We start from the raw sequence: 49,535 nt of genomic DNA, 5'->3' as shown, positions 1-49,535 counted from the left end.
CCGCCGAAGATGTTCACCGAGGCCAGCAGCACCGCCAGCGCCCCGAGCAGGCTCGAGGCCCCGATCACCGCCGGCCCGGCCGCGATCAGGGCGCCGACCACGATCACCGAGGAGATCGCGTTGGTCACGCTCATCAAGGGCGAGTGCAAGGCCGGCGTCACCCGCCACACCACGTAGTAGCCGACGAAGCAGGCCAGCACGAACACCGTCAGCCCGGTCAGGAAGAAGCCGTGCTCCCCCGCCGGCGCCGTGGCCGCCTGGGCCTGCGCCTGCGCCGCCAGCGCCTGGGCCTGGTTGGCCAGCCCCCGCGCCGCCTCGGCCAGCCCCTGCGCCCCCTCTGCGATCCCGTCCGCCGCCATCGTCCCCTCCCTCACGCCGCCTGCTCGGCCGTGCCGCCGAAGCCCGGATGCACCACCCGGCCCCCCGCGGTCAGCCGCGTCGCCGCCACGATCTCGTCCGACCCGTCCACCTTCAGCGCCCGGCTCTCCTGGTCGACCAAGGGCGTCAGGAAGGCCACCAGGTTGCGGGCGTACAAGGCCGAGGCGTCGGTCGCGATCCGCCCCGGCACGTTCCGGTGGCCGACGATGGTCACGCCGCCGTCCTCCACCACCTCGCCCGGCCGGGTCAGGGCGCAGTTGCCGCCCCGCTCGGCCGCGAGATCGACGATCACCGAGCCCGGCTTCATCGACCGCACCATCGCCGCGTCCATCAAGACCGGCGCCTTGCGCCCCGGGATCAGCGCGGTGCAGATCACGATGTCCTGCTTTCTCACCGTCTCGGCGATCAGCGCCGCCTGCTTGGCCCGATACGCCTCCGACATCTCCTTGGCGTAGCCGCCCGCGGTCTCCGCCGCGCGGAACTCCTCGTCCTCGACCGCGACGAAGCTGGCCCCCAGCGACTGCACCTGCTCCTTGGCCGCCGGCCGCACATCGGTCGCCGACACCACCGCCCCCAGCCGCCGCGCCGTCGCGATCGCCTGCAGCCCGGCCACCCCGGCGCCCATCACCAAGACTCGCGCCGGCGGCACCGTGCCCGCCGCCGTCATCATCATCGGAAAGGCCCGGCCGAACACCGCCGCCGCCTCCAGCACCGCCCGGTACCCGGCCAGATTGGCCTGGCTCGACAGCACGTCCATCGCCTGCGCCCGGGTGATCCGCGGCACCAGCTCCAGCGCGAAGGCCTCCACCCCGGCCTCGGCATAGGCCCGGATCCCCGCCGCGTCGTCATACGGATCGAGCAGCCCGATCAGCGCCGCGCCCTGCGGGATCAGCGCCAGCTCGTCGACCTCGCCCTCGCCCGCGCGCAACGGCCGCCGCACCTTCAGCACCACATCGGCGCCCGCCAGCGCCGCCGCCGCATCCGCGACCACCTCCGCCCCCGCCGCCCGGTACGCCTCGTCCGGCACCGCGCTGCCGAGGCCGGCCCCGGCCTCCACCACCACCGCCGCCCCCAGCCCCACCAGCTTCTTCACGCTGTCCGCCGTCGCCGCCACCCGGCGCTCCCCCTCCCGCCGCTCCCGCAACACCCCTATCCGCATGGATCGTTCTCCCTCCGGCGTTCTCGGCGATGGATCCGCAAGTTTTTCCCCGCGGCGACGCAATGTCCGACCATGCCTCAGCCCGCCGCCCGCTGTCCACGATCCTTCCACCTGAAACAGCGGAACCCGGACGGGGCTTCGCGCCTTGATTCCCTGAAGCCGCACCGCCACGCCCCGTCGCGGTTCGCGGCCACTGAAAACGCCTTCGAGGATCCGCCTTGTCCACCTTCCTGCGCACCCTTGCCCTCACCGCCGCCGCCGTCGGCGCCATCGCCTGCGTGCCGCAGGACGGCTACTACAACGGCGGGTATTACAATGACGGCTACGCCGACAGCGGCTACTACGACGACGGCTATTACCGTCAGGGCGGCTACACCCGGATCGACGACCGCTATGACCGCCGCGACCGCCGCGCCAACCGCTGCGACCGCGCCTATAACGGCATCTGCGACGAGGGCCGCTATGGCGGCACCAACCGCTGCGCCGACGGCACCGACACCGCCGACTGCCGCCGTTATGCCAGCCGCCGCTACCGCGACCGCGACGGCAGCGCCAATCGCTGCGACCGCGCCTTCAACGGCGTCTGCGACGAGGGCCGCTATGGCGGCACCAACCGCTGCGCCGACGGCACCGACACCGCCGATTGCACCGGCGGCTGGCGCGGCCGGCGCGACTGGCGCGACGACGACGGCTGGCCGTTCGACTGAGCCCGTCAGGCGGGCCCCCTTTCCGCCACGCTCGGCCCCACACGGCCGCGGCATCGCCACGATCGCCGCGCATGGTCGGTGCCGCGACCGATCCTGAAGGGGGACCCGCATGACACCGATCCGCCTCGCCCTGTCCGCCGCCGCGGCCGTGGTCTTTCTGGCCGCGCCCGCCGTCGCGGCCGAGCCGCTGGCGCTGAAGCGCGTGCTGCTGTCGACCGGTGGCGTCGGCTATTTCGAATACGAGGTCAGGGTCACCGGCAACGAGACCCTGGACCTCGCCGTGCCGCTCGACCAGGTCGACGACGTGATGAAGAGCATCGTCGTCTATGACGACAAGGGCGGCATCGGCGAGATCAGCCTGCCTGGGCGCGAGCCGCTGGCCGCCGCCTTCCGCGAGATGCCCTTCGGGCCGGAGGCGCTGTCCTCCCCCGCCGATCTCCTGAACGCGCTGCGCGGCGCCGAGGTCCGGGTCGAGGGCGCCCGCGCCCTGTCCGGCCGCATCCTGTCGGTGGTGGCGGAGACGGCGAAGGACAAGGACGACGCCCAGATCACCCGCCACCGGGTCAGCCTGATGACCGCGGCCGGGGTGCGCCAGTTCCTGCTGGAGGAGGCGGACGGGCTGCAATTCGCCGACCCGGCGCTGCAGTCGAAGCTGGATTCGGCTTTGGCCGCCCTCGCCCGCGATTCGGCCAAGGATCGGCGCACCCTGGCCATCCGCGCGACCGGCGAGGGCGAGCGCACGCTGCGCGTCGGCTACGTCGTCGCCGCCCCGCTGTGGAAGACCAGCTACCGGCTGACCCTGCCGGCCGATCCGGCGGCGGGGACGGCGGCGCTGCAGGGCTGGGCGGTGCTGGAGAACATGAGCGGCGCCGACTGGGACGGGGTCGACCTGACCGTGATCTCCGGCAACCTCGTCACCTTCCGCCAGGCGCTGTACCAGAGCTACACCGTCGCCCGGCCGGAGGTGCCGGTCGAGGTCGCCGGCCGGGTGCTACCACCCGTCGACGAGCGCGCCCGCGACGCCGACGGGGCCGGCCCGGGCCGCGCCCGCGCTGCAGCGGGGGCCGCCGCTCCGCCGGCGCCGATGAGGATGATGGCGGCGCCGGCAGCGGAAGCGACGATTGCGGACGAGATGGTCGCCGCCCCGCAGCAATACGCCCGGGTCACCGCGGCCGAATCGGGCGAGACCGCGACCCAGGTCACCTTCCGCCTGCCCGAGCCGGTGACCGTCGCCGCCGGCCATTCCCTTCTGGTGACGATCATCGACCGCGAGATTCCGGCCAGCCGGGTCGACCTGTATCTGCCGGACACCGAGCCGGAGCACCCGCTGGCCGCGGTCGACCTGAAGAACGATGGCCAGACCGGCCTGCCGCCCGGCGTGCTGACGCTCTACGAGCGCGGCGCCGACGGCGCCGTCGCCTATGTCGGCGACGCCCGGCTGGGCGCGCTGCCGACGGGCGAGAGCCGGCTGGTCAGCTTCGCTGTCGACCAGAAGGTGACGGTCGAGCGAGAGGACAGAAGCGACGACACCCTGGCCCGCGCCCGCATCGTCGACGGCGTGCTGCAGCTGACCACAACCCAACGCCGCAGCGTCACCTATGCCGTCACCGGCGCCGCCGGCGAGGACCGCGCGGTGCTGCTGCAGACGCCGCGTTTCGAAGGATGGACCCTGACCGAGCCGGATCAGGGTCAGGTCGAGATCGTCGCCGGCCAGTACCGGATCCGCCGGGCCGTGGCCGCCGGCAGGACCGAGACCGTGACGGTGACGCAGGAGCAGCCGGTGGCGCAGACCATCGACCTGGCCGCGGATGTGGACGAGCAGATCGCCGCCTGGGCCGAGGATCGCACCCTGCCGGAGGCGGTGCGCCGGGCGATGGCGGATCTGGCCAGCCAGCTCGCCGTCATCCGCGACCACGAGGCGGAGGCGGCGCGGCTGGAGCAGCGCCAGGCCGAGATCGGCGAGGAGCAGGCGCGGCTGCGTGAGAATCTCGGCGCCGTGCCGAAGGACAGCGACCTGTTCCAGCGCTATCTCGGCAAGCTGAACGACAGCGAGAGCGAGCTGGAGCGGGTCGGCGGCGATCTCGCCAAGGCCCGCCAGGCCGTCGACGCCGCACGGGCGGAATTCCGCCAGTCGGTGCGCAAGCTCAACGTCTGAAAGACGCCCACCCCTCCTGACAATATGCTGTCAGGAGGGGTGGCGTATTCTCCCACCATCGACGGCCCGCCGGGCCTCATGAAGGGAGAGACATCGATGGCCTTCGTCACCGAGGTCGTGCTGTTCCGCGCCAAGCCCGGCATCGCGGTCGAGACCGTGATCGAGGCGGCCGAGGGCTCGCGCCAGGCGCTCGCCGGGCTGGACGGCTATATCGACCGCAGCTTCGGCGTCGGCGCCGGGGGCGAGTTCGCAGACATCGTGCGCTGGCGCGACATGGCCAACGCAGAAGCCGCGGCCGCGGCAGTGCCCAGCCTGCTCGGCTTTAACCGCTTCATGCAGGTGATCGACGGGCCGAGCATTCGGCTCTATCACTTCAGGAGCCGTTCCCTCTGACTTCAGCGCCTGCCCGATCGGCGGGCGATCCGCCGATGCGCCGAGCCGACCGCCTGATCCAGATCCTGCTGCTGATGCGCGGCCGCACCCTGGTGACGGCGCAGCAGCTGGCCGAGGCGCTGGAGGTCTCGGAGCGCACTGTCTACCGCGACATGGCCGATCTGCTGGCCAGCGGCGCGCCGATCGACGGCGAGGCCGGGGTCGGCTACCGGCTGCGCCGCGGCTTCGAGCCGCCGCCGGTGCAGTTCACCGCCGAAGAGCTGCTGGCGCTGAGCCTCGGCGCCCGCATGGTCGCGGCCTGGACCGACCCGGCCCTGGCCCGCGCCGCCGGCAGCGCCGCCCGCAAGATCTCCGGCGTGCTGCCGGAGGCCAGCGCCGCCTCGCTCGACGAGGTGCCGATCCATGCGCCGGGCCGCCGGCCCTATCCGGTCGAGCTGATGGAGCCGATCCGCATCGCGATCGCCGAGCGGCGCAAGCTGCGCCTGCTCTACAATGCGCCGGAGGCGACGACCGAGCGGCTGGTCCAGCCCCTGGGCCTGTTCTTCTGGGGCAATCGCTGGACCGTCACCGCCTGGTGCGAGCTGCGCCAGGATTTCCGCAGCTTCCGCCTCGACCGGATCGATTCGATGGAGCGGCTGGAGGAGCGGTTCGAGCCGGTCTCCGGCCGGACCTTGCAGGACTACCTGAACCGCGAGCGCGAGGCACGGGAGGCCTTCGACCAGGCGGAGAGCCGCTGACGGCCGGCCCGCCGCATCCTATGCTGGATCGGCATTGCCGCTGCGGAGGCCGCGGATGAGGAAGAACGGCGCCACCGGATGGCCGGTACGCCTGGGCCTGCTCGGCCCGATCGTCGCGGCGCTGATGCTCCCGGGCGCTGCGGCGGCGCATCCGCATGCCTGGATCGACCTGCACAGCGCCTTCCTGCTGCAGGAGGACGGGCGCATCGCCGCGGTCGAGGAGCAGTGGCTGTTCGATGATTTCTACACCTCTGTCGCGTTCGAAGGCGGTAGCCCGGGGGGCGGACCGACGCCAGAGGCGGTGACCGAGCTGGCCCGGACCAATTTGCGGAACCTCGAACCCTATGGCTACTTCACCCGAATCCGGGCCGATGGCAAAGCGGTGCCGCTGGGCACAGTGACGGAGTTCGAGAGCGCGCTGCGCAACGGCCGCATCTGGCTGCGCTTCGTCGTGCCGTTGGCGACGCCGGTCGACCCGCGGGCACGGGCGGTGACGCTGCAGATCTTCGATCCGACCTACTACATCGACATGCGCTACGTCGCCGAGGATGCGATCACGCTGCGCGGCGCCGCGGCCGAGGGCTGCAGCGCGGGCATCGAGCCGGCCGATCCGCCGGCGCAGGCGGTCGCCATGGCCCAGGCGCTGGACCGCGGAGCCGCGGCCGACGACACGCTGGGCGAGATCTTCGCCGCGACCGTGCGGGTCGCCTGCCGATGAACCGACTGCCAGCCTGGATCCTCGGCGGCGTGGCGCTGGGGCTGTTCGGCCTGGCCGCGGCGGCGGCGATCCGGGCCGGCCTGCCACTGGCGATGACGGCGCAGGACGAGCTGCACCGCCGCCTGGCCGGCGCGCTGCGGGCGGTGCGCGAGGACGGCGCCGCGGCCTGGGGCCTGGTCGCGCTCAGCTTCGCCTATGGCGTGTTCCATGCCGTCGGCCCCGGCCACGGCAAGGCCGTCATCTCCACCTATCTCGCCACCCAGCGCAGCCGCCCCGGCCACGCCCTGCTGCTGGCGGCACTGTCCTCGCTGGCCCAGGGCGCGGCGGCGATCCTGCTGGTGGAGCTGGCGATCGGGCTGCTTGGCCTGCCGTTCCGCCGGGCCGAGGCGGCGGGCAACGACCTGGAGGCCGCCGGCTTCGCCCTGGTGGCGCTCATCGGGGCCTATCTCGGGCTGTCGCACGGTCTCCGCCTGTGGCGCGGGCGGTCCGGCGGGGCGGCGGGGCACGGCGCCTGCGGCCACGACCATGGCTGGACGCCGGGGCATCCGGAGCATGACGCCGGCCCCGCGTCGCTGCGGCGGCTGCTCGGCATCGTCGTCTCGGTCGGCATCCGCCCCTGCAACGGCGCAATCCTGGTGCTGGTCCTGTCTCGGGCGTTGCAGCTGCGCTGGACCGGCATCGCCGCTGTGCTGGCCATGTCGGTCGGCACCGCGGCGACGGTCTATGCCCTGGCGCTGCTGTCGCAGCACGCCCGCCGGACCGCGCTGCGGCTGCTGGCCGCCCTGCCCGAAGGGTCGGCGCGGCAAGGCGCCATCGCCGATGCGATGGGCCTGCTGGGCGGCCTGATCCTGTTGACGCTCGGGCTGCTGCTGATGCAGGCGGCGCTCTCTGTGCCGGCGCATCCGCTCTACTGAGGTCCGGAACCGGGCGGCGCCGGCCCCCATTCCCCTGGGGAGGCCGGCCGTGCCCAAGACGGCCGCCGAACCACGGAGACACGCGTGCGATACCTCCTGCTCTGGCTGCTCGGGGTGCCGATCCCGCTCCTTATCCTGATCTGGCTGTTCTTCCGCTGACCGAGCGCGCCTGCCGCGGTTGATCATTTCGTGGAGAAAGCCTACTGTGATTTCATGAAGAATATCACAGTTTCTGTGGACGACGACACGTATCGGCGGGCACGCATGAAGGCCGCCGAGCGAGACACCTCTGTCTCGGCTCTCGTCAAACAATTCCTGAACGAGCTGGCGCAGGAAGAAAGCGAAGCCGAACGGCTGAAGCGGGAAGAGGCCAGGCTAAGGGCCTCCATACGCTCGTTCCGCGCGTCGGATCGCCTGTCACGCGACGACATCCACGGGCGCGGCGCCTGAATGGCGGGCCGTTTCCTCGACACGAACATCCTGCTGTATTCCATCAGCAATGCGGCGGAGGAATCGAAGAAACGCGATCGGGCCTTGGCATTGCTGGACCGAGATGACTGCGTTCTTTCGATCCAGGTCCTGCAGGAATTTTACGTGCAGGCGACCCGGGCCTCGCGACCGGATCCTCTCCCCCATGATGTCGCAGCGGGCCTGATTCGAACCTGGCTGCGCTTCCAGATCCAGGAGAACACCGTCGCGATCCTGCAGGCGGCGCTGGAGATCAAGGCGCTTCACCAGTTCTCGTTCTGGGACAGCGCCATTATCGCCGCCGCCCGCGCCGCGGGCTGCCGCGAGCTGTTCTCGGAGGACCTGTCGCACGGCCGCACGATCGATGGCGTGACCATCATCAACCCGTTCCGGTAACACGCCACGCTCGACGCCCTGACTACTCCGCCGCCAGCTTCGGCGCGGCCGGGGTGCGCAGGCTGGCCAGCAGCTCGGCCTCGCGCGCCTTGGCCTTCTCCCGGTTCTCCTCCTTGATGTGGCCGTAGCCGCGGATCTGCTCCGGCACCCGGGCGATGGCGACGCAGACGGCGTGCGTGTCCGGTCCCAGCCGGGCCAGCAGCTCCTCCACCACCGCCTCGTAATCGGCGATGAGCTGCCGTTCCGCCTTGCGCTCGGCGGTGCGGCCGAACGGGTCGAGGGCGGTGCCGCGCAGCCGCTTCATCCGCGCCAGCAGCTTGAAGGTTTTCAGCACCCACGGCCCGAAGGCGCGCTTCTTCAGGTGCCCGGTGTCGGGGTCCTTCTCGGCGAAGCTCGGCGGCGCCAGGTGGAACTCGAGCTTGTAGTCGCCCTCGAACTGCGCCTCGAGCTGCTTCAGGAAGCCGCCGTCGGTGTAGAGCCGGGCGACCTCGTACTCGTCCTTGTAGGCCAGCAGCTTGTGGTAGTTGCGGGCCACCGCCTCGGTCAGCTCCTCGCGGCCCAGCCGGGCCTCGGCCACCCGCACGCGGTCGACCAGCGCCTTGTAGCGCGCCGCATAGGCGGCGTCCTGATAGGCGGTCAACTGCTCGACCCGGCGGGCGATCACCTCGTCCAGGGTGCGCGACAGCCGGTGCCCCTGCTCCTGCGGCGGCGCGGCCAGCCGCTCGACCCGGGCGAGATCATAGGCGGCGCGGCGGCCCCACAGGAAGGCGGCCTTGTTCATGGCGACGGCGGTGCCGTTCAGATCGATCGCCCGCTCCAGCGCCTCGTGCGACACCGGCACCAGCCCCTTCTGCCAGGCGTAGCCCAGCATGAACAGGTTGGTGGCGATGCTGTCGCCGAGCAGCGCGGTGGCGAGGCGGGTGGCGTCGACGGCGTCGAGCAGCGCCGGGTCGCCGCCGTTCTTCGCCAGCGTCTGCAGCATCGACTTCGCCGGGATGGAGAAGTCCGGGTTCTGGGTGAAGGCGCCGGTGATGGTCTCGTGGCTGTTCACCACCTGCCGGGTCAGGCCGGGGTGGATCTTCGACTGCGCCTCGCCCGAGGCCGCGACCACCAGGTCGCAGCCCAGCATCAGCCGGGCGCCGCCGGCGGCGACGCGCACGGCGTGGATGTCCGAAGGATCGCGGGCGATGCGGACATGGCTGACCACGGCGCCGCCCTTCTGCGCCAGCCCGGCCTGGTCCAGCACCGAGACGCCCTTGCCCTCCATATGGGCGGCCATGCCGAGCAGCGCGCCGATGGTGATGACGCCGGTGCCGCCGATGCCCGTGATCATGATGCCGTAGGGCTGCTCCAGCGACGGCAGCTCCGGCTCCGGCAGCGCCGGGAACAGCTCGGTCGTGCCCTCGGCCGCCGGCTTCGGCTTGCGCAGCTTGCCGCCGACCACCGAGATGAAGGACGGGCAGAAGCCGTTGACGCAGGAATAATCCTTGTTGCAGCTCGACTGGTCGATGGCGCGCTTGCGGCCGAATTCGGTCTCGACCGGGACGACCGACAGGCAGTTCGAGGCTTTGGAGCAGTCGCCGCAGCCCTCGCACACCGCCTCGTTGATGAACACCCGGCGGGCCGGGTCCTCCATCGTGCCGCGCTTGCGGCGGCGGCGCTTCTCGGCGGCGCAGGTCTGGTCGTAGATCATGACCGAGACGCCGGGCGTGTCGCGCAGCTGCTGCTGGACATGGTCCAGCCGGTCGCGATGCTCGACCGCGACGCCGTGCGGCAGCAGCTTGCTCTGGGTCCCGGGCTCGCCATAGATCTCCGGCCGGTCGGTGACGACGACCATGGTCTGGACGCCCTCGGCCCGCAGCTGGGCCGCGATCATCGGCACGGTGACGGTGCCGTCCACCGGCTGGCCGCCGGTCATCGCCACGGCGTCGTTGTAGAGGATCTTGTAGGTGACGTTGACCCCGGCCGCGAGCGCCGCGCGGATCGCCAGGCTGCCGGAGTGGAAATAGGTGCCGTCGCCGAGATTGACGAAGACGTGCTTGGTCTCGGTGAACGGCGCCTGGCCGATCCAGGCCACGCCCTCGCCACCCATCTGGCTGAAGGTCTCGGCGTGCCGGTCCGGCATCCAGGTCGCCATGTAGTGGCAGCCGATCCCGGCCATCGCCCGGCTGCCCTCCGGCACCCGGGTCGAGGTGTTGTGCGGGCAGCCGGAACAGAAATACGGCACCCGGTCGACCGCGGCCTTGACGATCTTCTTCTGGCCTTCGCGCTCCTCCAGGTAGCGCACCCGCTCGGCCAGGCTGGGATGGTCCAGGTACTTCAGCAGACGCCGGCCGATGGCCACCGCGATCTGCGCCGGCGTCAGCTCGCCGGTCGAGGGCAGGATCCAGTCGCGCTTCTCGTCGAACTTGCCGACGATCACCGGCCGCTTGTCGGCGTGCCAGTTGTACAGCTGCTCCTTGAGCTGGTTCTCGATGAGGGCGCGCTTCTCCTCGACCACGATCAGCTCGTCGAGGCCCTCGGCGAAGGCGCGCACGCCGGTCGGCTCCAGCGGCCAGGGCATGCCGACCTTGTAGATGCAGATGCCGAGCTGGGCCGCCAGCTCGCGGTCGATGCCGAGGTCGTCCAGCGCCTGGCGCACGTCGAGATAGGACTTGCCGGTGGTGACGATGCCGAAGCGGTGCCGGCCGCTGTCATAGACCAGGTGGTCGAGCCTGTTGGCGCGGGCGAAGGCGAGCGCGGCGTACAGCTTGTCGCGCATCAGCCGCTCCTCCTGCACCAGCGGCGGATCGGGCCAGCGGATGTTCAGGCCGCCGGGCGGCATCGGAAAATCGTCCGGCAGCACGATCTGGACCCGATTCGGGTCGACATGGACCGAGGCAGAGCTGTCGACGTTCTCGGCGATCGTCTTGAAGCCGATCCACAGGCCGGAATAGCGGCTCATCGCCCAGCCATAGAGGCCGTAATCCAGGATCTCCTGGACATTCGCCGGGTTCAGCACCGGCATCATATGGGCGATGAAGGCGTGCTCGGACTGGTGCGGCACGGTCGAGGATTTGCAGGCGTGGTCGTCGCCGGCCATGACCAGCACGCCGCCATGCTTCGAGGTGCCGGCGAAGTTGGCATGCTTGAACACGTCGCCGGTGCGGTCGACGCCCGGTCCCTTGCCGTACCAGATGCCGAAGACGCCATCGACTTTTGCGCCGGGCCACAGGCCGACCTGCTGGCTGCCCCAGACCGCGGTGGCGCCGAGATCCTCGTTCAGTCCGGGCCGGAACTCGATGCTCTGCTTCTGCAGGAACTTGCGCGCCGCCCACAGCGCCTGGTCATAGCCGCCGAGCGGCGAGCCGCGATAGCCGGAGATGAAGCAGGCGGTGTTCAGCCCAGCCGCTTCGTCGCGCCGGCGCTGCATCAGGGGCAGGCGGACCAACGCCTGGATACCGGTGAGATAGATGCGGCCGGAGTCGAGGATGTACTTGTCCTCGAGGCTCACGGATGCAAGAGCCGCTGCCGTCATCGATGCCTCCCGAAGGGCCGCCGATCTGTCGCCGCGGCCCGCGCCTAAGAGGTAATCTTCTTTCCCCGCGGGGACAATCGCACCGAGGCCCGCGGGGAAAGAAAGCAATGGGTAACCGACAGCCTTGCTGTCCTTGATCCAAGATTGCCGGGTTTCCGGAAAACGCGATGGAAACGAACTCGATCGGCGGCGCCCTGGCGTGCCGAAGCCCATCCAAAACTGTCAAGCGGCACCGACAATATAGGTTGAACAGGGTGGCCTCTTGCGCGCTACCCGCCCCATATTCGGATACATGCGACACCGCCGGGGATGACGGAACGGGGATCAGCCCCTAGATAGGTCGGGCGGCCGGGCCCGGCCGTGCGACTCCGGTTGGAACATGGCCGACGAAGAGAACAGTTTTGGTGGCCGGCTGCGCCGCTACGCCCGCGTCTCCGGCGCCATGGGCGGCCTCGCCGCCCGGATGGCGGGCGAGCGCTATCTCGGCTTCAAGGTCGATCGCGAGGCGCATGCCAACGAACTGCGGGCGGCGCTGGGCGGGCTGAAGGGCCCGCTGATGAAGGTGGCGCAGATGCTGGCCACCATCCCGGAGGCGGTGCCGAAGGAATATGCGCAGGAGCTGCAGCATCTGCAGGCCAACGCCCCGTCGATGGGCTGGCCCTTCGTCAAGCGCCGGATGGCGAGCGAGCTGGGCCCGAACTGGCAGGCCAAGTTCCAGAGCTTCGAGCACGAGGCGGCGGCCGCGGCCTCGCTCGGCCAGGTGCACCGCGCGGTCGGCCTCGACGGCCGGCGCCTCGCCTGCAAGCTGCAATATCCCGACATGCAGTCGGCGGTCGAGGCCGACCTGAGGCAGTTGCGGCTGATCCTCGGCATCTTCGAACGCTACGACCGCACCGTGTCGACCAAGCAGATCCACGCCGAGATCTCGGAGCGGCTGCGCGAGGAGCTGGACTACGCCCTGGAGGCCCGGCACTCGCAGCTCTATTCCGAGATGCTGGCGAATGAGCCGAACGTGCATGTCCCCGAGGTGGTGCCGGAGCTGTCGACCAAGCGCCTGCTGACCACCACCTGGCTCGAGGGCGAGAAGATCCTGACCTTCGTCCAGGGCAGCGAGGAGCAGCGGGCGCAGCTGGCGCTGAACATGTTCCGGGCCTGGTACGTGCCGCTCTACTACTACGGCGTGATCCATGGCGACCCGCATCTCGGCAACTACACGGTGCGGCCGGACGATTCGATCAACCTGCTCGACTTCGGCTGCATCCGGGTGTTCCAGCCCAGCTTCGTCGGCGCGGTGATCGAGCTGTACCGGGCGCTGGAGACCAACGACCGCGACCGCGCCGTCGAGGCCTACAAGACCTGGGGCTTCAAGAACATGACCAACGAGCTGGCCGACGTGCTGAACGTCTGGGCCGGCTTCCTCTACGGGCCGATCCTGGAGAACAAGGTGCGGCTGATCGGCGAGGCCAAGGGCGGCGTCTACGGCCGCGAGACCGCCGAGCAGGTGCACAAGGAGCTGCGCCGGGTCGGCGGGGTCGAGGTGCCGCGCGAATTCGTGTTCATGGACCGCGCGGCGCTCGGCCTCGGCTCGGTCTTCATCCACCTCAAGGCGCGGGTGAACTGGCACAAGCTGTTCAATGAGCTGATCGCCGATTTCGACCAGGAGGTCATGGCCCGGCGGCAGAAGGCGACCCTGAAGAAATACGGCCTGCCGCTGCCGGCGCCGAGCGCCTGAAGCATCGAGCGGAAAGAATGGGGGCGGGCTCCGCGAAGAGGCGATCTCCCGTCATCATCTCCGCCAGCGACGCTGTGCATGCTTAGGCGGCCGGCCGCAGGCTCGGGGCCGGCGCCCGGGTCCTGATCGTCGTGGCCGCCAGGACGGAGACCGCGGTCATCACCAGGAGGAAGTTGAAGGCGGCGTCATAGGTGCCGAGGCTGGCGACGAGCACGCCCATGACATAGGGCGCGATCGACCCGGCGCTCTGCCCGCCCGTGTTGACGATGCCGATGCCGGTGCCGATCTGGTCGTCGGCCAGCACCTTGGTCGGCAGCGCGATCACGGTGGCGAGCACGAAGGATTTGAAGAAATAGACCAGCGATTGGAAGAAGATCACCCCGGCGATCGTATCCGACCTGTACATGGCGTAGAGGAAGATGCCGGTCAGGACGGCGCTGCCGATCAGCAGGTACTTCTCGCGCTGGGCGAAGAACTTCGTCATCACCCAGCCGCCGATGGCAGTGGCGATGGTGGCCATCAGGAAAGGCACCGGCGTCAGCAGGCCGACCGACTTCAGGTCGAGGCCGCGCTGCTGCAGCAGATAGGTGGGCATCCAGGAATCGAGGCCCTTGTTGACGCAGCTGAGCCCGAACCAGACCACCAGAAGCTGCCAGATCAGAGGGTTCCTCATCAGGTCGCGCACCGGTGTGCGCGGCCGCCCGCCGCTTTCGCCGACCCGCGGCGCCGGGCGCCGGTACGGCACGGCGAAGAAATAGCAGACGGCGAAGACCACGCCCGCCACCCCGACGATCTCGAAGGCGTGGCGCCAGCCGAAGGCGATGATGAGCGGCGCCATGATCAGCGGCGCCACCATGCTGCCGAGATAGTTCGAGGAGGTCAGCAGGGCCGAGAATTTCGGCCGGGCGTCCTTCTCCACCAGCTCCGCCACGCCCTTGACGCTGGCGGAGGGGAAGCCGCCCTCCGCCAGGCCGAAGACGAAGCGGATGACCAGCAGCGAGGCCAGCGACCATGCCTGGCTGGTGAGGATGGTGAAGACGGACCAGGCGGCGATGGTCGTGATGACGACGTATTTGGAGCCGAACCGGTCGGCCAGCCAGCCGCCGGGGATCTGCATGATGGCGTAGCCGAGGAAGAAGATGCTGAGCACGGCGCCCAGCTCGTCCGGCTTCAGCCCGAACTCCTGGCCCACATGGGTCAGCGCCAGCGACATCGCCGCCCGGTCGATATAGGAGATGCAGAAGGCGACATACAGCAGCGAGAAGCCGATGATCGCCGTCCGGTTGACGGATATCTTCCTCAGCACGAACGCCTCCGCTTGTTTGTGTTTTGATGCTTGTCGCCCCCGGCTCTCCGGGGGTCGCGGCCCGAGGTCTATTCCCAGGTCATGAAGCCCGGCGCCTCGCGCAGCGGCCGGGCGGCGGCCAGCGCCGCCAGATCCGGCACCGGGCGACACAGCAGCGGATCCGACGCGCAGGCCGCCTCCAGCGCCCCGGCGACGCCGAGGGTCAGCGCATCCCCGCCGCGCGGGCCGACGATCTGCAGGCCGAACGGCATGCCGGCCTCGTCGACGCCGAGCGGCAGACTGATGGCTGGGTGGCCCGCCAGCGTCACCGCATAGGCGAGCGCGAGCCAGTGGAAGTAGGACCGCGTCGGCGCGCCGTCGATCTCGGCCGGGTACGGCTCCGACCACGGCCGCGGGCTCAGCGTGATGGTCGGGCTCACCAGCACGTCATGGGTCTCGAAGAAGGCCTGGAAGGCGCGGTAGATGCGGGTCTGGGCGGCTGCGGCCCGGGCGTAGTCGGACAGGCTGTAGCCGAGCCCCTCCTCCACATTCGCGCGCACGTTCGGGCCCAGCATCTCCGGCCGCTCGCGATAGGTCTTCTCGTGCATGGCGAGAAAGACCGAGGCGCGCAGCACCGCAAAGGCGTCGTCGGCGCCGGCGCAGTCCGGCGTCGCCTCCTCGGCCGCGGCGAACAGCGGGGCCAGCGCCGCCACGCGGCTGCGGAACACCCGCCGGATATGCCGCTCCGTCGGGGCGAAGCCGAAATCCTCGGTGAAGGCGAGGCGCAGCGACTTGAGATCCGTCTCGGGCACCGCGGCCCAGCGGTCCGGCCGGCCGCGCACCGCTTCGCCCGGCAGCGTGTAGGCCAGGGGATCGCGGCTGTCGTCGCTCGCCATCACCGACAGCATCAGCGCCGCATCCGCCACCGTCCGGGCCATCGGGCCGTCGGTGGACAGCCCCGACCAGCCGACGCCCCGCTTCTCGCTGGCCACCAGGCCGTAGGACGGCCGCATCCCGATGATGCCGGAGAAGCCGGCCGGGTTGCGCAGGCTGCCGCCGGTGTCCGACCCGGTGGCCAGGGACGCCATGCCACAGGCCAGCGCCACCGCCGAGCCGCCGGAGGAGCCGGCGGCGGACTTCATCGGATCGAAGGGGTTGCCCGTGGCGCCGTAGACCGGGTTGCGGGTGTTGCCGCCCGCCGCCCATTCCGGCGTGTTGGTCTTGCCGATGATGATCGCCCCGGCGGCCCGTAGGCGGGCGACGCAGCCGGCATCCGCCACCGGCACGTGCCGGGCGAAGATCGGGCTGCCATAGGTCGTCCGCAGGCCGCCGACATCCTGGGTGTCCTTGACCAGCAGCGGCAGGCCGTGCAGCGGGCCCAGCGGCTCGCCGCGCATCACCGCGGCCTCGGCCGCCCGGGCCGCCTCGCGGGCGCCGTCCGCATCGAGCACGACGACGGCATTGACCGCTGGGTTGACCGCGCCGATCCGGTCCAGGCAGGCCTCCAGCACCTCCACCGGGGACACCGTCCGGGCGGCGATCTGCCGGCGCAGATCGGTCGCTGTCAGATCGCAGAGGGCGCTCATGGCTGGCCTCGATCGCTGCTGGAGTTTCCGATCATCCTCAAATTTTCAAATCCGGAAAGCGATTGAGCACCTAATGATCAAAATGCGGCTTGTACTCCCCATATGTTGCTCAGACAGCCTCAAGACCCGTAAAATTGGATGCTTCGGAAAGGCCCGGGAGAGATGCACAGATGACACGTCGCCAGACCGGCAGCGACGCCGCGCGGACGCAGCTCGGCGACTGCCTCAAGGCCGCGCGCCAGGCCCGCGGGCTGACGCTGAAGCAGGTGGCCGAGCGCACGGGCCTCGCCCTCTCCACCCTGTCGAAGGTGGAGAACCACCAGATGTCGCTGACCTACGACAAGCTGCTGCAGCTCACCACCGGCCTCGGCATGGAGATCGCCGAGCTGTTCCACCCTGCGGCGCCCGCGGCGCCGGCTCCGCAGATGGTCACCGCCCGGCGCAGCATCAGCCGGGCCGGCCAGGGGCAGATCGTGGACACCCGCTACTACACCTACGGCTATGTCTGCACCGACATCGTCGGCAAGCGCATGGTGCCGATCACGGCCGTGATCCGCGCCCGCACTCTGGAGGAATTCGGGCCGCTGCTGCGCCACGCGGGCGAGGAGTACTTCTTCGTCACCGCCGGGCGCGTGGCGGTCCACACCGAATTCTACGCGCCGGAGGTGCTGGAGCCGGGCGACGGCATCTATCTCGACAGCACCATGGGCCACGCCTATCTCAACGCCGGCGACGAGCCGGCCCGGGGCATCTGCGTCTGCACCGCCGAGACGCCGGACCTCTATCAGCAGCTGCGCGACCTCGCGGTCAACGGCGCCGCCGACGGGCCGGACGCCGAAACGCTGGATCGGCGCCGCTTATAGGGGGACAATGGGGGCGGACCCGAGAGCCCCGGAGGCTGCATGACCATCCAGCATCTGCTCGTCCCCCTCAGCGGCCATGCCGGCGACCGCGCCGCGCTCGACGCGACCCTGCTGGTCGCCAGGCGCTTCGACGCGTCGGTCGAGGTGCTGTCGCTTCGCCCCGACCCGCAGCGGGTCCTGGCCTACACCGGGGCCGAGATGGCGGTCGCCACCAGCATGCTGCTGGAGGGGGCGGAGAAGGCGTCGAAGGAGGTCGCGGCCCGCAACCGCGCCGCGTTCGAGGCGGCGGTGGCGGAAGCCGGCGCCGGGCCGGAGGTGGAGTACCGCGAGGATACCGGCAGCGAGACCGGCGCGATCGGCCACCGCGGCACCGTGGCCGACCTGATCGTGACGCCCGGCCCGGGCCAGGACCCGAACGCCAGCCGCGCGGTCCTGGAGGCGGCGCTGTTCGAGACCGGCCGGGCGGTGCTGATCGTGCCCGGCCCGGTGCCGGAGGATTTCGCCGATCGCATCCTGGTCGCCTGGGACGGCGGCAAGGAGGCGGCGCGCAGCGTCGCCGCCGCCCTGCCCTTCCTGGAGGCGGCGACGACCGTCAGCGTCTACACCCGCGACGAGGGCGAGGACCGCTGCACCGCGGCCGAGCTGGTGCGCTATCTCAGCCGCCACGGCGCGCCATCGAACCGGATCGCCGGCGACGATCCGAAGCAGTCGGTCGACGCCGCCATCCTGACCGCGGCCCAGCGCGCCAATGCCGGGCTGATCGTGATGGGCGGCTACAGCCACAGCCGGTTCCGCGAGATGATCCTGGGCGGCGTCACCGAGCACATGCTGTTCCACGCCGACCGCCCGGTGCTGATGGCGCATTAGCGCGCGGCCCGCCTCGGCAGCAGCAGCACGGCCCCGGCCAGTCCGATCACGGTGAAGCCGGCGCCGGCCAGGAAGGTGGCGCCGGGACCGACCCAGCTCCACAGCCCGCCCGCCAGCGCGCTGGCCAGCAGCAGCGCCAGGCCGCCGATCAGGTTGAACAGGCCGAAGCCGGTGCCGCGCCGGTCGGCCGGCACCGTCTCCGCCACCAGCGCCGCCAGCAGGCCCTGGGTCATGCCCATGTGCAGCCCCCACAGCGCGGTGCCGGCCAGCACGGCCCACAGCCCGCCGTCGAGGGCGAGCAGCAGGTCGGCCGCGATCAGCACGCCGAAGCCGAGGATCAGCAGCCGCTTCGGGTCGTGACGGTCGGCCAGCACCCCGGCCGGGTAGGCGGACAGGGCATAGGCGATGTTCATGACTACCAGCACCAGCGGCACCAGCGCTGCCGCCAACCCGGCCTCCTGCGCCCGCAGCACCAGGAAGGCTTCGCTGAACCGCGCCAGGGTCAGCACCGCCGCCACGGCGACCACCCGCCAGTAGGCGCCGCCCAGCCGGCGCAGCTCGTCGCGATGGATCGGCGACCGCAGGGCCTTGGCCGGCTTGGCCGTGTCCGGCTCGTGCACCCCGCCGATCAGGATCGCGACCGAGATCGCGGCCGGGATCACCGCCAGCCAGAACACCAGCTGGATGTCGCCGCCGCTGGCCAGCATCAGCCCGATCGCCAGCAGCGGCCCGGCAAAGGCGCCGATGGTGTCGAGCGACTGGCGCAACCCGTAGGCGGCGCCGCGGATCGCCGGAGGGGTCAGGTCGGCGACCAGCGCGTCGCGCGGCGCGCCGCGAATGCCCTTGCCGACCCGGTCGACGAAGCGCGCCGCCAGCACCAGCCCGGCGCTGCCGGCCAGCGGGAACAGCGGCTTCGACAGGGCGCCGAGCCCGTAGCCAAGCACGGCCAGCAGCTTGCGCCGGCCGAACCAGTCGCTGAGCACGCCGGAGAACACCTTGACGATCGAGGCGGTGGCCTCGGCGATGCCCTCAATCAGCCCGATCACCGCGGCGCTGGCGCCGACCGTGGTCAAGAGGAAGACCGGCAGCAGCGCGTGGATCATCTCCGAGGAGACGTCCATGAACAGGCTGACAAAGCCCAGCATCCACACGCCGCGCGGGATCGCGGCCCGGCTCTCCGGGCGGACGGGGCTCTTGGCGGTCATCGGATGCTCCCGGTCGCGGCGGTCAGGCGCCCGATCTAGGGCCGGCGGCGCGCCGCGGTCAACGGTTCCAGCCCCTCGGCCAGCATGCCGACCAGGCCGCGGGCATAGGTGCCGTCCGGGTCCAGGTCCGGATCGTAGATAGTGACGTTCAGGCCAAGGCAGCGGGGCGAGCCCAGGAAGCCGCGCAGCAGCGCCGCCAGCCCGTCATAGTCCAGCCCCGGGCTGCCTGGCGAATCCACCGCCGGCATCACCGCCTGGTCGAGGATGTCGACGTCGAGATGCAGCCAGAACGGGATCTCCGGCGTCCGGTCCAGCACCGCGAAGCTGCGGCGCAACGCCTGTTCCGGCCCCAGCTCCAGCAGCTCGAACACGTCGATCCGGGTGATCGCGGTGTCGTTGATGTCCTTCCAGCCCCAGTCGGGGTCCCGGTCTTCGCGCTCGCCGATCTGGATCACCCGCTCCGCCGGCACCAGCGGGTCGGGAATGCCGTCCCAGCGCAGCATCAACGGGTCGCCAAGGCCGATCGCCAGCGCCAGGTCCATGCCGGCGGCCGAATGCAGCGGGAGGTCCGGCTCGTAATTGCCCGGATGGCGGAAGTCGCTGTGGCCGTCGAGATGGACCAGGGAAAGCTCGGAATGCCGGCGGGCGCCAGCCAGGCAGCCGATCAGGATCGAGCAGTCGCCGCCGACCACCACCGGGAACAGCCGGTCGCGCAGCGCGGCCTCGACCGCATCGGCGACCTGTTCGTTGAAGCGGCGGATCGCCGGGCCGTTGCGCAGCACCGTGCCGGGCGGTTTCTCGGTGCTGTAGCGCGGCCGTGCCAGGTCGACCGTCCGCGCCGGCCCCAGCCGCGCCTCCAGCCCGGCTCGGGTCAGCATCTCCGGCGCCCGCCAGGTCCCGGGCTCATGCCCCGGCCGCAGCGGCCTGAGGCCGAGATTGGACGGCGCCCGGATCAGCGCGGTGCCGGCGATGCCGTCGGCGAGAACCGTGTTCCCCATGGTCGTTCCCCCTTCTGAGGCGGGGCGCCTATTCTTCCCGCCCTCTTCCGGTGATCAGCCGGGCGCTGCGCTGGCCGGTGGTGTAGATCCACAGCCAGCTCAGCGCCACGGTCAGGCGGTTGCGCAGCCCGATCAGGAAATAGATGTGGGCGATGCCCCAGATCCACCACGCCAGCCAGCCGCGCAGCTTGATCCAGCCGAAATCGATCACCGCGGCGCGCTTGCCGATGGTCGCCAGGCTGCCGGCGTGCTTGTAGCGGAACGGCCGGGGCTCCGGCCGGCCCGCCAACCGGGCGCGGATGGTGTCGGCGACGTGGCGGCCCTGCTGCTTGGCGGCCGGGGCGATGCCGGGCAGCGGCTTGCCCTCCCAGCCGTCGAGCCGGGCGGTGTCGCCGACCACGAAGATCTCGGGATGGCCCGGCAGGGTGAGATCCGGCGCGACCATGACCCGGCCGGCGCGGTCCGACTCGGCCCCCAGCCAGATCGCGGCCGGCGAGGCCTGGACGCCCGCGGCCCAGATCACCGTCTTGGCCGGGATCCGCTCCGCCCCCAGCGCCACGCCCTCGGCATCGCAAGCGGTCACCGCCTGGCCGGTGCGGATCTCGGCGCCGAGCCGCTCCAGCGCCTTGTGTGCGTAGTCCGACAGGTCCTCCGGGAAGGCGGCCAGCACCCGCGGCCCGGCCTCGACCAGCAGGATGCGCGCCTCCTTCGGGTCCAGGGCACGGAAGTCCTCGGCCATGGTGTGGTGCGCCAGCTCGGCGATGGTGCCGGCGATCTCCACCCCGGTCGGGCCGGCGCCGACGATGACGAAGGTCAGCAGCGCCCGGCGCATCGCCGGGTCCGGCTCGGTCTCCGCCCGCTCGAAGGCGGTCAGGATGCGGCGGCGGATCGCGGTGGCGTCGTCGATGTCCTTCAGCCCGGGCGCGAAGGGCTCCCAGTCGTCATGGCCGAAATAGGCGTGCCGGGCGCCGGTCGCGACCAAGAGGGTGTCGTAGGGCACCCGCTCGTCACCGAGCTGCACCGCGCGGCCGGCGATGTCGATGCCGGTGACCTCGCCCAGGATGGTGCGCACCTCGGGCCGCCGCCGCACCAGGTGCCGCACCGGCCAGGCGATCTCCGACGGCGCCAGCGAGGCGGTGGCGACCTGGTACAGCAGCGGCTGGAACAGGTGATGGTTGCGGCGGTCGATCAGGGTGATGTCGACCGGCGCGCCCTTCAGCCGGAGCACCGCCTCCAGCCCGCCGAAGCCGGCGCCGATGATGACCACGCGATGACGCGCTGCGGATCCGGTCATGATGATCCCTTCGCCCAGGAGCTTTCCCACCGTCCGATATTGCGGTGCAGCGGGCAAGCACAAGGGCGCCGGCGATGCTTCCGGCACGGATCCGGGTCGCGCCCCGCGAAACGGCGACCGCCCCTCTCAGGCAGCTTCTTCCCGGTGCTCGAAGATGTGATCGACAATGCCCCAGGCCTTCGCCTCCTCGGCGGTCATGAAGCGGTCGCGGTCGAGGGTGCGTTCCACCTCGTCATAGGCCCGGCCGCAATGCCTGGCGTAGAGCAGGTTGATCTGCCGCTTCAGCCGGACGATGTCCTCGGCGTGGCGCTCGATGTCCGAGGCCTGGCCCTGGAAGCCGCCCGAGGGCTGGTGCAGCACCACCCGGGCGTTGGGCAGGGCGATGCGACGGCCGGGCGCGCCGGCCATCAGCAGGAAGGAGCCCATCGACCCCGCCGTGCCCATGCACACGGTCGACACCGGGCTCTTGATGTATTGCATCGTGTCGTAGATCGCGAGGCCGCTGCTCACCGCCCCGCCCGGCGAGTTGATGTACATCGCGATCTCCTTCCGCGGATCCTCCGACTCGAGGAACAGCAGCTGGGCGCAGACCAGCGCCGAGACGCCGTCGTCGATCGGGCCGTTCAGGAAGATGATCCGGTCGCGCAGCAGGCGGGAGAAGATGTCGAAGGCGCGCTCGCCGCGGCCCGACTGCTCCACCACCATGGGCACCAGGGTCATGCCGCCCATCGCAGCCCCCCGCGAACGGCCATGGCCCGCGGCCGCGCCGCCGCGCGTCGGCCGGGAACCCGTCGTGCCCTCGGCGCGCCGGCCCGCAGCGTCGTCGCCCGGGCGCCGACGCGGAAGCCGCTGTGCACGATGCGCAGCCGGGTGCCGCCGGCCGCGGTGCGGTCGAGGGTGAAGGTCACCACCGTGTCCAGCGCCCGGCCGCCGGCGTCGCGCTCGCCGTCGCGGCCGCGCCAGCTGTAGCGCAGCAGCCGCGGCGGCTCCGCCGCCAGCACCTCGCAGTCGATCGGCTTCTCCGCCCCCGGCCCGCCGCGCAGGGTGAAGCGCCGGCCCACCTCGGCCGGCCCCAGCTCGGTCCGGGCATCGTTCGGCAGCAGCCAGGCGCCGAGGAGGTCCGGCTCGGTCAGCGCCCGCCACACCTTCTCCGGCGGATGGTCCAGCGCGCAGTCGACGGTCACGGCATCGGCCGGGTCGGGCTTCGGATCACGCATCATCCATATCCTCGAGCAGGGTCTTCAGGCGGGCGACCCGCTCCGGCCAGAAGGCGCGGTAGCGGTCGATCCAGTCCAGCAGCGGCGTCAGCCCTTCCGGCGTCGCCCGGTAATAGGCGAAGCGGCCATCGCGCCGCTCTGCCACCAGCCCGGCGCGGCGCAGCGCGGCGAGGTGCTGGGAGATCGCCGGCTGCGACACGGCGAATCCGGCCTTGAGGTCGGAGACGCTCATCTCGCCGCCGGACAGCCGTTCGAACACGGCGCGGCGGGTCGGGTCGGCCAGGGCCTGGAAGATCTCGGGCGCGGTCATGTGGACATATAAGCCGACACTTATTCGATTCGCAACAGCCGCCCCACCGTCCCCTCCGTTCCTTTCCAAATTGTTCGATCCCATGACCGTGGAACGCATTGCGGCCATATGCGTCCGTCACTCGGCGCCGGCCGGCGCCGGGATTGCCTCGCGGTGTCCGTGATCAAAGGCGGCTCCGGGTCTCGGCGAGACCGCGGCCGCCGGCGCCACGCGGAACCAGGCGGCGTAGAGCGCCGGCAGGAAGAGCAGGATGAGCACGGTGCCGATGGCCGTCCCGCCGATCAGCGTGTAGGCCATGGACCCCCAGAACACCGAATGGGTGAGCGGGACGAAGGCCAGCACGGCGGCGAGCGCCGTCAGGATGACGGGCCGGGCGCGCTGCACGGTCGCCTCGACCACGGCGTGGTAGTCGTCGAGCCCGGCATCCCTGTTCTCCTTGATCTGCCCGATCAGGATCAGCGTGTTGCGCATCAGGATGCCGGCGAGCCCGATCAGCCCCAGAATGGCGTTGAAGCCGAAGGGCTGGTTGAAGGCGAGCAGGATCGGCACGGCGCCGACGAGGCCGAGCGGGGCGGTGAGCATCACCATGGCGGTCGCCGAGAAGGAGCGGACCTGCAGCATGATGAAGACCAGCATCAGGGCGATCATGATCGGGAACACGGCGGCGAGCGCGACATTGGCCTTGCCCGCTTCCTCGATCGAGCCGCCCATCTCGATGCGGTAGCCGTCCGGCAGCGAGGCGATCAGCGGCTGCAGGGCCTGCATGACGCGCATCGAGACTTCGGGCGGCTGGGTGGCCTCGCCGATGTCGGAGCGGACGGCGATCGTCGGGATCCGGTCGCGCCGCTTCATGATCGGATCTTCCATGCGCACCTCGGCATGGCCGATCTGGTCGAGCGGAATCAGACGCCCGTCGCGGCTGGTGAGCGAGAAGTCGGTGAGGCGGGCGGGATCGAGCCGCTCTCCGCCGGCGCTGCGGGCGACCACGTCGACGGTGCGGATGTTCTCGCGGACCTGCGTGACGGTGACGCCGGTGAGCAGGAATTGCAGCTGCTGCGCCGCTTCCGCCGGCGACAGGCCGATGAGGCGCAGCCGGTCCTGGTCGAGGACATAGCGCAGGGTCGGCACGCGATTGCCCCAGTCGCGATTGGCCTGCCGCACGTCGGGAACGCCCCGCATGACGGCGAGGGCCTGCTCGGAGATCCGGCGCAGCTCGTCGGCATCCGGTCCCATGATCCGGAACTCGACCGGGAACGGTGTGTAGGGGCCGAACACCAGCTGGGTGATGCGCAGATAGGCTTCGGGCGCGAGCCCTTCGGCCACGGCCGTGCGCAGCCGGCGCTTCAGGGCTTCGCGAGCCTCCGCGTCGGGTGTCAGGATGACGATCTTGGCGAAGGCGGGGTCGGGCAATTCCGGGGACATGGCCAGGAAGAAGCGCGGTGCGCCCTGGCCGACATAGCTCGTGACGATCTGCGCCTCCGGCTGGTCCGCCAGCCAGCGCTCGACCGTCTCGACCGTCCGCTCCGTCGTCTCGATGCTCGTGCCCTCCGGCATGCGCACCTCGACCAGCACCTCGGGACGATCGGAGGTCGGGAAGAATTGCTGCTTCACCGCGCCCATGCCGATGACGGAGAGCGCGAAGACCACGCCCACCGCGCCGCAGGTGAGGAACTTGTGGCGCACGGCGAAGGCGATGACCCGGCGCAGGCGACGGTAGTTCGGCGTGTCGTAGATGGCGTGGTGCCCGCCTTCGACCGGCTTGATCTCGGGCAGCAGCTTCACGCCGAGATAGGGCGTGAAGGCCACGGCGACGACCCACGAGGCGATGAGGGCGAAGCCCACGATCCAGAAGATGTTGCCGGCGTATTCGCCGGCGGTCGAACGCGCGAAGCCGACCGGCATGAGCCCGACCACCGTCACCAGCGTCCCCGAGAGCATCGGCGCCGCCGTGTGGCTCCAGGCATAGGCCGCGGCCGCGATCCGGCCCATGCCTTCTTCCATCTTCACCACCATCACCTCGATGGCGATGATGGCATCGTCGACCAGCAGTCCGAGCGCGAGGATCAGGGCGCCGAGGGTGATGCGGTCGAAGAAGCGGCCGGTCTCCAGCATGATCAGGAAGACGACCGCGAGGGTGAGCGGAACCGCGGCCGCGACCACGATGCCGACCCGCCAGCCGAGGCTGAGCAGGCTGACCAGCAGCACGACCCCGAGCGCCATGACGAATTTCAGCATGAACTCGTCGACGGACTCCGTGATGTTCACGGCCTGGTCGGTCACCTTGGTCAGGCTGAGTCCGAGCGGCAGGGCGCCGGCGATCTTCGCCGTCTCCGCCTCCAGCGCGCGGCCGAGGTCGAGGCCGTTCCAACCGTCCTGCATCACCGCGGACAGCATCAGCGCCGGCTCGCCCTGATGGCGGATGATGAAGGTCGCCGGGTCTTCGTATCCGCGCCGGACATCGGCGATGTCGGAGAGCTTGAGCGTGCGGCCGCCGGCGGCGATGGGCGTGTCGGCGATCTTCTGAAGATCGTCATAGGCGCCGTCGAGACGGATGAAGACCTGCGGTCCCTCGGTGTCGATCGAACCCGCCGGCGTCACCGCGTTCTGCCGCTGGAGGGCGGCGAAGATGTCCTGCGCCGACACGCCGAGCGTGACCAGCTTCGCATAGGAGAACTCGACGAAGATCCGTTCCGGCCGCTCGCCGAGAATGTCGATCTTCTTGACGCCGGGCACCTGGAGGAGCTGCTGGCGGATCGCCTCGGCCTGCCGGACCAGCGCACGCATCGGCATGCCCTTGGCCTTCAGCGCATAGAGCGCGAAGCTGACGTCCGAGTATTCGTCGTTGACGAACGGGCCCATGGCCCCGGCGGGCAGCTTCCGGGCCTCGTCGCCCAGCTTCTTGCGGGCCTGGTAGAACTGCTCCTGCACCGCGGCCGGCGGGGTGCTGTCCTTCAGGGTGAGCGTCATGAAGGCGAGCCCGGGCCGCACCATGGTCTCGACCCGGTCGTACCATTGCAGCTCCTGAAGACGCTTCTCGAGCGGCTCGGCGACGAGGTCCTGCATCTCCTGCGCCGTCGCGCCCGGCCAGGCGGTGGTGACGGTCAGCGTCTTCACGGTGAAGGCGGGATCCTCGGCGCGGCCGAGCTTGAGGAAGGCGAAGGCGCCGGCGACCGCGATCGCGATGATGAAGAACAGCGTCACCGAGCGCTCGCGGACGGCGAGCGCCGAAAGGTTGAAGCTCATGGCGTATCCGCCTTTGCAATCAGAACGCGCACGGTCTCGCCGTCATGGAGGAGATGGGCGCCCAGGGCCGCGATCCGCTCGCCGGGCTCGAGGCCCGATACGATCGCGGTCTCCCCGCCGAGCCGGCGTATCGTCACCGGCCTGAAGCCGACCGTGGACGTCGCCTCGTCGATCACCCAGACGCCGGTCCTGCGGCCGTCGTCCAGAACGGCGCCGATCGGCACCTCGACAGCCTCGGCGGCATCGGCATCCGCGATCCACAGCGTCACCGTCGCGCCCAGCGGCGTCGATGCCGCATCGCCGTCCAGCACGTAGCGCGCCTCGTAGGTCCGGGTCTGCGGATCGGCTGAATCCGACAACTGCCTCAGGCGGGCGGGCCAGCGCCGCTGGTCGAGGCCGTAGACGCTCGCCTCTGCTTGCGAGCCCAGAGCTGGCCTGACCGCCTCGGGAAGAGCGACGATGGCCTCGCGCGGTCCGGCATGGGCGAGCCGTACCACCACCTGTCCGGCCGCGACGACCTGGCCGGGCTCGCCGAGCGTCTCCACGACGACGCCGTCCGCGTCGGCTTCGAGGGTGGAATATTCGGCCTCGTTCGCCGCGACCCGGGCCTCGGCTTCGGCGGCGGCGAGCTGCGCCTCGGCGGAGTCCAGCGCCGCCCTGGCCTGTTCATGGCGCTGCCTCGTCACCCATCCCTTCGCAACGAGATCGGCGTATCTCTCGTCGTCCGCGCGGGCCTGCACCGCAACCGCGCGGGCGGCCGCCGCCGCGTTCTGCCTGGCCGTCAGGGCAAGGCGCAGATCGCTCTCGTCGATGCGCATGAGCGGCTGGCCGGCGACGACGCGCTCGCCGACATCGACGAGGCGTTCGACGATCTTGCCGGGCACGCGGAAGCCGAGATTGCTCTGCACGCGCGCCGATATCGAGCCGGTGAATGCGCGCTCGACGTGCCCGACCCTTCTGGCTTCGGCCATCGCGACGACCGGCGGAGCGCTGCGCGGATCGTCCTGCACCCTCCGCTCTTCGGCCGCTCCGGAGACCACAAGGAAGCTCGCCGCGCCGATCGCCAGCAGCGGAAGAGCCACGAAGAGCAGGAGGTGCGTCTTTTTCATGAGCGGGTTTCCGACAACTGAGGCAGGCGCTGCGGGAGGTGGGATCGGGCGGATGTCCGAATATCAGTGTATATGCACGTATATGCCAGATATGGGAGTCTCGCGGCCATCGCGTTCACCCCCTGCCCACAGACTGAAAGCGCTCCAACGAGGACGTCAGCTGCGCGAGCTCTTCCGGCGGGAGGCTCGCCGTGACCGCCCGCTGGGCCTGATGCCAGCCTTCTTTGGCGCTGGCGAGGATGTCCTCGCCGGCTTCCGTCAGGGTGATGCGCCGCGCCCGCGCATCGCGCTCGTCGGTGGACACGCGCAGGAGCGCGCGCCGGGCAAGCGGCTTCAGGTTCTTGGTCAAGGTCGTGCGGTCCATCCCCAGCGCCTCCGCCAATTCGCTGATGGTCGGGGACCGAAGATGCTTGAGCGCGATGAGGACGGAGAACTGCCAGTTGTTGATCCCGAGCGACCGGAACGCTTCGTCGAAACGACGGCCGATGATCCGCCCCGCCCGCTGGATACGCTGGCACAGGCAGGTGCGGACGATGAGGTCGGCCGTTTCTTTGTCGAGTGCTTGCGAAGGCGTCATGCCGATTAAAATAGGTGTATATGAACGTATTGTCAAGGAGCACGATCTTGGATAGGTGTCGACCGGGACGGCTGCGGACGGCCGACGGCACCGCCATCAGCGGAAGTTCCGCCGGCATCCGCCCAGCGCTGCCGCTACGTGACCCTGGAAGGCGTCGCCCCTCGGGTGACGATCCCCTCGTCAACCTGCCCATCCTGGCCGCCTGACCTGAAGAGCGCGATCACACCCGCGCCTGAGCTACACCACCCCCAGGGACACGATCTCGGTGGTTGTCGAGGCGGTAAAAACTGAAGATTACTATAAAATTTGCACACTTTTTCCTTAAATATATTTCCCAAACATTCGAAAATTCATCGGACTATTCTAAAACGATATTGCTTTGACTCAACAATATCGAATCAGATAAATAATGACTGGCTGGAATAGGGAACATGATCCGTTCTGCACTCACTTTCATACGGCCTGTAAATAATCCTCATCCGACAGCCCATCTTCCACGTCGATTCGATCTATCCGAACGATGGATACGAATTGGTCGGGACAACTTGTGCCTCCTCGATCGGGTTCGAGCATGAAGTCTCGGAGAATAGTGGCGATCTGACTGGAGATCTGATCATGGCAATTGTTTCAACTCACAGGCCCCTGACGATCTTTGATACGAGCTTGCGCGACGGCGAGCAGGCACCCGGAAATGCCATGTCGCTGCAGCAAAAGCTGCGCATCGCCCGCGAACTCGAGGCGTTAGGAGTGAATACGATCGAGGCGGGATTCCCGGCGGCGTCGGACAATGACTTCGCCGCCGTGCGCGCCGTTGCAGATGTCGTGCGGGAGACCAGGATCTGCGCCTTCGCACGGGCCAGCAGCTCCGACATCGAACGCGCGGCCAAGGCGCTGGAGAACGCCCGGGCGGCGCAGATCGAAATCCTCGGTGTGGCGTCCGAGATTCACCTCCTCCACAAGCGCCAGATCACACGCCAGCAGGCGCTCGACGAGATCGAAAGCGCCGTTCAACTCGCCCGGCGGATCGGCTTCGACGACATCTGCGTCGCACCCGAAGACGCGACCCGGGCGGACCCGGAATTCCTCGGCTCGATGTGCGAGGTCGCCACCCGGGCTGGCGCGACGATGATCCTGATTCCGGACACCGTCGGCTGTCTCCTGCCCGGCCGGGTTCCGGCCCTGATCGATACCGTACGGGCGCGCGTGCCGCCGGAAGTCAAGCTGGCCATGCACGCCCATGACGATCTCGGCCTGGCCGTCGCCAACACCCTCGCGGCCGTCGAGTCGGGAATCGACGAGATCCAGGTGACGCTGTGCGGCATCGGCGAGCGCGCCGGGAATTGCGCCTTGGAAGAGGTCGTTGCCGCCCTGACAGCCCATCCTACGCATTTCAACCGATCGACGACCATCGACGTCCGCCGGGTCTACGCCGCCTGCCGGCTCCTCATCGAGAGCCTTCACCTGCCGATGGCGCGGGGCAAAGCCATCATCGGCGAGAACGCCTTTGCCACCGCCGCGGGAATTCACCAAGCCGCCATTATCCGGAATCCCCAGACCTATGAATTCCTGGAGCCGGAGATGTTCGGCGCCGAGCGCCGGATGGTGATCAGCCGCCATTCCGGCAGGCACGCGCTGAAGGCGAAGATCGAGGCGTTCGGCCTGTCGCCGACGCCTGGCCTCATCGAATCCATTTATCGAGAGCTGACGGCGTCGGAAGAGCCAGTGTGCAGCGACAGCAAGCTGCGCGCCCTGGTTCTGCAGAACACACTGGAATCCGCGCTGCCGGCCTGAATTAGAGCCCCTCCGACAAGCCTGGTTTGTCGCATCACAATTCCGTGAACACGAGGCGTTCGCATGGATATTCATGTTGCGGAGACCGTGACCGGTTACGAAGCCCTGGTGACGACATTGGAGTCTTGGGGCATCGAGTTCTGTGCAGGCGTCACCGGCGGCGGCGCCATCCGCCTGCTGCAGCATCTCTCGCCCCATTATCCAGGAGAGAATGCGGCCGACCGGCACGAGCCCGCCGGGATGCGCTTCCTGTCGCTCGGCGAATATTCGTCCGGCTTCGTTCCGCTCGGCAGCTATCTGGCGTCCGGCCGCATCGGCGCCTGCATCGCGACGACCGGCGCGGCGACCAAGCTGCTGGGCTGCGGCCTCAGCGACGCCAAGCTGCACGACATCCCGGCGGTCTACATCGTCCCCGCCTCGCCGGACTCGACCGAAGGGCTGTGCCCGCTGCAGGACACCAGCCGCCACGGCAGCAACATGCTGGCGCAGCTGCGCGCCGAGCTGCCGGACGGCGTCTTCGTGCTGGACGATGCCGCGACCATGGGCCGGCAGCTGCGGCACGCCCACGTCCGGCTGCAGCGCTGCAAGCCTGTGGTCCTCGTCCTGGACCACGAGGCGCTCAAGACCGGGATGGCGGCGGATCCGCATCGCGCGCCCCCGCAGCCTGATCCGGTCGCCGCATCGGCCGAAGCGTTCCTGGACGCGTTCTGCCAGCGCATCCGCGGCCGGCGCGTCGTCATCCTCGCCGGCGAGGAGCTGGCGCGGTATCCCGACGCGCCGCAGCTGACCTCCCGCCTGTGCGAGGCGCTGGGGGCGCCGATCGTCTGGAGCATCAACGGCGCCAACGGGGTCGAGCGCGGCAATCCCTACGGATACGGCTACATCTCCTTCGGCGGGAACGACGCCGCGATCCGGCTCTGGCGGGGCATCGGGGAGGACGACGTCCTGCTGGTGCTCGGGGCCTGCCCCGACGAGTACACGGTCAACCTGGCCCCCTATGCGGCCGGCGACACCTTCGTCCTGACCGGTCTCGAGGACGGCTACGGCCAGGTCGATGGCGGGTTCGGGCACCGCGCCGGCGGCGCCTACCGGCAGTTCGTCGCTCCTCTGGACGCGACGCTCCGGTCCCTGCTCGACCGCCTGGAGCGGCAGCCGCCGGAGACCCGCCGGGCCGGCCCGGCGCCGGGCAACCTCAACACACGCCGGCCGGGGGCGCCAAGGCCCGGCCATGTCGACATGGCCTCGCTGTTCCGGGCGCTGGATGCGCGCTGGCGACCGAACACCATCGGCTTCGACGACGTGTGCCTGGCCTACAAGGACCGGCAATACGTCGTCCAACGCCCGCACCCGCAGGCGCGCTTCTTTTCCCTCTATCGCGGCTCGGCCATGGGCAACGTGCTCGGCCTGGCCATCGGCGCCAAGCTCGCCGCGCCGGAAAGCCATGTCGTCGGCTTCACCGGCGACGGCTGCTTCCGGCTGTTCGCAGGCTATCTGGCGGAGGCCCGGGATCTGGGAATCCTGCTGTTCCTGCTCGACAACGCCAGCTACGGCATCATCGAGCAGGGAGTGCAAACGATCATCCCGGACGCGCCGGCCTCACGCCGCCACAACCGCCTGGTCGGGATGGACTTCGCCGCCATGGCCGGCGCGTGCGGCTGGCGGTCGGCGGCGCTTCGCCCCGACCTCGCCAATCTGGACGAGATCCTGGACGCCCATCACCACGGCGCCTTGACCTCCACCCTGGTCACGGTGCCGGTCGATTCCGGCCACATCCTCGGCATCAATCCCCGGGCCGGCAACCTGTGAAGACCCGCCTCGCCCAGCATCCCGGAGCCCATGCCGTGAGCCTGGCCCACGATCCCGACTTCCTGCGCCTCCTGGCCGGCAGCCATGCCCGGCTGGTCGGCACGCCGCTGCTGCCGGAGGAGGCCGGCGGCGATGCCGCCGTACAGGCGCGCTGGCTGTACGAGGCTGCGCCCTTCTGCGTGCTGGTGCACAACACCGACGCCGATCCCCCTTCGTCTATGCCAACCGAGCGGCCCAGGCCTGCTTCGAGTATCGCTTGTACGAGTTCACGACGCTGCCCTCCCGCCTCTCCGCCGAGGCGCCGGACCGGGCGGAGCGGCAGCGGCTGCTGGACGCCGTTACCCGCCGACGGATTCATCACCAGCTATCGCGACCTGCGCGTCGCCAAATCCGGCCGCCGCTTCTGGATCGAGAACGCCACCGTCTGGCGGTTGATCGACGAGGCCGGCACGTTGCACGGCCAGGCGGCGACCTTCCGGGATTGACGGGCGGTATAAAGAAGGGCCAACGCCTCGATAGCTTCCCTGGTGACGGTGGTCCGGTACCGGGAGTAAGGCTGCGGTCGTCCGAACCGCGTTCCACCGCGGTCGGGTAAACACAATGTGCAGTTGTGTTAACTCGTGCCTTTGTTCATGATATGTTCCATGGACATGGCGCAGACCGATGGCGAGGCGGGCGAGAGCCGGCCCTCCGATCCCGATCTGAACTGGACGGGATGGGCGCTGGACAAGCTGCGCGAGGTGGTCGACATCGACATTCGCAGCAAACGGATGACCCTGCAGCAGCAGTCGGTGACGCTGGCCGGGCCGAAGGAGCCGCCGGATTTCGCGCTGATGCAGTCGCGCCTGTCCCGCTCGATCCGGCTGTCGATCGCCATGGCCGAGCGGATCCGCGGCGACTACCTGCACCGCCGGGCCGAGGCCGAGGAGTCGGGGGCGCTGGAGCGCCGCCGGCGGCGGCGGGAGCAGGCCGTCAAGGCGGTGGTCGAGGCGGTCGCGGCCGCCGAGACCGCGGATCTCGCCGCGGCCGGCGAGACCGTCGATCCCGAGGAGACCGAACGGCTGCGGTCCGAAGTTTGGGAGAAGCTGACCGAGGACGAGGTGCTGGACGTGCAGCTCGACACCCTGTCGGCGGACGAATTCGTGCGCGAGGTCTGCCGCTGGCTCGGCCGCCGGCTGGATCCGAGCCGGCTGCCGCAGGGCTGGGACGACGTCGCCGGGGCCAATGACAACGCCGACCTGCCCGCGGAGACCGCCGAGGATTGGCCGCGGCCGCCGGACGAGCCCGATGCCGGCCGGCCCTTGCCGGCGCCGTCGAGCCCGGACACCAGCTGAGCGCTGTCTTTCGCCGAGACCGGCTGTCCCGACCATGAAACCGTCATGGCGAGCCCCGCAGGGGCGCGGCCATCCAGCGGCACCGGCTTCTGGATCGCCACGGCGCTGCGCGCCTCGCGATGACGTGTCTATCGGGCGAGCGGCGCTTGTGAAGTCAGCGCCCGTAAAGCCGCGGATACTCCGTCTTCGCCAGCGCCTCGCGCAGCGTCCGACGTTCCGCCTCGGTCAGGGGGCGCAGCGGCGGATGGGTCCGGCCCCAGGCAGGGTCGCCATGGATCTCGGCCAAAGTGTCCTTCACCGCCGCCACCAGAGTGACCGTGCTTAGCGCCGCGCGCACCGCCCCGGCGGCGGCGACCGCCTGCTTCGCCTCCGGGCTGCCGGCCCGGTGGAAGGCGGTCCGCGCCAGCGGGCCGGTGATATTGGTGGTGGCCGAGATGCAGCCGGCGAAACCGTGCTCCTGCGCCAGGCCCAGCGTGGCCTCGGAGCTCGGGAACACGGCGATGTCGGGCACCCGCTTCGCCAGCTCGGTCGAATAGACGATGTCGCCGGAGGAATCCTTGAGCCCCGCCAGCGTGCCCGGATGCCGCTCCGCCAGCCGCGCCACCACCTCGATCGGCCAGGGCACGCCGGTGTTCTGCGGGATATGATAGAGGTAGAGGCTGAGGTCATCGGCCCCGACCCGGCCGATCACCGTGTCGACGTATGCGGCCAGGCTCTCGTCGTCGATGCCCTTGTAGTAGAAGGGCGGCAGCAGCAACGCGCCGGCGAAGCCCAGCGCCTTGGCCGAGGCGGTCAGCCGCACCGCATCCTCCAACGCCGCAGCGCCGGTGCCGACCATGAAGCGGTCCATCGGCAGTCCGGACTCGGCCACCGCCCGCATTGCCGCCAGGCGCTGCTCGACCGAGAAGGAGGTCGCCTCGCCGGTGGTGCCGAGCAGGTTGACCCCGTCGCAGCCGCCCGCGCCCAGCAGCCAGCCGCAATGCCCGACCAGCCGGTCGTGGTCGATCGAGAGGTCCTCGCGCAGCGGCGTGGCGGCGGCAGCAATGACGCCGGTCAGTCTCGGCATGGAAGCATCCCCATCGGCTCAGCCGGCCTTGCGGCCGGGCACCAGGAAATCGAAATCACAGCCCTCGTCGGCCTGCAGCACGCTGTCATGGAACAGCCGGGCATAGCCGCGGTCCGGCGCCGGCTTGGGCGGCGGTGCCGCCGCGGCGCGGCGGGCCAGCTCGGCGTCGTCGACCAGCAGGTCGAGCCGCCGGCCGGCGACATCGAGCCGGATGCGGTCGCCGGTGCGCACCAGGGCCAGCGGCCCGCCGACCGCGGATTCCGGCGCGATGTGCAGCACGATGGTGCCGAAGGCGGTGCCGCTCATCCGCGCATCGGACAGGCGGACCATGTCCTTCACTCCCTGCTGCGCCAGCTTGCGCGGGATCGGCAGGTAGCCGGCCTCCGGCATGCCGGGCGCGCCCTTCGGCCCGGCATTGCGCAGCACCAGCACGTCCTCGGCCGCGACGTCGAGCTCCGGGTCGTCGATCCGCGCCGCCATGTCCTCGACCGAATCGAACACCACCGCCCGGCCGGTGTGCTGCAGCAGGGAAGGCGTCGCCGCCGACTGCTTGATCACCGCGCCGCGGGGGCAGAGGTTGCCCTGCAACACCGCCATCGCGCCCTGCGGCTTCAGCGGGTTGGCGCGCGGCCGGATCACGGTCTCGTCCCGCCATTCGCCCGGCTTCGGCAGCGTCTCGGCCAGGGGAACGCCGGCGACGGTCGGGACGGTCAGGTCCAGGAGGTCGCGCAGCTCCGCCAGCAGGTGCGGCACGCCGCCGGCGTGGTGGAAATGCTCCATGTAATGCGCGCCGGAGGGCTTGAGGTCGACCAGCACCGGCGTCTCGCGCCCGATCCGGTCGAACTCGGGATAGTCGATCGCCTGGCCGACCCGGCCGGCGATGGCGGCCAGATGGACCAGCCCGTTGGTCGACCCGCCCACCGCCTGCAGCGCCACCATGGCGTTGCGGAAGGCGCCGGGCCCCAGGATCTCCGACGGGCGCGGCCCGCCCGACACCGCCAGCCGCGCTGCCGCCTGCCCCGTCGCCTCGGCGCAGCGGATGCGGTCGGCATGGGTGGCCGGGATCGCGGCGGCGCCGGGCAGCGACAGGCCCAGCGTCTCGGCGATGATCGCCATGGTGCTGGCGGTGCCCATCACCATGCAGGTGCCGACCGAGGGCGCCAGCCGGCCGTTCACCGCCTCGATCTCCTGCTCGTCGATCTCGCCGGCCCGGTAGCGGCCCCACAGCCGCCGGCAATCGGTGCAGGCGCCCAGCACCTCGCCCCGGTGGTGGCCGACCACCATCGGCCCGGTCGGCAGCACGATCGCCGGCAGGTCGGCGCTGGCCGCGGCCATGATCTGGGCCGGCAGGGTCTTGTCGCAGCCGCCGATCAGCACCACCGCATCCATCGGCTGGGCCCGGACCATCTCCTCGGTGTCCATCGCCATCAGGTTGCGCAGGAACATGCTGGTCGGATGAGCGAAGGATTCGTGGATCGAGATGGTCGGGAACGCCATTGGCATGCCGCCCGCCAGCATCACCCCGCGCTTCACCGCCTCGACCAGCGCCGGCACGTTGCCGTGGCAGGGGTTGAAGTCGCTGTAGGTGTTGACGATGCCGACGATCGGCCGGTCCAGCGCGTCATCGGAATAGCCCATGGCCTTGATGAAGGCCTTGCGCAGGAACAGCGAGAATCCGGCGTCGCCGTAGCTGGTCAGCCCCTTCCGCAGGCCGCGCTTGTCCATGAAAGCCTTCCCGAGATGACGGTCGCGGCGGAGCCGCCGCACGACCGTCGAACCCTAGGCCGCGCCCCCCGATTGTTCAACGATCCCGCCGGCGTCCGATGGGACCGTTCCGGGACTTGGGGGTGTTTTCTAGAGGCGTGGCCCCGCGCGAGACACCACATGGACAAGACCCGCTTCCACCTCTGGTACTGGATTGCCGCCTTCTTCGGCATCCTGCTGCTGCAGTACCTGATCACCACCGGGCAGCAGGTGGCGACCATCCCCTACAGCGACTTCGAGCAGTATCTGCGCGACGGCAAGGTCACCGAGGTCGCCGTCTCCGACCGCTACATCCAGGGCACGCTGAAGGAGCCGCTGGAGGGCGGCCAGAGCCAGTTCGTCACCACCCGGGTCGAACCCGCCTTCGCCGAGGCGCTGCGGCAGCACGGGGTGCGCGTCACCGGCCAGGTCGAGAACACCTTCTTCCGCGACCTGCTGTCCTGGGTCCTGCCGGTGCTGCTGTTCTTCGGCTTGTGGGGCTTCCTGTTGCGCCGCATGGGCGGCATGGGCGGCGGGCTGATGCAGATCGGCCGCAGCAAGGCCAAGATCTATGTCGAGGCCGACACCGGCGTCCATTTCGACGACGTCGCCGGAGTGGACGAGGCGAAGGCCGAGCTGCAGGAGATCGTCACCTTCCTCAAGGACCCGAAGGAGTACGGCCGGCTTGGCGGGCGCATGCCCAAGGGCGTGCTGCTGGTCGGGCCGCCGGGCACCGGCAAGACGCTGCTGGCCAAGGCGGTGGCCGGCGAGGCCAAGGTGCCGTTCTTCTCGATTTCCGGCTCGGAATTCGTCGAGATGTTCGTCGGCGTCGGTGCGGCCCGGGTGCGCGACCTGTTCGAGCAGGCCCGGGGCCGGGCCCCGGCGATCATCTTCATCGACGAGCTCGACGCGCTCGGCCGCGCCCGCGGCATCGGCCCCTTTGGCGGCCATGACGAGAAGGAACAGACGCTGAACCAGCTGCTGGCCGAGCTCGACGGCTTCGATTCCTCGACCGGCCTGGTGCTGCTGGCCGCCACCAACCGGCCGGAGATCCTGGACCCCGCGCTGCTCCGCGCCGGCCGCTTCGACCGGCAGGTCCTGGTCGACCGGCCCGACAGGCTGGGCCGCATCCAGATCCTGAAGGTGCATCTGCGCAAGGCGAAGCTGGCGCCGGATGTGGACCCGGAGAAGATCGCCGGGCTGACCCCCGGCTTCACCGGCGCCGACCTCGCCAACCTGGTCAACGAGGCGACGCTGCTGGCGACGCGGCGCGGCGCCGAGGCGGTGACGATGGAGGATTTCAACAACGCGGTGGAGCGCATCGTCGCCGGCCTCGAGAAGCGCAACCGGCTGCTGAACCCGCGCGAGCGTGAGATCGTCGCCTATCACGAGATGGGCCACGCCCTCGTCGCCATGGCCCTGCCGGGCACCGACACGGTGCACAAGGTCTCGATCATCCCGCGCGGCGTCGGCGCCCTCGGCTACACCATCCAGCGCCCGACCGAGGACCGCTTCCTGATGACGCAGGAGGAGCTCGAGACCAAGATGGCGGTGCTGCTGGGCGGCCGGGCGGCGGAGTGGATCGTGTTTCGCCATCTCTCCACCGGCGCCGCCGACGACCTGGCCAAGGTGACCGACATCGCCCGCGCCATGGTCACGCGCTACGGCATGTCGAAGAAGCTCGGCCATATCGCGCTGGAGAAGGACCAGCGCTCTTTCCTCAGCCCCAACCCGTTCATCGACGGGCCGCACGAGCGCAACTTCTCGGATGAGACCGCGTCGGCGATCGACGCCGAGGTGCGGCGGATCGTCGACGCCGCCTTCGACCGCACGGTCGGGATCCTGACCGAGCGCCGCGCCCTGCTCGACCGCACCGCCAAGCGCCTCTTGGAGAAGGAGACGCTCGACGCCGCCGAGCTCGCCGCCCTGACCGGCGCGGAGATCCCGGCGAAGACGGGCACGGAGGGCTAGGCGGACCGGCCGGTGCCGCCCCCTCACCCGAAATCGCTGTCGCGATTTCGACCTCTCCCCGAGGAGAGGTGAAGGGGCCGCAGCTTCTATTCCCCTCTCCTCGGGGAGAGGGAGGGGCCCATTCGCGACAGCGAATGGGAGGGTGAGGGGGACTCGATGCGGCCGTTGAATATAGACCGGAGTCGCGGCTCAGCCCGCATCCCGATACAGCGCCGCCACCCGCCGCGCGCCCTCGGCCAGGGCCTGGCGCAGCTCCGGCGGGTCCAGCACCTCGATCGTGTCGGTGAAGCCGAGCAGCAGCCGGGCGGCGTGGCCGATGCCCTCGATCGGCACCGTCGCCCGCCGCCAGCCCACCGCATCCGGCTGCGCCTGCCGGATCGCATCCGCCGCGTCGGCGCCGAGCCGGTCGAGCAGCGGCAGCGCCTCCGGCGACACGCGCAGCACCGCCTCGCCCCGGCGCAGCTCCTGGGCGAAGCGCTGCAGCGACTCCCGCCACTGCGCCGCCAGGTCGAAGCCGGCGGGGTAGTCGAACGTCTCGGGCAGGATGTCGAGGTCCAGCACCTTGGCCACCTTGTAGGTGCGGATGTCGGACCCGATCCGCGCCATCAGGTACCAGGCGCCGGCCTTGAGCACGAGGCCGAGCGGGTCGACCGTCCGCCGCACCGTGGCCGACCAGCTCTCGTAACGGATCACCAGCCGCCGCTGGCCCCAGACCGCCCGTGCGATCGCCGGCAGATGCACTGGCGGCTCGGCGCGCCGGTACCAGTCGACCGGGTCGAGGTGGAAGCGGTCGGCGACCCGGGCCGCCCCCTCCCCCGCTGCGGGCGGCACCGCCGCCAGCAGCTTCAGCCGGGCCATGGCCAGCGGCTCGGCCAGGCCGAGCTCCGCCGCCGGGCCGGGCAGACCGGCCAGCAGCAGGGTCTCGGCCTCGCCGGCGGTCAGCCCGGTCAGCCGGGTGCGGTAGCCATCGAGCAGCGCGAAACCGCCGCCCGGCCCGCGATCGGCATAGACCGGCACGCCGGCGGCGGACAGCTCGTCGATGTCGCGGTAGATGGTGCGCACCGAGACCTCGAACTTTGCCGCCAGCGCCTGCGCGGTCAGCCGGCCGCGGGACTGCAGCAGCAGCAGGATCGACAGCAGGCGGTTGGCGCGCATGAAGCGAGCATAGCCGAAATCCTGACACGGGGTGTCAGTCGGACACCGGCATCATCCGTCGCATCGCCATTCCATCATGGAGAGACCGATGCCCGCGCTGTTCGCCAAGCCCGCCCCCGGCACCGACCCCAGCGTCCCCGACTCGCCGCGCGACGGCCGCGACGACTTCGAGCCCCTGTTCGGCCGCTGGGCGGTATCGCACCGCCGGCTGCGCCGGCGCCTGGCCGGCGACACCCATTGGGACGAGTTCGCCGGAGCCTCGGAGATGCGCCCGCTGATCGGCGGCCTGGGCACGATCGATGACAACATCATCGAGCTGCCGGCCGGACCCTATCGCGCCGCCACGCTGCGCCTGTTCGATCCGGAGACGAAGCTGTGGTCGATCTGGTGGTTCGATGGCCGCAGCCTGCACATGGACGAGGCGCCGCTGCGCGGCCGGTTCGAGAACGGCGTCGGCACCTTCTTCGCCGACGACGTCTGGGAGGGCACGCCGATCCGGGTGCGCTTCATCTGGTCGGAGATCACCGGGCATTCGGCGCGGTGGGAGCAGGCCTTCTCCACCGATGGCGGCGAGAGCTGGGAGACCAACTGGATCATGCGCTTCGAGCGGACCGGGCCGTGACGGCCCAGGCCCGCGCGCCGAGGCGGATGGGGCTGCCGGTCCCGAGCATCCCGGCCAGCTGCGCCTTCAGAGCGGCACGACGCTCCTCCGGCAGACCGACGCAGTAGCTGGGCGCCGGCCCCGCGCCAAGCGTGAAGGGCTGCCAGAACGCCTCGAAATCCGGGAAGACGGTCTCGATCTCGATCGGCTCGACCGCCACCGATCGGAAGCCCGCCTCGCGGCACAGTGCGGTCAACCCGTCCCGCGTGCAGAACGGGAATCGCTGGCCCTCGTCCGGGGCGCCGCTCTGCAGCCCCAGCTCGGCGACCGCTTTCCAGAAGGCGTCGATGAAGCCCATCCCGCCGCCGGGATAGTCCCAGACGTAGAAGGCCAGCAGCCCGTCCGGCCGCAGCACCCGCCGCATCTCGGCCAAGGCCGCCGGCCGGTCCGGGATGAAGTTCAGCACCAGGGCCGAGGCGACGACGTCGACGCTCGCCTCGGCCGCGGGCAGGCTCCGGGCGTCCGCCACCTCGAAGCGGACGCGCGTGTCGTCGATCGTCGAGCGGGCATGGGCGACGAAGTCGGCCGACGGATCGATCGCCAGGACCGACCGCGGCGCGGCGTCGGCCAGGATGGTCGCGGTCAACGCCCCGGTGCCGCAGCCGATCTCCAGCCAATCGGCGTCCCGCGGCGGTGCCAGCCAGGCAATGAATCTCGCCGCGATCCGCCGGCTCCAGCGGCCCATATACTGCTCGTAGCTCTGCCCCGCCCGCCACGCATCGGATCCGGCAGCCATGACATCCTCCACCTCGGTTCGGCAGAGCTCGCCGCCTTCAGCATAGTCCCGAACCGGCCCGCTGGACATCCGCCGAGCCGCGCCGTTGCGCTCTCCGGCCGTCCGTGGTCTGGTCCCCGTCGGATCGGCGGAGGCGCGACATGATCAGGGACCAGCAGCCCGGGGACGATGCGGCGGTGCTGCGCCTCGTCGAGGAGGCCTTCCGCGGCCGTCCCTACAGCGACGGGCGCGAGCCGGCGATCCTCGACGCCCTGCGCCGGGCCGGCGTGCTGGCCCTGGCGCTGGTCGCCGAGGAAGAGGGCGAGATCGTCGGCCAGGTCGCCTTCTCGCCCGTCACCATCGACGGCGCCTTCCGGGATTGGTACGGGCTCGGTCCCGTCGCCGTCCGCCCCGACCGGCAGGGACAGGGCATCGGCCAGGCCCTGATCCGCGCCGGCCTCGACCGGCTGCGCGCCCTCGGCGCCCGCGGCTGCGTCCTGGCCGGCGCGGCCGGCTACTATCGCCGCTTCGGCTTCGCCGCCAACCCGAGGCTCCGCTCGCCGGGCATCCCGCCCGAACACTTCCTCGTCCTGCCCTTCGGCGCCGAAGTGCCGAGTGGGACCGTCGAGTTCCACCAGGCCTTCGAGTCGGAATGACCATCCTGCACACGCCCCGGCTGCGGCTCGAACCCTATGCGGAGCGGCACTTCGAGGGCTTGCTCGCTTTGAACTCGGACCCGGCAGTGATGCGCTATGTCGGAGGCATCACCGACACGGCCGAGGATGTCCGCGCCGGCATCGCCCGGGTGCAGTCGCGCTGGGCAGCCCAAGGCTTCTCCTGGTGGGCGATCCTGCCGGCCGGCTCGGATGAGGTGATCGGCGCCGGCTGCGTCCAGCACATCGAGAACGATCCGGCCCAGCCGCTGGAGATCGGCTGGCGGCTTCGGCCGGACCACTGGGGCCAGGGGCTGGCGACCGAGGCGGCGCGGGCGATGGCCGACTTCGCCTTCACCACTCTCGGGGCCCCCTGCCTCTACGGCGTGGCCGATCCCCGCAACGCCGCCTCGATCCGAGTGATGCAGCGGCTCGGCATGCGCAATGTCGGCCTGCAGCGGCACTACGGCACCGAATGCGCGGTCTGGCGGCTGGACGCTCAGCCTTGAGCGCAGGGCGCCGCCCGGGCCATGCCGCCGAAGGCATCGAGCAGCCGGTCGCGCCAGGCGAAGACCGGGTCGCCCGGCTGCAGCAGTTCGACCGGGCTGGTGCAGCGGGCCCACATGAACATGCCAAACACGCAGTAGTCGGCATAGGCCGGCTGCGGCCCGGAGAGGAACGGGTCCTGCGCCAGCGCCCGGCGCAGCGGCATCAGCACCTGATTCAGGGCCGCCATATGGGCCGGCCGGTCGGCCACCACCTCCTCCAGCCTCTGCCCGAAGCGCTGCTCGCGCGACGTCCGGAAGTAGTCGCGGTCGCGCTCGTCCAGGCAGTTCGGGATGTCCGCCAGGATGATCCGCACGATGGCGGGCAGCAGCGCGGTGTCCGCCCAGCCGTTGACGAAGCGCGCCAGCGGGATCGCCGCGCCGCCGCCGAACAGCGACGGCCGGTCCGGGAACCGCTCCTCCAGATGCAGCGCGATCCGCCAGGAATCGCAGACCGTCTCGCCGTCATGCACCAGCACCGGCACCAGCCCCTGGCCGGAGAAGGCGATCGCCTCCTTCTCGGTGAAGCGCCAGGGCACGCGGTCCGCCTCCAGCCTCTTATGGGCCAGGGCCATGCGGGTCTTCCAGCAATGCGGACTGAAGCGCAGCGCCGCATCGGCGCCGGCAAGCTCATAGAGGGTGAGGGTGTCGGGCATCGCCTTGCCTGTCGCAGTCTGGCCGCCGGGGAATCGCACCGGTATCTTTGACATCGGCGTCAAGTTTGACAACCCCGTCAAGAATGATCCGGAGCGGCCATGGCCGGTGTGAGGCAGTTCGATGAGCAGGCGATGCTGGCGGAGGCGCTGGAGGTGTTCCGGCGCAAGGGCCTGCGCGCCACCACCATGCAGGACATCGCTGAGGCGACCGGGGTCCTGCGCGGGTCGCTCTACAACGCCTATGGCGGCAAGGAGGAGATCTTCCTGCTGGCCTTCGACGCCTATGTCGGGCGGTTCCTGGCCGGCGCCCGGCAGGCCCTGGACTCGACGCCGGATCCGGAGCAGGGGCTGCGGGCGCTGTTCGACACCGCGATCGCCAGCATGACCGGCGGCTCGCCGGCGCGCGGCTGCCTGAGCACCAGGACGGCGACCGAGCCGGCAGCGCTGGAGGATCCGCGGCTGCAATCCCGGCTGCGGGGGATGCTGGACGAGCTGCGCCGCATCGTCCTGGCCGCGCTGTCGACCGAGGCCGCCCGAGCCCGGCTTGCGGTGACACCGGACGAAGCTGCGGACCTGGTCGTCACCTTCACCCGCGGCCTGGCGGTGATGGAGCGCATCTACCAGGATTCGGCCCAGCTGGAACGGATCGCGGCGGCGCTGGTGCAGACGCTGCTCCGGGATCCTCGCGCCTGACTTATTTCTGAAATCGAAATTATCCACCTTGCCTGCCCTTTCTGCATGAAATATGAGTCCCATCAGACGCCGCCCTCGGAAACGAAGGGCAGCGCAGCGGGGGCAAGATGCAAGGCACGGGAGAGCTGGATCTGCGCGGGCGCTGGGGCGACGCCTCGGAGCTGTTGCGCCTGATCCACCGCCGCGGCGGCGCCAGCCGGATCGAGGCGGCACGCGCGCTCGGCCTCAGCGCCTCGGCCGTGACTCCCCTGGTCCGCAGCCTGATCGGCCACGGCCTCTTGCGCGAGACCGGCGCCAAGGCGTCCGGCGGCGGCCGGCCGCGGGTGATGCTGGACCTCAACCCGGATTACGGCACCCTCCTGGGCCTGCATCTCGGCCCCGATGCCGCGCAGCTGGTCATCGCCGACCTGGCCGGCGCGCCGAAGCAGAGCCCGATCCCCCTGCCCGCCCCGGCCAATGACGACCCGGCACCGCTGGTCGACGCGCTCGACCGCCTGCGCCGCAGGGGCGATCCCGGCTGGGACATGCTCGCCGCCGGCGGCGTGGTGCTGGGCGAGGTCGGGCCGCGCCGGGCCGAGGTGGTCGGCACCGGCCAGCGCCTGACCGCGGCGCTGCAGGACGCCTTCGGCATCGGCGTCGCGGCCGAGACCCCGTCCAACGCCATCGTCGTCGCCGAGCGCATGCTGGGCCTCGCCCGGGCCTACGAGAACTACGCCGTGGTCAGCCTGCAGAACGAGATCGGCTCCGGCATCTCGATCAACGGCGACGTCTATCGCGGCAAGGGCCAGGCCGGGGAGATCGGTCACCTGTCGCTGGCCCCCTATTCCGGCGCCGCCTGCCGCTGCGGCAAATGCGGCTGCCTGGCCTCGCTGGCCTCGCTCTCCGCCATCTCGCGCCAGGCGCTGAAGCGCGGCCTGTCCGACGACATCGCGGTGCTGGCGCAGATCGCATCTCAGGGCGATCCGGAGGCGATCGAGATCTTCGACTGCGCCGGCCGCTGGATCGGCCAGGCCCTGGCCCAGGTCGCCAACCTGTTCGACCTGGAGGCGATCGTGTTCCGGGCGCCGCAGCCGGCCCTGAACATCTACCTGCTGAAGGCGCTGAACGAGAGCTTCCGCGCCCATGGCTACAATTTCGACGAGTGCCGCACCGGTCTCGTCATCAGCCCCGACGAGGGCGACGGCTATCTGCGCGTCGCGGTCGGCCTGGCGCTGGACCTGCTGCTGCGCCGGGGCGGGATGAGACGCCCGCCCTGATCCCCGCCGGGGATCGGGGCTAGCCAAGCAACACCAGCCAGCCACGGGAGGCTAACATGAACCTGCGCAACATGCGGCTCGGGCCGAGCCTTTGCATCCTCGCGATCACCGCCGGCCTCGCCGGGCCGGCCCTGGCCGAGACCGCCGAGATCCGCTTCTTCATCCCCGGCGCCAGCGACGAGGTCAGCCAGAGGACCCTGCCCGCCTTCATCGCCGATTTCGAGGCCAAGAACCCCGACATCAAGGTGAAGGTCGAGGGCGTGGGCTGGGACGAGGCATTCCAGAAGCTGTCGACCGACTTCATCGCCGGCCGCGCCGCCGACGTCGTCTATATCGGCACCCGCAACGTCGCCGAGTTCTCGATGATGGGCGCGATCCAGCCGGTCGACGGGCTGGTCGACGCCGAGACGCTGGGGCGGATCCCGGAGACGCTGCGCGCCGCGGCGCAGTTCGGCGGCAAGCAGATGGCCGCGCCGATGGCGTTCTCGACCCAGGCCCTCTACTACCGCACCGACCTGATCCCGACCCCGCCCAAGACTTGGGACGAGCTGGTGGCCGTGGCCAAGGCGGTGATGGAGAAGAACCCCGGCATGTACGGCTACGCCACCTCGGCGGCCGCCCATGTCACCCTGGTCAGCCAGTTCCTGAACTTCGTCTACCAGAATGGCGGCGAAGCCTTCGACGCCTCGGGCGAGACGAAGATCAACAGTCCGGAAGCGGTGGGCGCGCTGCAGTTCTATGTCGACCTGTTTCAGAAGGACAAGGTCGTGCCCAACCCGCTGGAGCTGAACCGCGAACAGCACCCGCCGCTGTTCGCCCAGGGCAAGATCGCGATGATGGTCAGCGGCCCCTGGGGCCGGTCGATCATGGGGCTGGACCCCGACAACAAGACCGCGCCCTACGCTGTCGCCCCGCTGCCCTGCGGCAAGGTCTGCAAGGGCGAGCAGGTGTCGGACAGCCTCGCCATCTCGGCCAAGAGCCAGCATCCCGAGGCGGCGGGCAAGTTCGTCGCCTATCTGCTGCAGCCGGACGTGCATGCGAAATGGGACGACCAGCGCGGGCTGGTGCCGCTGCTGGCGGAGGAGGAGCAGCTCGACACCTTCAAGACGCCGTTCTGGCAGACCTTCATCGGCATGAAGGCAAACGGCTTCGCCCAGCCGACGCCACGGGCCTGGCAGCCCTTCGAAAAGATCCTGGTCGAGGCGGTGCAGTCGGCGATCCTGGGCAAGGCGACGCCGCAGGAGGCGCTGGACGCGGCGGCGGAGAAGATCCGCAAAGCCCGCATCGAACCGCGCGCCTGACCCCCCGTGGTCGCGCTCGCCACCACCGTATCGCGTCGGGCGCCCCGCGCCCGGCTCTGGTCGTCCGATAAGGCGCCGTGGCCGTATCTGGCGCTGCCGCTGCTGCTGATCATCGCATTGCTCGGCGTGCCGGTGCTGCGGATCTTCTGGCAGTCGGTGCACCATGTGGTGCTGACCGCACCCTGGGAGGGCAACGACTTCGTCGGGGCCGAGAACTTCCTGGCGCTGGTGCAGGAGCCGGCCTTCCTGCGGACGCTGCAACTGACGGTCGTCTGGACCGCCTGCTCGGTGGGGATGAAGCTGCTGGTCGGCCTGGGCGGGGCGCTGCTGCTGCACCGCCCCTTCCCCGGCCGCAAGGTCTATCTGGCACTGCTGCTGTTGCCCTGGGTGACGCCCGCGGTGATCGCCGCCATCTCCTGGCGCTGGGTGCTGGACGGCCAGTCCGGCTGGATCAACGCGGTGCTGCTGGTGACCGGCGCGATCCGCGAGCCGATGTCCTTCCTGGGCCAGGAGACCACGGCCTTCATCGCCACGGTGGTGGTCGATGCCTGGCTCGGCATCCCCTTCATGGTGGTGACGCTGATGGCCGGGCTGCAGCGCATCCCGGACGATTATGTCGAGGCAGCGCGGATCGACGGCGCCCGGCCGGTCCAGATCTTCCGCCGCATCACCCTGCCGCTGCTGCGGCCGGTGCTGATGACCTGCGTGCTGCTGTCGACGGTCTGGACCTTCAACTCCTTCCAGGTGATCTGGCCGCTGACCAAGGGCGGCCCGGCCGGCGCCACCGCCACCCTGCCGATCCAGATCTACGAGACCGCCTTCGGCACCTTCGACTTCGGCACCTCCTCCGCCATGGCCGTGGTGGTCTTCGCCATCCTGATGACGGTGTCGCTGCTGTACTGGCGCGTGCTGAAGGGGGGCGAGGAATGACGGCCCGGCGCCTCCTGCCCGAGGCCGGACGGCACGGGGCCCTGATCCTGCTGCTGGGCTTCCTGCTGCTGCCGGTCTGGGTGATGGTGAAGACCTCCTTCACCCCTTATGAGCGGCTCTATGTCTGGCCGCCGGAGTTCCTGCCGCTCAGCCTGGATCTCGGCAACTATGCCCGTGCCCTGTTCGGCCAGTACCGGGTGGTCGAGGCCCTGGGCAACAGCCTGGTCATCGCCGGGGCCACGGCCGCGATCTCCACAAGCTTCGGCTTCTTCGGCGCCTACGGGCTGGCGCGGTTCCGCTTCACCGGCCGCACCACGCTGCTGTTCCTGGTCCTGGCGACGCAGATGCTGTCGCCGGTCGTCATCGTCATCCCGCTCTACGAGGCCATGATCGCGGCCGGGCTGCTCGATACCTACCTGTCGGTGATCCTGTGCGACACCGCGCTGGCCACGCCGATCGCGATCTGGCTGCTGCACGGCTTCCTGCTGGGCATCCCGCGCGAGTTGGAGGAAGCGGCGATGGTCGACGGCTGCTCCCGCCTCCGAAGCCTGTGGCACATCATCCTGCCGGTGGTGCGGCCCGGCCTAGCGATGACCGTGATCTACACCTTCATCCACGCCTGGAGCGACCTGATCTTCCCGCTGGTGATGCTGACCGACGACGGCAAATGGCCGGTCACCCTGGCCCTGACCCGCTTCGTCGGCGAGAACGTGATCCGCTGGGACACTCTGATGGCTGCCGGCGTGGTCACCACTCTGCCCGCCGCGATCCTGTTCGCCCTGGTCCAGAAGCACTTCACCCGCGGCCTCGTCGCCGGCGCGGTGAAGGGATAACTCCATCGTTCGAGCCTGAGAGCCAAGACCGATGTCCAAATCTTTGAAATCCCAGCAGATCCGCGTCGCCGTGATTGGCGCGGGCAACCGCGGCATCGAGGCCTATGGCGACTACATCCGCCGCCGGCCCGACCTGGCGCGGATCGTCGCCATCGCCGATCCACGGGCCGACCGCCTGCGGGATGCCGCCGCCCGTCACGGCCTGGGCCCGGAGCATCTCTATGCCGACTGGCGCGACCTGCTGGAGCGGGAGACGGAGCTGGACGCGGTGCTGATCACCACGCCGGACGCGCTGCATCTGGAGCCGGCGCTGGCCGCAATCCGCCGCGGCCTCGGCATCCTCTTGGAGAAGCCGATATCGCCGACCGAGGAGGAGACGCGCATCCTGGCCGAGGCGGCGCGGGAGACCGGGGCCGACGTCACCGTCGCCCATGTGCTGCGCTACACGGCCTTCTTCTCGCGCATCAAGGAGATCCTGGACCGCGGCGTGATCGGCCGGCTGGTGACGCTGCGCCAGACCGAGCACATCGGCTACTGGCACTTCGCCCACAGCTTCGTCCGCGGCAACTGGCGGCGGGAAGCGGAATCGAGTCCGCTGATCCTGGCCAAGACCTGCCACGACCTCGACATCATCCGCTGGCTGGCCGGGGCGCCCTGTCTCGAAGTGTCCTCCTACGGCTCTCTGGCCCATTTCCGGCGCGAGAACGCACCCGACGGATCGACCGACCGCTGCGATGAGGGCTGCAAGGTCGAGCGAACCTGCCCCTACTCCGCCCAGCGCATCTATCTCGAGAAGTTCAAGCCGGCCGACGCCTGGCCGCACAAGGTGCTGAGCCTCGACACCTCACCCGACGGCATCCGCGCCGCGCTGCGCGACGGCCCCTACGGCCGCTGCGTGTACCGCTGTGACAACGACGTGGTCGACAACCAAGTGGTGGCGATGCGCTTCGCCAACGGCGTCAGCGCCACGCTGAATGTCAGCGCCTTCACCGCCGAGAACACCCGGACATTGCATCTGATGGGCACCCATGGCGAGATCGCCGGGCATCTGGAGAAGAACGAGATCACGGTGATCGACTTCCGCACCGACGACGTCACCACGATCCGGCTGACCGTGCCCGAGGACAGCGGGCATGGCGGCGGCGACGATCGGCTGATGGCCGAGTTCCTGGGCCGGCAGATCCAGCGCCGCGGCCGCAGCCAGGTGAATGTCGCCCTGACCTCGCTGGAGGAATCGCTGGACAGCCACTTCATGGCCTTCGCCGCCGAACGCTCCCGCCACACCGGCACCGTGGTCCGGCTGTGACGGGGCAGCCTTGAGCGACGGCGCGACGGGCGGGACCGAGGTGCGGCCCGACCACGGCCGGCTGCGCGCGGTCGCGGCCCTGTCGGCGCATTACGGAGTCAGTGGCATCCTGACTCCCTACCTGCCGGTGTGGCTGGCGGCGAGCGGGCTTGCGGCCGATGCGGTCGGCTGGGCGGTGGCTGCCGGCTTTGCCCTGCGTGCCGTCTGCATTCTCGGCTTCGGCATGGTCGCGACCTTGCTGCTGCCGGCCGGCGCCCTGGCCGCCGGCGCAGCCCTGGCCGCCGCGGCAGTGTTGGTCGTGGCGGCGCTGATCGGCGATCCCGGCGCCATCGGGCTGCTGTCGGTGCTGGCGGTCGGCCTCGTCTACGGCTCGATCCCGCTGATCGAGAGCTTCGCCAACACCGTGGCGCTGCGCGGCGGCCACGGCTACGGCCGGATGCGGGCCTGGGGATCCTTCGCATTCCTGATCGGCAATGTCGGCATGGGCGCGCTGCTGGTGCTGCCGAACGGCACGGCGCTGCTGCCCTTCGTCACTGCCGCCCTTCTGCTGTGCCTGTGCCTCGCGGTGCTGGGCCCTTCCTGGCAGCCGCCGACGCCGCGCCTCGACCCGCGCGCCGGCGCCGCGGCGCTGGCCGTGGCGGCGCCGCTGCTGGCCCCGGCCCTGCTGCTGCAGGCGTCGCACGCTTTCTACTACTCCTTCGGCACGCTCTGGTGGATCGACCATGGCGTCGGCAAGGGCAGCACCGGGCTGGTCTGGGGCGCCGCCGTCGCCGCCGAGGTCCTGGTCTACCGCACCGCCGCCCACCGGCTGGAGCGGATCCCGCCGGCGACCTTGCTGGCCGCCTGCTGCCTGGTCGCGATCGGCCGCTGGCTGCTGCTGGCGCTCGACCCGCCCCTGCCGCTGATCATCCTCAGCCAGTTCGGCCACGCCATGACCTTCGGCGGAGCCTATCTGGCGGCGCAGACCGTGATCCGCACGCGGATCCGGCCGGAGCTGCACTACATGGCCCAGGCCGGCTACGCCTTCCTGACCAGCTTCATCGGCCTGGCCGGGGCCACCGCGCTGATCCCTTGGGCGCTGCGGGTCACCGGGGCCGATCCCTGGCTGCTGATGGCCGCCATCGCCGCGGCGGCGCTGGCCTGGCTGGGGCTCGCCCGTCTCGCCGGGCTGCGCCGGGTGCCGGCGCCCTGAGGCCCCGGAGTCACGGACGGCTTTCTCCCGTCGGTGAAGCAGGCTAAAACACCGCCCGCCTGCCGATCCTTCAACAGCGCAAAGCGGACCGCGTGGCTGC

At 70.3% G+C, this 49,535-nt stretch carries 46 protein-coding genes (1 of these 46 cut by a window edge); 27 read left to right on the top strand and 19 right to left on the bottom strand.

The genetic code is table 11. The features are described 5' to 3' along the window. Positions 1 to 359 (bottom strand): NAD(P) transhydrogenase subunit alpha (locus KXR53_RS21055; protein WP_437377226.1); only part of this gene is annotated, 359 nt, incomplete at its 3' end. An 11-nt stretch (positions 360 to 370) separates the two neighbouring features. Further along, the gene (locus KXR53_RS21050; protein WP_437377225.1) at positions 371 to 1,537 is read right to left on the bottom strand and encodes a Re/Si-specific NAD(P)(+) transhydrogenase subunit alpha; all 1,167 of its coding nucleotides are present in this window, start codon (positions 1,535 to 1,537) and stop codon (positions 371 to 373) included. A gap of 218 nt (positions 1,538 to 1,755) precedes the next feature. Here KXR53_RS21050 and KXR53_RS21045 point away from each other — a divergent pair, with 218 nt between their 5' ends. The 8 genes from KXR53_RS21045 to KXR53_RS21010 all read left to right on the top strand — a co-directional run bounded on the left by KXR53_RS21045 (position 1,756) and on the right by KXR53_RS21010 (position 8,025). Beyond that, positions 1,756 to 2,244 (top strand): hypothetical protein, encoded by a 489-nt coding sequence (locus KXR53_RS21045; RefSeq protein WP_437377224.1) that lies wholly within the window; start codon positions 1,756 to 1,758, stop codon positions 2,242 to 2,244. Positions 2,245 to 2,353: 109 nt separating this feature from the next. After that, positions 2,354 to 4,399: a DUF4139 domain-containing protein gene (locus tag KXR53_RS21040; protein ID WP_437377223.1), complete on the top strand. Its 2,046-nt coding sequence runs from the start codon at positions 2,354 to 2,356 to the stop codon at positions 4,397 to 4,399. A 96-nt stretch (positions 4,400 to 4,495) separates the two neighbouring features. Next, the gene (locus tag KXR53_RS21035; RefSeq protein ID WP_437377222.1) at positions 4,496 to 4,792 is read left to right on the top strand and encodes a hypothetical protein; all 297 of its coding nucleotides are present in this window, start codon (positions 4,496 to 4,498) and stop codon (positions 4,790 to 4,792) included. A 35-nt stretch (positions 4,793 to 4,827) separates the two neighbouring features. After that, entirely contained in the window at positions 4,828 to 5,529 is a 702-nt protein-coding gene (locus tag KXR53_RS21030; protein ID WP_437377221.1) for a helix-turn-helix transcriptional regulator, read from the top strand. A gap of 55 nt (positions 5,530 to 5,584) precedes the next feature. Beyond that, complete coding sequence (locus KXR53_RS21025) at positions 5,585 to 6,247, top strand: DUF1007 family protein (RefSeq protein ID WP_437377220.1); 663 nt, start codon at positions 5,585 to 5,587, stop codon at positions 6,245 to 6,247. Further along, the gene (locus KXR53_RS21020; protein ID WP_437377219.1) at positions 6,244 to 7,161 is read left to right on the top strand and encodes a nickel/cobalt transporter; all 918 of its coding nucleotides are present in this window, start codon (positions 6,244 to 6,246) and stop codon (positions 7,159 to 7,161) included. The genes KXR53_RS21025 and KXR53_RS21020 overlap by 4 nt, the downstream gene beginning before the upstream one ends. A gap of 189 nt (positions 7,162 to 7,350) precedes the next feature. Then, positions 7,351 to 7,611 (top strand): hypothetical protein, encoded by a 261-nt coding sequence (locus tag KXR53_RS21015; protein ID WP_437377218.1) that lies wholly within the window; start codon positions 7,351 to 7,353, stop codon positions 7,609 to 7,611. After that, a complete protein-coding gene (locus KXR53_RS21010) occupies positions 7,612 to 8,025 on the top strand; it encodes a PIN domain-containing protein (protein ID WP_437377217.1) in 414 nt (137 codons plus the stop codon). A gap of 22 nt (positions 8,026 to 8,047) precedes the next feature. Here the strand turns inward: KXR53_RS21010 and KXR53_RS21005 are convergent, their stop codons facing one another. Then, entirely contained in the window at positions 8,048 to 11,542 is a 3,495-nt protein-coding gene (locus KXR53_RS21005; RefSeq protein WP_437377216.1) for an indolepyruvate ferredoxin oxidoreductase family protein, read from the bottom strand. Positions 11,543 to 11,921: 379 nt separating this feature from the next. Here KXR53_RS21005 and KXR53_RS21000 point away from each other — a divergent pair, with 379 nt between their 5' ends. Continuing rightward, positions 11,922 to 13,274: an ABC1 kinase family protein gene (locus KXR53_RS21000; protein ID WP_437377215.1), complete on the top strand. Its 1,353-nt coding sequence runs from the start codon at positions 11,922 to 11,924 to the stop codon at positions 13,272 to 13,274. A gap of 82 nt (positions 13,275 to 13,356) precedes the next feature. Here the strand turns inward: KXR53_RS21000 and KXR53_RS20995 are convergent, their stop codons facing one another. Both KXR53_RS20995 and KXR53_RS20990 read right to left on the bottom strand, forming a co-directional pair. After that, positions 13,357 to 14,580, bottom strand: a complete 1,224-nt coding sequence (locus KXR53_RS20995) for an MFS transporter (RefSeq protein ID WP_437377214.1) — start codon at positions 14,578 to 14,580, stop codon at positions 13,357 to 13,359. A 68-nt stretch (positions 14,581 to 14,648) separates the two neighbouring features. Next, on the bottom strand, positions 14,649 to 16,145 hold the full coding sequence (locus KXR53_RS20990; protein WP_437377213.1) for an amidase: 1,497 nt from the start codon (positions 16,143 to 16,145) through the stop codon (positions 14,649 to 14,651). Positions 16,146 to 16,315: 170 nt separating this feature from the next. On the opposite strand from KXR53_RS20990, the gene KXR53_RS20985 reads away from it, so the two are divergent. Then, on the top strand, positions 16,316 to 17,008 hold the full coding sequence (locus KXR53_RS20985; RefSeq protein WP_437377212.1) for a helix-turn-helix domain-containing protein: 693 nt from the start codon (positions 16,316 to 16,318) through the stop codon (positions 17,006 to 17,008). A gap of 39 nt (positions 17,009 to 17,047) precedes the next feature. Further along, complete coding sequence (locus KXR53_RS20980; RefSeq protein ID WP_437377211.1) at positions 17,048 to 17,875, top strand: universal stress protein; 828 nt, start codon at positions 17,048 to 17,050, stop codon at positions 17,873 to 17,875. Here KXR53_RS20980 and KXR53_RS20975 read toward each other — a convergent pair. The 9 genes from KXR53_RS20975 to KXR53_RS20935 all read right to left on the bottom strand — a co-directional run bounded on the left by KXR53_RS20975 (position 17,872) and on the right by KXR53_RS20935 (position 27,828). Then, positions 17,872 to 19,080 carry an MFS transporter gene (locus KXR53_RS20975; protein WP_437377210.1) on the bottom strand — a complete coding sequence of 403 codons (1,209 nt, stop codon included), beginning with the start codon at positions 19,078 to 19,080 and terminating at the stop codon, positions 17,872 to 17,874. The two genes, KXR53_RS20980 and KXR53_RS20975, sit on opposite strands and share 4 nt — an antisense overlap. 35 nt (positions 19,081 to 19,115) lie before the next feature. Further along, positions 19,116 to 20,078 carry an arginase family protein gene (locus KXR53_RS20970; protein ID WP_437377209.1) on the bottom strand — a complete coding sequence of 321 codons (963 nt, stop codon included), beginning with the start codon at positions 20,076 to 20,078 and terminating at the stop codon, positions 19,116 to 19,118. Positions 20,079 to 20,106: 28 nt separating this feature from the next. Continuing rightward, entirely contained in the window at positions 20,107 to 21,372 is a 1,266-nt protein-coding gene (locus KXR53_RS20965; protein ID WP_437377208.1) for an NAD(P)/FAD-dependent oxidoreductase, read from the bottom strand. Positions 21,373 to 21,498: 126 nt separating this feature from the next. Further along, a complete protein-coding gene (locus KXR53_RS20960) occupies positions 21,499 to 22,092 on the bottom strand; it encodes an ATP-dependent Clp protease proteolytic subunit (protein ID WP_437377207.1) in 594 nt (197 codons plus the stop codon). Further along, entirely contained in the window at positions 22,089 to 22,589 is a 501-nt protein-coding gene (locus KXR53_RS20955) for an SRPBCC family protein (protein WP_437377206.1), read from the bottom strand. The genes KXR53_RS20960 and KXR53_RS20955 overlap by 4 nt, the downstream gene beginning before the upstream one ends. After that, on the bottom strand, positions 22,582 to 22,899 hold the full coding sequence (locus KXR53_RS20950; protein WP_437377205.1) for an ArsR/SmtB family transcription factor: 318 nt from the start codon (positions 22,897 to 22,899) through the stop codon (positions 22,582 to 22,584). Before KXR53_RS20950 ends, KXR53_RS20955 begins: the two co-directional genes overlap by 8 nt. Positions 22,900 to 23,016: 117 nt before the next feature. Beyond that, complete coding sequence (locus KXR53_RS20945) at positions 23,017 to 26,142, bottom strand: efflux RND transporter permease subunit (protein WP_437377204.1); 3,126 nt, start codon at positions 26,140 to 26,142, stop codon at positions 23,017 to 23,019. Next, positions 26,139 to 27,251 carry an efflux RND transporter periplasmic adaptor subunit gene (locus KXR53_RS20940; protein ID WP_437377203.1) on the bottom strand — a complete coding sequence of 371 codons (1,113 nt, stop codon included), beginning with the start codon at positions 27,249 to 27,251 and terminating at the stop codon, positions 26,139 to 26,141. The genes KXR53_RS20945 and KXR53_RS20940 overlap by 4 nt, the downstream gene beginning before the upstream one ends. Positions 27,252 to 27,366: 115 nt before the next feature. Further along, a complete protein-coding gene (locus KXR53_RS20935) occupies positions 27,367 to 27,828 on the bottom strand; it encodes a MarR family winged helix-turn-helix transcriptional regulator (protein ID WP_437377202.1) in 462 nt (153 codons plus the stop codon). A 615-nt stretch (positions 27,829 to 28,443) separates the two neighbouring features. Here KXR53_RS20935 and KXR53_RS20930 point away from each other — a divergent pair. The 4 genes from KXR53_RS20930 (at position 28,444) to KXR53_RS20915 (ending at position 32,759) form a co-directional block, all read left to right on the top strand. Further along, the gene (locus KXR53_RS20930) at positions 28,444 to 29,619 is read left to right on the top strand and encodes a LeuA family protein (RefSeq protein ID WP_437377201.1); all 1,176 of its coding nucleotides are present in this window, start codon (positions 28,444 to 28,446) and stop codon (positions 29,617 to 29,619) included. 63 nt (positions 29,620 to 29,682) lie between these two features. Next, positions 29,683 to 31,425: a thiamine pyrophosphate-dependent enzyme gene (locus KXR53_RS20925; protein ID WP_437377200.1), complete on the top strand. Its 1,743-nt coding sequence runs from the start codon at positions 29,683 to 29,685 to the stop codon at positions 31,423 to 31,425. A gap of 356 nt (positions 31,426 to 31,781) precedes the next feature. Further along, a complete protein-coding gene (locus KXR53_RS20920) occupies positions 31,782 to 31,910 on the top strand; it encodes an MEKHLA domain-containing protein (RefSeq protein ID WP_437377230.1) in 129 nt (42 codons plus the stop codon). Between the two features lie 159 nt (positions 31,911 to 32,069). Next, positions 32,070 to 32,759, top strand: a complete 690-nt coding sequence (locus KXR53_RS20915) for a hypothetical protein (RefSeq protein WP_437377199.1) — start codon at positions 32,070 to 32,072, stop codon at positions 32,757 to 32,759. Between the two features lie 154 nt (positions 32,760 to 32,913). Here the strand turns inward: KXR53_RS20915 and KXR53_RS20910 are convergent, their stop codons facing one another. Both KXR53_RS20910 and KXR53_RS20905 read right to left on the bottom strand, forming a co-directional pair. Next, positions 32,914 to 33,825, bottom strand: a complete 912-nt coding sequence (locus tag KXR53_RS20910; RefSeq protein ID WP_437377198.1) for a dihydrodipicolinate synthase family protein — start codon at positions 33,823 to 33,825, stop codon at positions 32,914 to 32,916. An 18-nt stretch (positions 33,826 to 33,843) separates the two neighbouring features. Then, entirely contained in the window at positions 33,844 to 35,550 is a 1,707-nt protein-coding gene (locus KXR53_RS20905) for an IlvD/Edd family dehydratase (protein ID WP_437377197.1), read from the bottom strand. 159 nt (positions 35,551 to 35,709) lie between these two features. On the opposite strand from KXR53_RS20905, the gene ftsH reads away from it, so the two are divergent. Then, the gene (ftsH, locus tag KXR53_RS20900; RefSeq protein WP_437377196.1) at positions 35,710 to 37,539 is read left to right on the top strand and encodes an ATP-dependent zinc metalloprotease FtsH; all 1,830 of its coding nucleotides are present in this window, start codon (positions 35,710 to 35,712) and stop codon (positions 37,537 to 37,539) included. A 189-nt stretch (positions 37,540 to 37,728) separates the two neighbouring features. On the opposite strand, the gene KXR53_RS20895 is transcribed toward ftsH, so the two are convergent. After that, the gene (locus tag KXR53_RS20895; RefSeq protein WP_437377195.1) at positions 37,729 to 38,694 is read right to left on the bottom strand and encodes a helix-turn-helix transcriptional regulator; all 966 of its coding nucleotides are present in this window, start codon (positions 38,692 to 38,694) and stop codon (positions 37,729 to 37,731) included. Between the two features lie 88 nt (positions 38,695 to 38,782). Here KXR53_RS20895 and KXR53_RS20890 point away from each other — a divergent pair, with 88 nt between their 5' ends. Beyond that, positions 38,783 to 39,316 carry a DUF1579 domain-containing protein gene (locus KXR53_RS20890; protein WP_437377194.1) on the top strand — a complete coding sequence of 178 codons (534 nt, stop codon included), beginning with the start codon at positions 38,783 to 38,785 and terminating at the stop codon, positions 39,314 to 39,316. On the opposite strand, the gene KXR53_RS20885 is transcribed toward KXR53_RS20890, so the two are convergent. Further along, on the bottom strand, positions 39,288 to 40,091 hold the full coding sequence (locus tag KXR53_RS20885) for a class I SAM-dependent methyltransferase (protein ID WP_437377193.1): 804 nt from the start codon (positions 40,089 to 40,091) through the stop codon (positions 39,288 to 39,290). The two genes, KXR53_RS20890 and KXR53_RS20885, sit on opposite strands and share 29 nt — an antisense overlap. A 140-nt stretch (positions 40,092 to 40,231) precedes the next feature. On the opposite strand from KXR53_RS20885, the gene KXR53_RS20880 reads away from it, so the two are divergent. Together KXR53_RS20880 and KXR53_RS20875 are read left to right on the top strand one after the other, a co-directional pair. Next, positions 40,232 to 40,726 carry a GNAT family N-acetyltransferase gene (locus tag KXR53_RS20880; RefSeq protein ID WP_437377192.1) on the top strand — a complete coding sequence of 165 codons (495 nt, stop codon included), beginning with the start codon at positions 40,232 to 40,234 and terminating at the stop codon, positions 40,724 to 40,726. Further along, on the top strand, positions 40,723 to 41,232 hold the full coding sequence (locus KXR53_RS20875) for a GNAT family N-acetyltransferase (protein ID WP_437377191.1): 510 nt from the start codon (positions 40,723 to 40,725) through the stop codon (positions 41,230 to 41,232). Before KXR53_RS20880 ends, KXR53_RS20875 begins: the two co-directional genes overlap by 4 nt. On the opposite strand, the gene KXR53_RS20870 is transcribed toward KXR53_RS20875, so the two are convergent. Further along, the gene (locus KXR53_RS20870) at positions 41,223 to 41,924 is read right to left on the bottom strand and encodes a glutathione S-transferase family protein (protein WP_437377190.1); all 702 of its coding nucleotides are present in this window, start codon (positions 41,922 to 41,924) and stop codon (positions 41,223 to 41,225) included. The genes KXR53_RS20875 and KXR53_RS20870 overlap by 10 nt on opposite strands. A 99-nt stretch (positions 41,925 to 42,023) precedes the next feature. Here KXR53_RS20870 and KXR53_RS20865 point away from each other — a divergent pair, with 99 nt between their 5' ends. From KXR53_RS20865 to KXR53_RS20830, 8 genes are all read left to right on the top strand, one after another. Further along, positions 42,024 to 42,617, top strand: a complete 594-nt coding sequence (locus tag KXR53_RS20865) for a TetR/AcrR family transcriptional regulator (RefSeq protein WP_437377189.1) — start codon at positions 42,024 to 42,026, stop codon at positions 42,615 to 42,617. A 107-nt stretch (positions 42,618 to 42,724) separates the two neighbouring features. Then, complete coding sequence (locus KXR53_RS20860) at positions 42,725 to 43,873, top strand: ROK family protein (RefSeq protein ID WP_437377188.1); 1,149 nt, start codon at positions 42,725 to 42,727, stop codon at positions 43,871 to 43,873. A 56-nt stretch (positions 43,874 to 43,929) separates the two neighbouring features. Continuing rightward, a complete protein-coding gene (locus KXR53_RS20855) occupies positions 43,930 to 45,174 on the top strand; it encodes an ABC transporter substrate-binding protein (RefSeq protein WP_437377187.1) in 1,245 nt (414 codons plus the stop codon). A gap of 6 nt (positions 45,175 to 45,180) precedes the next feature. Next, on the top strand, positions 45,181 to 46,104 hold the full coding sequence (locus tag KXR53_RS20850; RefSeq protein WP_437377186.1) for a carbohydrate ABC transporter permease: 924 nt from the start codon (positions 45,181 to 45,183) through the stop codon (positions 46,102 to 46,104). Further along, the gene (locus tag KXR53_RS20845; RefSeq protein ID WP_437377185.1) at positions 46,101 to 46,937 is read left to right on the top strand and encodes a carbohydrate ABC transporter permease; all 837 of its coding nucleotides are present in this window, start codon (positions 46,101 to 46,103) and stop codon (positions 46,935 to 46,937) included. Before KXR53_RS20850 ends, KXR53_RS20845 begins: the two co-directional genes overlap by 4 nt. Before the next feature lie 31 nt (positions 46,938 to 46,968). Beyond that, complete coding sequence (locus KXR53_RS20840; protein ID WP_437377184.1) at positions 46,969 to 48,243, top strand: Gfo/Idh/MocA family protein; 1,275 nt, start codon at positions 46,969 to 46,971, stop codon at positions 48,241 to 48,243. A gap of 10 nt (positions 48,244 to 48,253) precedes the next feature. Then, positions 48,254 to 49,435, top strand: a complete 1,182-nt coding sequence (locus tag KXR53_RS20835) for an MFS transporter (protein ID WP_437377183.1) — start codon at positions 48,254 to 48,256, stop codon at positions 49,433 to 49,435. A 92-nt stretch (positions 49,436 to 49,527) separates the two neighbouring features. After that, positions 49,528 to 49,535, top strand: the 5' portion of a protein-coding gene (locus KXR53_RS20830) for an MMPL family transporter (RefSeq protein ID WP_437377182.1). It continues 2,617 nt past the right edge of the window; only the first 8 of its 2,625 coding nucleotides appear in the window; it begins with the start codon at positions 49,528 to 49,530; its stop codon lies beyond the right edge, outside the window.

It is taken from the genome of Inquilinus limosus (assembly GCF_051487185.1).
Lineage (GTDB): Bacteria > Pseudomonadota > Alphaproteobacteria > DSM-16000 > Inquilinaceae > Inquilinus > Inquilinus limosus_F.
The sequence above is the reverse complement of the archived record's forward strand: the minus strand, read 5'-3'. Positions and strand labels throughout refer to the sequence as shown.

Excerpts from the sequence above, each read along its gene's own strand:
- KXR53_RS21000 (WP_437377215.1), top strand. The coding sequence starts at position 11,922 with ATGGCCGACGAAGAGAACAGTTTTGGTGGCCGGCTGCGCCGCTACGCC.
- KXR53_RS21025 (WP_437377220.1), top strand. The coding sequence starts at position 5,585 with ATGAGGAAGAACGGCGCCACCGGATGGCCGGTACGCCTGGGCCTGCTC.
- KXR53_RS20855 (WP_437377187.1), top strand. The coding sequence starts at position 43,930 with ATGAACCTGCGCAACATGCGGCTCGGGCCGAGCCTTTGCATCCTCGCG.
- KXR53_RS20845 (WP_437377185.1), top strand. The coding sequence starts at position 46,101 with ATGACGGCCCGGCGCCTCCTGCCCGAGGCCGGACGGCACGGGGCCCTG.
- KXR53_RS20975 (WP_437377210.1), bottom strand. The coding sequence starts at position 19,080 with ATGACCGCCAAGAGCCCCGTCCGCCCGGAGAGCCGGGCCGCGATCCCG.
- KXR53_RS20955 (WP_437377206.1), bottom strand. The coding sequence starts at position 22,589 with ATGCGTGATCCGAAGCCCGACCCGGCCGATGCCGTGACCGTCGACTGC.
- KXR53_RS20915 (WP_437377199.1), top strand. The coding sequence starts at position 32,070 with ATGGACATGGCGCAGACCGATGGCGAGGCGGGCGAGAGCCGGCCCTCC.
- KXR53_RS20865 (WP_437377189.1), top strand. The coding sequence starts at position 42,024 with ATGGCCGGTGTGAGGCAGTTCGATGAGCAGGCGATGCTGGCGGAGGCG.
- KXR53_RS20875 (WP_437377191.1), top strand. The coding sequence starts at position 40,723 with ATGACCATCCTGCACACGCCCCGGCTGCGGCTCGAACCCTATGCGGAG.
- KXR53_RS20940 (WP_437377203.1), bottom strand. The coding sequence starts at position 27,251 with ATGAAAAAGACGCACCTCCTGCTCTTCGTGGCTCTTCCGCTGCTGGCG.
- KXR53_RS21040 (WP_437377223.1), top strand. The coding sequence starts at position 2,354 with ATGACACCGATCCGCCTCGCCCTGTCCGCCGCCGCGGCCGTGGTCTTT.
- KXR53_RS20870 (WP_437377190.1), bottom strand. The coding sequence starts at position 41,924 with ATGCCCGACACCCTCACCCTCTATGAGCTTGCCGGCGCCGATGCGGCG.
- KXR53_RS20890 (WP_437377194.1), top strand. The coding sequence starts at position 38,783 with ATGCCCGCGCTGTTCGCCAAGCCCGCCCCCGGCACCGACCCCAGCGTC.
- KXR53_RS20935 (WP_437377202.1), bottom strand. The coding sequence starts at position 27,828 with ATGACGCCTTCGCAAGCACTCGACAAAGAAACGGCCGACCTCATCGTC.
- KXR53_RS20990 (WP_437377213.1), bottom strand. The coding sequence starts at position 16,145 with ATGAGCGCCCTCTGCGATCTGACAGCGACCGATCTGCGCCGGCAGATC.
- KXR53_RS20970 (WP_437377209.1), bottom strand. The coding sequence starts at position 20,078 with ATGGGGAACACGGTTCTCGCCGACGGCATCGCCGGCACCGCGCTGATC.
- KXR53_RS20860 (WP_437377188.1), top strand. The coding sequence starts at position 42,725 with ATGCAAGGCACGGGAGAGCTGGATCTGCGCGGGCGCTGGGGCGACGCC.
- KXR53_RS20895 (WP_437377195.1), bottom strand. The coding sequence starts at position 38,694 with ATGCGCGCCAACCGCCTGCTGTCGATCCTGCTGCTGCTGCAGTCCCGC.
- KXR53_RS20925 (WP_437377200.1), top strand. The coding sequence starts at position 29,683 with ATGGATATTCATGTTGCGGAGACCGTGACCGGTTACGAAGCCCTGGTG.
- KXR53_RS21050 (WP_437377225.1), bottom strand. The coding sequence starts at position 1,537 with ATGCGGATAGGGGTGTTGCGGGAGCGGCGGGAGGGGGAGCGCCGGGTG.
- ftsH (WP_437377196.1), top strand. The coding sequence starts at position 35,710 with ATGGACAAGACCCGCTTCCACCTCTGGTACTGGATTGCCGCCTTCTTC.
- KXR53_RS20840 (WP_437377184.1), top strand. The coding sequence starts at position 46,969 with ATGTCCAAATCTTTGAAATCCCAGCAGATCCGCGTCGCCGTGATTGGC.
- KXR53_RS20905 (WP_437377197.1), bottom strand. The coding sequence starts at position 35,550 with ATGGACAAGCGCGGCCTGCGGAAGGGGCTGACCAGCTACGGCGACGCC.
- KXR53_RS21030 (WP_437377221.1), top strand. The coding sequence starts at position 4,828 with ATGCGCCGAGCCGACCGCCTGATCCAGATCCTGCTGCTGATGCGCGGC.
- KXR53_RS20980 (WP_437377211.1), top strand. The coding sequence starts at position 17,048 with ATGACCATCCAGCATCTGCTCGTCCCCCTCAGCGGCCATGCCGGCGAC.
- KXR53_RS20960 (WP_437377207.1), bottom strand. The coding sequence starts at position 22,092 with ATGACCCTGGTGCCCATGGTGGTGGAGCAGTCGGGCCGCGGCGAGCGC.
- KXR53_RS21035 (WP_437377222.1), top strand. The coding sequence starts at position 4,496 with ATGGCCTTCGTCACCGAGGTCGTGCTGTTCCGCGCCAAGCCCGGCATC.
- KXR53_RS20885 (WP_437377193.1), bottom strand. The coding sequence starts at position 40,091 with ATGGCTGCCGGATCCGATGCGTGGCGGGCGGGGCAGAGCTACGAGCAG.
- KXR53_RS20930 (WP_437377201.1), top strand. The coding sequence starts at position 28,444 with ATGGCAATTGTTTCAACTCACAGGCCCCTGACGATCTTTGATACGAGC.
- KXR53_RS21010 (WP_437377217.1), top strand. The coding sequence starts at position 7,612 with ATGGCGGGCCGTTTCCTCGACACGAACATCCTGCTGTATTCCATCAGC.
- KXR53_RS20945 (WP_437377204.1), bottom strand. The coding sequence starts at position 26,142 with ATGAGCTTCAACCTTTCGGCGCTCGCCGTCCGCGAGCGCTCGGTGACG.
- KXR53_RS20950 (WP_437377205.1), bottom strand. The coding sequence starts at position 22,899 with ATGACCGCGCCCGAGATCTTCCAGGCCCTGGCCGACCCGACCCGCCGC.
- KXR53_RS20985 (WP_437377212.1), top strand. The coding sequence starts at position 16,316 with ATGACACGTCGCCAGACCGGCAGCGACGCCGCGCGGACGCAGCTCGGC.
- KXR53_RS20965 (WP_437377208.1), bottom strand. The coding sequence starts at position 21,372 with ATGACCGGATCCGCAGCGCGTCATCGCGTGGTCATCATCGGCGCCGGC.
- KXR53_RS20910 (WP_437377198.1), bottom strand. The coding sequence starts at position 33,825 with ATGCCGAGACTGACCGGCGTCATTGCTGCCGCCGCCACGCCGCTGCGC.
- KXR53_RS21020 (WP_437377219.1), top strand. The coding sequence starts at position 6,244 with ATGAACCGACTGCCAGCCTGGATCCTCGGCGGCGTGGCGCTGGGGCTG.
- KXR53_RS21005 (WP_437377216.1), bottom strand. The coding sequence starts at position 11,542 with ATGACGGCAGCGGCTCTTGCATCCGTGAGCCTCGAGGACAAGTACATC.
- KXR53_RS20880 (WP_437377192.1), top strand. The coding sequence starts at position 40,232 with ATGATCAGGGACCAGCAGCCCGGGGACGATGCGGCGGTGCTGCGCCTC.